Genomic DNA, 55,660 nt, shown 5'->3' with positions numbered 1-55,660 from the left:
CTTCCAGTCCATGATGCGGACCGGAACGGGGCGGCGAGGCTGGGTCTCGCGTTCGCGGACCTTCAAAAAGCCACGGGGATCAGCCACCGGTTACCTCCAAAATACGGGACCAGACCTCTTCGCCATCCGGGTCGAGACCCTCTTCGAGGGCGTCCAGTCGAGTCTGCAGTACGGCCGCGTAGTCGCGGGGCAGGACCTTGGTCACCCGTGCGGCCGTGTCGTCAAAGTTCTCCAGCAGGCGCGCGGCCAGCTGGGATCCGGTCTCCTCCGCGTGACGCTTGAGCAGGCCGTGCACGATGTCACGGTCCTCGGCGTCGAGCTCCAGGAGCTTGAGCTCGCCGTTCTCCAGCGCCTCCTTGTTGACCTTCTCGGGGCGCAGGTCCAGCACGTAGGCCGTGCCGCCGGACATGCCGGCGCCGAAGTTGCGGCCCGTGCGGCCCAGGATCAGCGTCTGACCACCGGTCATGTACTCGCAGCCGTGATCACCGATCCCCTCGACCACCGCGGTGGCGCCGGAGTTGCGGACCAGGAAGCGTTCGCCGACCTGACCGCGCAGGTAGATCTCACCGCTCGTGGCGCCGTAGCCGATCACGTTGCCCGCGATCACGTTCCGCTCCGCTGGGAAGACGTTCTGGCGGTCCGGGCGGACGATGATTCGGCCGCCGGACAGGCCCTTGCCGACGTAGTCGTTCGAGTCGCCGTCGAGCCGCAGCGTGACGCCGGCCGGCAGGAAGGCGCCGAGCGACTGACCGGCCGTGCCCGTCAGGGTGATGTCGATCGTGTCCGGGGCGAGAGTGTCCACCCCGAACGTCTTCGTGACCACGTGGCCCAGCATCGTGCCCACGGAGCGGTCGGTGTTGACCACGCCGAGCGTGATCTTGACGGGCTCGCGGCGTTCCAGGGCGTCCGCCGAGAGACGGATGAGCTGCTGGTCGAAGTGCTGGTCCAGTTCGTGGTTCTGGCCGGTGGTGTTGCGCAGCGGGGCGTCCTCATCGAAGTCCAGGCCGTTGAGGATCGGGTCGAGATCCAGGCCAGAGGCCTTCCAATGGGTGATCGCCGCTTCCTTGTCCAGATATTCGGAGTGCCCGATCGCCTCGTCCAGGGTCCGGAAACCGAGCTCGGCGAGGATCTCGCGCACCTCCTCCGCCAGGAACTCGAAGAAGTTCACCACGAACTCCGGCTTGCCCGTGAACCGGGACCGCAGCTCGGGGTTCTGCGTCGCGACGCCCACGGGGCAGGTGTCGAGGTGGCAGACGCGCATCATGATGCAGCCGGACACCACGAGCGGCGCCGTGGCGAAGCCGTATTCCTCGGCGCCCAGGAGCGCCGCGATGACCACGTCACGCCCGGTCTTGAGCTGGCCGTCCACCTGGACGACCACGCGCTCGCGCAAGTTGTTGAGCATCAGGGTCTGCTGGGTCTCGGCCAGGCCGAGCTCCCACGGCACACCCGCGTGCTTGAGCGAGTTGAGCGGCGAGGCGCCCGTGCCGCCGTCGTGGCCCGAGATGAGCACGACGTCGGCCTTCGCCTTGGTCACGCCGGACGCCACGGTGCCGATGCCGACCTCGGAGACCAGCTTCACGTGGACGCGGGCGGACGGGTTCGACCGCTTGGCGTCGTAGATCAGCTGCGCGAGGTCCTCGATCGAATAGATGTCATGGTGCGGCGGCGGGGAGATGAGCCCGACGCCGGGCGTCGAGTGCCGCGTGCGAGCCACCCAGGGGTACACCTTCTGGGCCATGAGCTGTCCGCCCTCACCCGGCTTGGCGCCCTGGGCCATCTTGATCTGGATGTCGTCGGCGTTGCTCAGGTACAGGCTCGTGACACCGAAACGACCGGACGCGATCTGCTTGATCGCGGAGCGGCGCTCCGGATCCAGCAGGCGGTCCACATCCTCGCCGCCCTCACCCGTGTTGGACTTGGCGCCCAGACGGTTCATGGCGATGGCGAGCGTCTCGTGCGCCTCCTTGGAGATGGAGCCATAGCTCATGGCGCCCGTGGAGAAGCGCTTGACGATCGAGGAGACCGGCTCGACCTCCTCGAGCGGCACGGACGGGCGCAGACCCTCCTTGAACTTCAGGAGCCCGCGGAGCGTCATGAGCTTGCCCGACTGATCGTCGATCCCGCGCGTGTACTCCTTGAAGATGTCGTAGCGGCGCTCCCGCGTGGAGTGCTGCAGGCGGAACACCGTCTCCGGGTTGAACAGGTGCGGCTCACCATCGCGGCGCCACTGGTACTCGCCGCCGCCGTTGAGCGGGCTGTGCGGGAGCTCGATGCCCTCTTCCGGGTACGCGAAGCGGTGCCGGGTGAGCACCTCCTGGGCGATGACGTCCAGGCCGACGCCACCCAGCTGGGAGTGGGTGCCGGAGAAGAACTCATCGACCAGGTCCTGGGAGAGACCCAGGGCTTCGAAGGTCTGCGCGCCGCAGTAGGACGCCACGGTCGAGATGCCCATCTTGGACATGATCTTCAGGACACCCTTGCCGAGGCCCTTGATCAGGTTGTAGACACCGGTCTCCGGCGTGACACCGCACAGCTCGCCCGTGCGGATGAGCTCTTCGACACTCTCCATAGCAAGGTACGGGTTGACCGCGGACGCGCCGTAGCCGATCAGCACGGCCACGTGGTGGACTTCGCGGACGTCGCCGGCCTCGACCAGCAGGGCGGTCTTGGTGCGGTTCGCGCTGCGCAGCAGGTGGTGGTGCACGGCGGACAGCAGCAGGAGCGACGGGATCGGCGCCCACTGGGCGTTCGAGTCACGGTCCGAGAGCACCACGTACTGGACGCCACGGTTGATCGCGCTGGAGATCTGCTCACAGATCTCCTTGATGCGCGTGCGGAGGGCCTGCTCGCCGCCCTCGGGGCGGTAGAGCCCGCGGACCTTCATGGCCACGCGGTCGCCGTCGGCGTTCTCCATGTTCGCGATCTTCGACAGCTGGTCGTTGTTGATCACGGGGTAGGGCAGGGCGATCTGCGGCTGGCGGATGAGGCCGGTGTCCAGCATGTTGCCATTGGGTCCGACGGCGCAGCGCATGGAGGTCACGAGCTCTTCGCGGATGGCGTCCAGCGGAGGGTTGGTCACCTGGGCGAAGGACTGCACGAAGTAGTCGAACAGGACGCGGGGGCGCTCGGAGAGCACCGCGACCGGGGTGTCCGAGCCCATCGCGCCGAGCGGTTCCGCGCCGGTGCGGGCCATGGGCCCGAGCAGGATCTTCAGTTCCTCGGTGGTGTAGCCGAAGGTCCGCTGGCGGATGTTGACCGACGCCGGGGTGTGGACCACGTGTTCACGCTCGGGGAGGTCGTCCAGCTTGACGAGGTTCTGCTCCACCCATTCGGCCCACGGGTTCGAGGCGGCGATCTCGGCCTTGACCTCCTCGTCGGCGATGATGCGGCCTTCACCCGTGTCGACCAGGAACATCTTGCCCGGCGAGACGCGGCCCTTCTTGACCACCTTCGACGGCTCGATGTCCAGGACGCCCACCTCGGACGCGAAGACGATCATGCCGTCCTCGGTGATCCAGTAGCGGCCGGGGCGAAGACCGTTGCGGTCCAGCGTCGCACCGACGAGGTTGCCGTCCGTGAAGGACACGGCGGCAGGGCCGTCCCACGGCTCCATGAGCATGGAGTGGTACTCGTAGAACGCGCGGCGTGCCGGGTCCATGGCGGTGTGGTTCTCCCACGCCTCCGGGATCATCATCATGATCGCGTGGCTGATGGGACGGCCGGACAGCCAGAGGAGCTCGGCGACCTCGTCGAAGGACGCGGAGTCCGAGGCGCCCGGGGTGCAGATCGGGTACAAGTCCTCCGGGGAGCTGCCGAGCAGCGGACTGGCCAGCTGCGACTGGCGGGCGCGCATCCAGTTCCGGTTGCCCTTCACGGTGTTGATCTCACCGTTGTGGGCGATCGTCCGGAACGGCTGGGCGAGCGGCCAGGACGGGAAGGTGTTCGTGGAGAAGCGCGAGTGCACGATCGCGAGCTTGCTCTTGAAACGTGTGTCCGAGAGGTCCGGGTAGAACGGCTCGAGCTGAGCCGTGGTGAGCATCCCCTTGTAGACGATGGTGCGGCTCGACAGCGACGGGAAGTACACGCCGAAACGGTTCTGGGCGCGCTTGCGGATGCGCCAGACGCGGCGGTCCAGCTCGTCGCGGCTCAGTTCGGCGCCGTCGATCGCCGCGAAGAACGGCTGGGCGAAGAACGGCATGCAGGCGCGGGCCATGGAACCGACCAGCTCTGCGCGGATCGGAACCTCGCGCCAGCCGATGACGGAGAGGCCCTCTTCGCCGGCCAGGCCTTCGATGCCCTGACGGGCGGCGTCGGCTTCGGCCGGGATCGCCGGGAGGAAGGCGGTGCCGACTGCGTACTGGCCCTGAGCAGGAAGCTCGAAGTCGAGAACCGCGCGGAAGAATTCGTCGGGGATCTGTGTCAGAAGACCGGCGCCGTCGCCGGTGCCTTCGTCAGCGCCGACGGCGCCGCGGTGCTCGAGGCTCCGCAGGGCATGGAGGGCGTTGGCCACGATGTCGTAGCCGGGTTCACCGCGCAAGGTGGCGATGATGGCGAGGCCACAGGCGTCCTTCTCCTCCTCGGGGCGGTAAAGCCCTGAGGCGGCAGGCTGAGCCGCGAACCGCACGAAGGGGTTCTCCGGCTGCCCGGGGGCTGCCGGTTCCACTTCGGGTGCGTGGTGCCGCGTATGAGTCATGACGGAGCGTCCTTCCTCCTGGTCGAGCTGGTGGAGGGGACAACATTGGCCCCAGTCGTTCGCGCGTCATTGTGACGAGCGCAACAAGGCGATTGATACTAGCGATTGTAGGTCACCAGCGGTCACCGAACGAATGGTTACACCCCTCTGAGGGGCGGCATCAGGCCGCCCCCGTCGTGACGGGGCGGGGCCGTGGCTGGATTCAGTTCCGGGATTCCTGGTCGGTGGACGAGGAGGAGGCTTCCGGGCCCGCGGACTGGGGGGTGGCGTCCGCTTCGGGCTGGGCTGCTGCAGGGTCATCATCGGTTGCAGCATCGCTCGGTGTTGCAGCGACACTACCACGAGGACCACCATCTGAGACGGAACCTTCCGCATCCTGGATGGTAACTTCCGGTTCATGACTGTCGGCCGGCGCCTCGGGCTCCGGCTCGCGACCCTTCAGGTACGGGGTGTCGCCCCGCTTCGAGCGCCCGAATCCGGCGATCACGAAGTACAGGAGAGCCGCGATGAGGACGAAGATGCTCGTCCAGACGTTGAGGCGGGTGGTGACGCCGAAGAGGGTGATGTGCTCGGCGTCGTCGATCCGGAGCAGTTCGATCCAGACGCGGCCCAGGCAGTAGTACGCGGCGTACAGGGCGAAGAGGCGGGCGCGGCGGAAGTGGAACCGGCGGTCCAGCAGCAGGAGGATGACGACGCCGACCAGGTTCCAGAGGCTCTCGTAGAGGAACGTCGGGTGGAACAGCGTGCCCGGAGCCGCGTCCGCGGGGAAGTTCGGGTTCTGCGGGTCGATCTGCAGGCCCCACGGCAGGTCCGTGGGAGCGCCGAAGAGCTCCTGGTTGAACCAGTTGCCCCAGCGGCCGATCGCCTGGGCGAGCAGCAGGCCGGGCGCCGCCGCGTCCATGAACGCGCTCAGCTTCACCCCGGACCGGCGGCAGCCGATCCAGGCGCCGACCGCACCCAGGACCACCGCGCCCCAGATGCCCAGGCCGCCGCGCCAGATCTGAGGGATCAGGCTGAGGTCACCCGTGCCGTCGAAGTTCGGGCCGAAGTACTGCGCGGGCGAGGAGAAGACATGGTAGAGGCGACCGCCGATGATGCCGAACGGGATCGCCCAGATGGCGATGTCCCACAGGCTGCCCTCGGGCGTGCCGCGGCGCTTCCAGCGCACCGCGGTGAGCCAGAGGCCCACCACGATGCCGAGCAGGATGCACAGGGCGTACGCCCTGATGCTGAGCGGTCCCAGCTCGAACCCCGACCAGCTGGGGCTGGGGATGCTGGCAGGGAGCTGGGTCGCCATCAGGGCGGTCTGCATACCGGGTTCCTATCCGGCCGGGGTGAATCCGGCGCTGAGTTCCTGAGTGAGCTGTGCGACGGCGGGGACGCCGCCATCGCGGAGTGCCGAGACCAGGGCGGAGCCCACGATCACGCCATCGGCATAGGAGGCGATCTCCCGGACGTGCTCGGCCCGGGACACGCCCAGCCCGACGCACACGCGTTCTGCGCCGGCGGCGTGGGTGGCTGCCACGAGGCTCTCGGCGAGGTTGCTCACGGCGCCGCGGGCGCCGGTGACGCCCATGACCGAGACGGCGTACACGAAGCCGCGGCTCGCCTGGACCGTCATGCTGAGGCGCTCCGGCGTGGAGGACGGCGCCACCAGGAAGATGCGGTCCAGCGAGTACTTGTCCGAGGCGGCGACCCACTCGGCAGCCTCGTCGGGGATGAGGTCCGGCGTGACCAGGCCCGCTCCCCCGGCTTCCGCCAGGCGGCGTGCGAACTCGTCGACGCCCAGCCGCATGACCGGGTTCCAGTAGGTCATGACCACGACGGCGGCATCGCTCGCCTCGGTGATGCCCTTGACGACGTCGAAGACGCTCGCCACGTGGAAGCCGTTCGCGAGAGCCTCGGTGGTCGCGGCCTGGATGACCGGGCCGTCCATGACGGGGTCCGAGTACGGGATGCCGATCTCGATGATGTCCGCACCATTCTTCGCCAGGGCGATGCCGGCGTCGATGCTCGTCTGGACATCCGGGTATCCGGCAGGCAGGTAGCCGATCAGGGCGGAGCGCCCCTCGGCCTTCGCCTTGTCGATGGCGGCCGCGGCCTTGGAGTGGATCATGCCAGGGACTCCTCACCCGTGGTGCTGTGACGTGTGGAAAGCGTGGTGCCGCGGACGTTCCCGTCCTCGTCGAGCATGTCGAACCATTCGGCGGCGGTCTGGACGTCCTTGTCACCGCGGCCCGACAGGTTGACCACGATGATGACCTCGCTGGGGTCCTCCTTGCCCTCGGTCAGCCGCCGGCCGACCTTGATGGCGCCGGCGAGGGCGTGGGAGGACTCGATGGCCGGGATGATGCCCTCGGTCTGCGACAGCAGCTTGAAGGCGTCCATCGCCTCGGTGTCCGTGATCGGCTCATAGGTCACGCGGCCGATGTCGTGCAGGTAGGAGTGCTCCGGGCCGACGCCCGGGTAGTCCAGGCCGGCGGAGATGGAGTGAGACTCCACGGTCTGGCCGTCCTCGTCCTGCATCAGGTAGGAGCGCGCGCCGTGCAACACGCCCGGGCGGCCGAGCGTGATGGTGGCCGCATGCCGTCCGGTCTCCACGCCGTCGCCGCCGGCCTCGAAGCCGTAGATGGCGACCTCGGGGTCGTCCAGGAAGCCGTGGAAGATGCCGATCGCGTTCGAACCGCCGCCGATGCAGGCACAGACCGCGTCCGGCAGACGGCCGGTCTGGGTCAGGATCTGCTCGCGGGCCTCGTCGCCGATGACCTCGTGGAAGAAGCGGACCATGGCCGGGAACGGGTGGGCTCCGGCCGCCGTGCCGAGCAGGTAGTGCGTGGTGTCGACGTTGGTCACCCAGTCGCGCAGCGCCTCGTTGATGGCGTCCTTCAGCGTCTGGGAGCCGTTCGTGACGGGAATGACCGTGGCGCCCAGCAGCTGCATGCGGGCCACGTTGAGGGCCTGCCGGCGGCAGTCCTCGGCGCCCATGTAGACGACGCACTCCAAGCCCATGAGGGCGGCGGCGGTGGCCGAGGCGACGCCGTGCTGTCCCGCGCCGGTCTCCGCGATCACGCGGGTCTTGCCCATGCGCTTGGCCAGCAGGGCCTGGCCCAGCACGTTGTTGATCTTGTGCGAACCGGTGTGGTTGAGGTCTTCGCGCTTGAGGAAGACGCGGGCGCCACCGGCGTGCTCGGAGAAGCGCTTGGCCTCGGTGAGCAGGCTCGGGCGGCCCGAGTAGTTCTTGTTCAGCTCGGAAATCTCCGCGAGGAAATCGGGATCCAGCCGGGCCTTGTTGAAGGTGTCTTCCAGCTCGTCCAGAGCGGCGATGAGGGACTCGGGCATCCAGCGGCCGCCGTATTCACCGAAGTACGGTCCTTCCGCGTGACGCAGCGGGCCTCGGTCCGCGGCGCTGCCGCCGTCGGGCTGCTCCGCCTGCCGTCCCGCCAGGAATGCCTCAGCGGGGTCCCCGAACGCCTGCTCTTCAGCCGCGCCCTGCCCGGGGTTCTGCGATGCGTTCTCCGCCATCGCGCTCACCGTCCTCTGTGTTTCGGTTCGGACCGGCGACGCCGCGTGGGCATCGCCGGGCGTGTTCGTAGAGCTGTTCAGCCGCGCCGTGCCGGCATGGCCCGCGTGCCGGCCTCGCGGAAGTCCTGCAGCAGCCGGCGGGGGTCCTCGGTCGTGACGAGAGCCTCGCCCACCAGGAGCGCTTGCGCACCCTGGGACGCGTAGTGCACGGCATCCTCGACACCGCGGACGCCCGACTCCGCCACCGCGATCGCTCCGGCCGGAATGGCCGAGGCCAGCCCGCCGAAGACGCCGCGGTCGACGTCGAGGGTCTTCAGATTGCGGACGTTGACGCCGATGATGCGGGCCTCCACGGCCGCGGCCCGCTCGATCTCCTCGAGCGTGTGGGTCTCCAGCAGGACGTTCATGCCCAGCTCGTGGGTGAGGTCGCTGAAGTCCTTGAGCTGCGCGTCATCGAGCGCGGCGGCGATCAGCAGGATGAGGTCGGCGCCGTGGGCCCGGGCCTCCCAGATCTGGTACTCGTCCACCGTGAAGTCCTTGCGGAGCAGCGGCACGTCGACCCGGGCGCGCACCGCGTCCAGATCGGCGAGGCTGCCCTTGAAGCGGCGCTGCTCGGTCAGGACCGAGATGACGGAGGCGCCGCCGGAGACGTACTGCTCCGCCAGGGCCGCCGGATCGACGATCCCGGCCAGCTCGCCCTTGGAGGGGCTGCTCCGCTTGATCTCCGCGATGACCTTCAGCCCGGCGTCGGGCTGACCGCCACCGAGGGCGGCCCAGGCATCCCGGGCGGGTGCCGCGGCACGCGCGGCGTCCTCGATCTCGGCCTGGGACAGCCGACGCGCCTCAAGGTCTTCGCGGACTCCCGCGATGATGTCGTCGAGGACAGTCACAGATCAGTGGCTGTTCTTGAGCTTGCTGCCGCCGACGCCGTAACCGGCCTTGCGCATGGCGAACCCGGCCAGGAGACCGATCACCATGACGCCGATGCCGCCCCAGAACACCGGCGCGCTGGCCAGAACGAAGGCGATGGACGAGACCAGGGCGCCCACCAGCATGATGGCCACGCAGGTCCAGGCAGCCGGGCTGTTGCCGTGTCCGATCTCGTCCGCGTGGGACTCGGTGGACTGGCTGGCGGAAACAGTGGCTTTGCTCATGGTGATACTCCTCAGGAATGAAACTAACTACATTCTGCCATTGATTGTGCAGGTCCAGGCGCAGCGGAGCCGCCGCGCCCACCTGCCGGACGGGCCTAGCTGGGGTCGTGCCCCTTGCTGAGCTGATCCCAGCTGTCGATTGCGTCGAGGGGCTCGTCGTCGGCGGCCTCCTCGGCCGTCGCGGAGGGGCTCGCGGAGCCCTTCGCCGCGGCACGGGACCGGCCCGCGGCGCCGTCGTACTTCGAGCTGCCCGCCCAGTGCCGTGAGGCGAGGACCAGCCACACTGCGCACAGGATGAGGAGGGCGCCGAAGATCACGGCGAGCACCGGGAACGTGGTGAGGCTGACCTCCGCCGGCCCGTTCGCGACGCCGGTCTGGCGGCTGATCTCTCCCTGCGCCGCGGCGCGGGGATCGTTCAGCACGGTCAGGCCGGCCGACACGATGCCCACACCGGAGAGAGCGATCGCCACGGCGACCACCCACCGGGCGACGCGGCCCGCGATGCTGCTGGCGATCGCGCCGGCGACCGCCACCACGGCGAGGGCCGTGACCGCCGTGGCGGCCTTGCTGCCGGCGACGTGGATATCGGGCATCCTGACACCGCTCTGCGCCAGGACGACGTTGACCCAGCTCTGGGTCGTGGTGCCGAAGACCGCGACGGCGCACAGCACCGTCACGAGCACGACCGTGGCCTTGCGGGACCAGCGGGGAGCTGCGGGACGGCCCATCACTGGCCTTCCGCGAGGGACGTGGCGAGACCGGGCTCCGCATCGCGCAGAGCGGAGGCGAGGTGCGCGGCACGCAGCGGCGCGGCAGCCTTGTTCACGGTCTCCAGTGCCTCGTCCGGCTTATGGGAATCGGCGACGATGCCGCCACCGGCCTGGACATACGCCTTGCCGTCCAGCAGGAGCGCCGTGCGGATCGCGATGGCCATGTCCATGTCCCCGGCGAAGTCGAGATAGCCGACCACTCCCCCGTAGACGCTGCGACGGTGCGGCTCCAGTTCGTCCAGGAGACTCAGCGCCCGCGGCTTCGGAGCACCGGAGAGCGTGCCGGCCGGGAAGGTGGAGGCGAGCACGTCGTACGCCGTGGAGCCCGGGGCGAGCTGCCCCACCACGGTGGAGACCAGGTGCATGATGTGGCTGAAGCGCTCCACCTCCATGAACTGGGTGACGTCCACCGTGCCGGCGGTGCAGACCCGCGAGAGGTCGTTGCGGGACAGATCCACCAGCATGAGGTGCTCGGCGCGTTCCTTCGTGTCCGCGAGGAGCTCCTCGGCCAGCGCGACGTCGGCGTCATGGGTCTTGCCGCGCGGCCGGGACCCGGCGATCGGGTGAGTGATCACCTCGCGATCCGTGACCGTCACGAGCGCTTCGGGGCTGGAGCCGACGATTGCGTACTCCCGGCCCTCCGGATCCTCGAAGTTGCAGAGGTACATGTACGGGCTGGGGTTGCTGTTGCGCAGCATCCGGTAGACGTCCAGAGCACTGGCGGCGCAGTCCAGCTCGAAACGCCGGGAGATGACCACCTGGAAGACCTCGCCGTCGCGGATGGCCTCCTTGCCGCGGTCGATGGCCTCGAGGTACTGCGGTTCGGGCCAGCGGTGCTGCACGGACTCCTGGTAGTCGCGGCTCGGGGCGAGGGCGGCGATGGCCGGTGCGGCCGGACGCTGCAGGCGCTTCAGCATGGTGTCGAGACGGTTGACGGCGTCCTGGTAGGCCTCGTCCACCCGTTCCGGGCTGTCGTCCATGTTGATGGCGTTGGCCACGAGGAGCACCGAGCCGTCCACATTGTCGTGGACCGCGATGTCGCTCGCCAGGTTGAGGGCGAGCTCCGGCAGGTTCAGATCGTCCTGCGGCGGGTGGACCAGCCGTTCCCAGTGCCGCACGGTCTCCCAGCCGACGAAGCCCACCAGGCCCGACGTCAGCGGCGGCAGGTCGGCGTGGCGCTCGGTGCGCAGCGCCTCGAGGGTGAGGCGCAGGGCCTCGGCCGGGTTCCCGGAGGTGGGCACCCCCTGGGGCGGCTCGCCCTGCCAGAACGCCTCGCCGTCGCGCGTCGTCAGCGTCGCCCGGCTGTGGGCGCCGATGAAGGAGTAGCGGCTCCAGGACCCCCCGACAGCGGCGGACTCGAAGAGGAACGTCCCGGGCTTCGCGGCGCCGTCGTCGGCCAGGGCGAGCTTGCGGTAGAGGCTGATCGGCGTCTCCGCGTCGGCCAGCACCTTCAGCGTCACCGAGATCACCCGGTGCTCGCGCGCCAGGGTCCGGAACTCGTTCAGGCTCGGGGTCAGTGCGGTGGTCTCCAGCACTAGCGTGCACCTTCCGTCGTCGTGTCGTCAGCGGTCAGTTCCTCAGCGGCCGCCGGGCCGGCGTCCCGGGACCCGACGACGGCGGGCAGCTCCCGGCCGTCGAAGCAGGTCCGCGTTCCCGTGTGGCAGGCGGCGCCCACCTGGTCGACGCGCACCAGGAGCGCATCGCCGTCGCAGTCCAGCGCGACGGACTTGACCCACTGCACATGGCCCGAGGTGTCCCCCTTGCGCCAGTACTCCTGCCGCGACCGGGACCAGAAGGTGACCCTTCCCGTGGTGAGGGTGCGGCGGAGCGCTTCGTCGTCCATCCAGCCGAGCATGAGGACTTCGCCGGTGTCATGCTGCTGGATGACGGCCGCCACCAGACCGTGGTCATCGCGCTTGAGGCGCGACGCCACGTCAGAAGCGAGCTCGGTGGCCGGCTCGGGGCCGGTGGACGCGCCGGAAAGAGGGGGAATGGGCTGTTCAGACATCGCGATCCAGTCTAGTACGGCGAGCCCTGCCGCCCTGCCTCGACCCTTCTCGGTGACGCCGACCGTCACCGTGGTCCGCTCCGCGCGCAACGCCGCGTCGCGCGGTGTGCCATGCAGCGCCGGGAACCGCCTCTCGTGTTAGGTTCACAGTGATGCGTTTTGTGGCCCCCTCCCGAGAATTCCTGGCCGAGACCTTGCTCGCGGCCGGTCCCGACGCGCCCACCCTCTGCGAGGGGTGGAAGACGCGCCACCTGCTGGCGCACTTGCACTTGCGGGAGAACAGCCCGCGGGTCGCTCTCGGTCTCGCGGTCAAGGCCCTGGCGCCTGCCACGGATCAGGCGATCGAAGAGCTCGCGTCCACCCTGGATGACGGCCCCTACGTCAAGCTCGTGGAGCAGTTCCGCGCCGGCCCGTCCCGCTTCTCCCCCTGGGGCATCCCCGCGGTCGCAGAGCTGGCCAATCTCGCAGAGTACTTCGTGCACGCCGAGGACGTCCGCCGCGCCGGGGACCGCTGGGCGCCGCGTGCCCTGGACGACTCATACGCCGAAGCCCTCTGGGCGGATCTGGTGAAGCGCGCCGCCCTGCTCTACCGCGGCGTCGATCTCGGGATCGTGCTGGTCCGTCCGAACGGTCCGCGGCACGTGGCCCGGCGGGCTCCGGACTCGGTCGCCATCCTCGGCGATCCTGCCGAGCTCATGCTGCATGCCTACGGCCGCGCCTCGCATGCGCTGGTGTCCTTCGAGGGGCAGCCCGACGCCGTCGCCCTGCTCCGTTCGGCGACGCTCGGCGCCTGAATCTGCGCCTCACCACGAACTGATGAGGTATTGAACTGACGAGGGACCCTGCCGCCTGGCAGGGTCCCTCGTCAGTTCCGGCGGGGCGCTCCGGCCCCGCGGTGCGCCTGACGCGACGTCAGCGGACCTCGTACCCGGCGTCGCGGATGGCGGTCTTGACCTGGGCGATCATGTCGTCCGGGCCGAAGTGGAACATCGACGCGGCGAGGACGGCGTCCGCACCCGCTTCGATGGCCGGCGGGAAGTGCTCCGGAATCCCGGCCCCGCCCGAGGCGATGAGCGGGATGTTCACGGCGGCCCGCACGGCGCGGATCATCTCGAGATCGAAACCGTCCTTGGTGCCGTCGGCGTCGATCGAGTTCAGCAGGATCTCCCCCACACCCCGGTCGGCGGCCTCCCGTGCCCAGGCGATCGCGTCGATGCCGGTCCCCTGGCGCCCGCCGTGGGTCGTCACCTCGAAGCCCGACGGGGTCGTGCTGTCCGCGCCCTCCGGGACACGGCGCGCGTCCACGGAGAGCACCAGGACCTGGGAGCCGAAGTGCCGGGTGATCTCATCGATCACGTCGGGACGCGCGACGGCGGCCGTGTTGATGGACGCCTTGTCCGCGCCGTAGCGCAGCAGCTTGTCCACTTCGGCCACGCCGCGCACACCGCCGCCGACCGTGAGAGGGATGAAGATCTCCTCGGCGGTGCGGCGGACGACGTCGAACGTGGTCTCGCGGTTGCCGGAGCTCGCGGTGACGTCCAGGAACGTCAGCTCGTCCGCCCCGGCGCGGTCGTAACGGTGAGCCAGCTCGACCGGGTCTCCGGCGTCGCGGAGGCCTTTGAAGTTGACTCCCTTGACCACGCGGCCGGCGTCGACGTCAAGGCAGGGGATCACGCGGATGGCGACTGCCATGGTTCCTCCTGGGTTCTCGTCGGGTGGCTCAGATGCGGCAGGCGTGGATGCTGCTCACCAGGATGGCACGGGCGCCCAGGTCGTAGAGCTCATCCATGACCTGATTGGTGGACTTCTTGAGCACCATCGACCGCACGGCGACCCAATCGGAGTCACGCAGCGGCGACACCGTGGGAGATTCCAGACCCGGCGTCAGAGCCGCGGCCTCCTCCACCAGGTCCTTGCGGATGTCGTAGTCCACCAGGACGTACTGACGCGCCACGAGCACGCCCTGCAGTCGCCGGATGAGCACCTCGGCGGCGGGGTTGTTCTCGCCCGGACGGCCGATCAGCACGGCCTGCGACTTCAGGATCGGCTCGCCGAAGATCTCCATGCCGGCGGCCTTCAGGGTGTTGCCGGTCTCGACGACGTCGGCGATCGCGTCGGCGACGCCGAGGCGCACCGAGGATTCGACCGCGCCGTCCAGACGGACCACCTTGGCGTCGATGCCGAGGTTCGCGAGGTAATCGCGGAGGAGGCCGTCGTAGCTGGTGGCCAGGCGCTTGCCGGCCAGCTGCTCGACGCTCTGGAAGTCGCCGACGGGCCCGGCGAAGCGGAAGGTCGACGCGGCGAAACCGAGTTCGAGCATCTCGACCGCGTCCACCTGGGCGTCCAGGAGGAGGTCGCGTCCGGTGATGCCGACGTCCAGGGTGCCCTGCCCCACGTACACCGCGATGTCACGGGGACGGAGGAAGAAGAACTCCACATCGTTGTCGGGGTCCACCATGACGAGCTCACGGTTGTCCCGGCGCTGGCGGTAGCCGGCTTCGGCCAGCATCGCCGCGGCGGCTTCGGAAAGGGAACCTTTATTGGGAACTGCTACGCGCAACATATGTCTTCAAGCATCTTTCGTGTCCGGGCCCTCGGCCCGCAGTGGTCTGTGAACTGGAGAGACGTGAGCCGTCCCGTCCCGCGGGAAGGCAGGGCCGGGAACGACGCCAGCCGCCGGGCGCTTGCCGCGCCGAGCGGCTAGAGATGCTTGTAGACGTCTTCGAGGGTCAGGCCTTTGGCAAGCATCAGGACCTGAAGGTGGTACAGGAGCTGGGAGATCTCCTCCGCAGCCGCCTCATCGGATTCGTACTCCGCCGCCATCCAGACTTCGGCGGCCTCTTCCACAACCTTCTTGCCGATCCCGTGCACGCCCGAATCCAGTTCAGCGACGGTACGCGAACCTTCGGGCCGGGTGTCGGCTTTTTCGCTCAATTCAGCGAAGAGCGCCTCGAAATTCTTCACGTGTCATACCCTACTGTGAACCGGGCCCCCGGCCCGAAACGGGCCGGGGGCGTTACAGAGCCGCCAGGGGTGATCTTGCCCACCCCTGCGACGGATCAGTCCTGCTGGGCGAGCGTGGACCGCAGCGTCAGCGCGGTGGCCACGGCGGCTTCGAGCGCCTCACGGCCCTTGTCCTCGGAGGACCCCGGGAGTCCCGCCCGGTCCAGTGCCTGCTGTTCGTTGTCGCAGGTGAGGACGCCGAAGCCGACCGGCACTCCGGTGTTCACCGACACCTGGGTCAGGCCGAGCGTCGCGGACTGGCAGACGTAGTCGAAGTGCGGCGTGCCACCACGGATGACGACCCCGAGTGCCACGAGGGCATCGTAGTGCGGCGCCAGACGCGCCGCGGCGACGCTCAGTTCGAAGGTGCCGGGGACCGTGACCACCGTGACGTCGGTCAGTCCGGCGTCGGCGGCCGCCGCCTGGGCGGCGGCCAGCAGACCGTCCATCACCTCCCGGTGCCAGCTCGCGGCGATGACGGCCACGCGCAGCGGCTGCTGCTCCGCGCCGGCGTCGAGGGTGATGGTGGGTGCTCCGTGGCCGCTCATGCGGTGCTCGCTTTCTGGTCGGGCTGGCTGGTCATCAGGAGTTCGCTCCGGGGATCTCCACATCGAGAACCTCCAGGCTGAGCCGGTGATCCATGCGGTCCTTCTTGGTCCGGAGGTACCGGAGGTTCTCCTCGCGGCTGGGCACCTCGGTGGGGACCATCTCCACCACCCGGACCCCGGCAGTCGCAAGACGGTGCTCCTTGTCCGGGTTGTTGCTGAGCAGACGGATCTCCGTCAGGCCCATCTCCGCGAGGATCTGAGCGGCCGCGTTGTAGCTGCGGGCGTCCACGGGCAGGCCGAGCTGCTCATTGGCCTCCACCGTGTCGAACCCGGCCTCCTGCAGCGCGTACGCCTTGATCTTGTTGGCCAGCCCGATGCCGCGGCCCTCCTGGCCGCGCAGGTAGAGCAGCGTGCCGCCCTCTTCGCGGATCAGATTGAGCGCCAGGGCGAGCTGCTCGCCGCAATCGCAGCGGTACGAGCCGAACACATCACCCGTGAGGCATTCGGAGTGCAGGCGCACGAGTGGGGCCTGTCCATCACGGGGCGGGTTGGGGGAACTGACGGCCAGATGTTCCACACCGGTTTCTTCATCGATCCAGGCCTGGGCCACGAACTCACCGAAGGCCGTGGGCAGTTTGACGATGGGCCCCGAGCTGACGGGGTGCGTCCCACTGGGCTGTTCCGGACTCATGGTTCCTCCTCTAGTTCCTCCATGCACTCTAGTCATGCCTGCTCGCCGTCCAACAGGAGGTATCTCACGAGGTCGGCGATGGACACCAGAGGACAACCGTGGGTGGCTGCGAAGTCACGCAGCGCCGCCAGACGCATCATTTCGCCATCGTCGTGAACGATCTCGGCGATGACGCCGGCTTCCTGGACACCGGCCAGTCGGCAGAGGTCCACGGCCGCCTCGGTGTGTCCAGGGCGTTCAAGCACTCCCCCTTCAACGGCACGCAACGGGAAAATATGCCCGGGCCGGGTCAGTTCCTCGGGCCGAGTGTGCGCGCTGGCCAGGAGATTCACCGTCAAGGACCGGTCCGTCGCCGAAATGCCGGTGGTCACGCCGACCGCCGCATCGCAGCTGACGGTGTACGCGGTGCCTTTGGCGTCCTGGTTGACCTCGACCATGGGCGGCAGCTCCAGACGGTCCGCCTGGTCCCCCGTCAGCGGCACGCAGATCACGCCGGAGCTGTGCCGGATGGTCCAGCCCATGAGCTGGGGCGTGGAGTGCTGGGCGGCGAAGATGATGTCGCCTTCGTTCTCGCGGTCCTCGTCATCCACGACGACGACGGCGCGCCCCGCCGCGATCGCGGCGATGGCGTCCTCGATGGGGTCCAGGCCGTGCGGACCGCTGGAGTGCCCGCTCACCGTCGCGCTCCGTCCAGGAAGGAGAGCAGGCGCTCGGCGTACTTCGCGAGCACGTCGACCTCCAGGTTGACGCCCTCCCCGGGCTTCTTGTCCCCCAGCCCGGTCTCCGCGAGGGTGATCGGGATCAGCCCCACCTCGAACCACTGCTCCGGCTCGGTCGCAGGACTGACGGCGGTGACGGTGAGGGACACGCCATCGATCGCGATGGAGCCCTTCTCCGCCACATACCGGGCCAGCGGCGTCGGGATGCTGAAGCGCAGCCGGTCCCAGTTGCCCTGGTTCTCGCGTTCCAGAAGGGCGCCCACGCCGTCGACGTGGCCCTGCACGACGTGCCCGTCCAAGCGGCCGCCGGCGGGAACGCAGCGTTCGAGATTGACCCGGTCCCCCGGCTCGAGCGAGCCGATCGTGGTCCGGACGAGGGTCTCCCCCATCACGTCGACGTCGATGCGGCCGCCCTCACGGGACGTGGCGGTGAGGCACACGCCGTTGACCGCGATGGAGCCGCCCAGGCCGAGGTCCTCGGCGAGCGTGGGGACGTCGAGGGTCAGGACGGCACTGCCGTCCTGCTGCTGGAGCGCGGCGACGGTGCCGCGTTCGGCGATGATTCCGGTGAACATGACTATTCCTTAATACTGCGGCGTGGCCGGCTGAAGATGAAGGCGGAGATCGCGGCCCAGGTGCCGCACGGCGCCGCCGTCCGAGTGGTCCCAGTCCCAGGACTGGGCTTCGGCAAGGGTGTGGATGCCCAGCCCGGCCACGGAGTTCTTCCCCGAGCCGAGGAGGGTGGGGGCCTGGTAGACCACGAGTTCGTCGACCAGGCCGGCGCTGAGGAAGGTCCCGATGATGCGGCTGCCGCCCTCGACCATGACGTGACGGACACCCCGGTCGAAGAGCTCCGCGAGGGCCTCGGCCGGCTCCCGTGTGGCCAGGTGGATGGCGCGGCCGTCATCACCGACGATCGCGGCGCCCTCCGGGATCGGGCGCACTCCCATCACCGCGCGGAGGGGCTGATGCTCGGCGAGCTCACCATCCGGGGTGCGCGCGGTGAGGCGCGGATCGTCGATCTCCACCGTCCCGGTTCCGACGAGGATCGCATCGATCCGCTGCCGGATCGCATGGTTGTCCCGGAGCGACTCGGGAGACGAGATCCACTGGCTGGTGCCGTCCTCCGCTGCGATGCGGGCGTCCAGCGTCTGGGCGATGTGCAGGGTCACGAACGGACGGCGATCGTCGACGGCGGCGAGCCACCGCGCGTTCAGCGCCCGGGCCTGCTCGGCCCCCAGTCCGCTGTCCACCTGGATGCCCGAGGCGCGCAGTGTCGCCGCGCCTCCCGCGGCGGGATCGTGGGGATCGTCGATCGCGTAGATGACCCGGGCCAGTCCGGCGGCGATGATCGCCTGGGCGCAGGGTCCGGTGCGGCCCTGGTGATTGCAGGGCTCCAGGGTGACGAGGATGGTCCCGCCCGTCACGTCGATGCCGTGCTCACGGGCCGTGGCCAGCGCGTCGGCCTCGGCATGTGCGGTACCGGCTCCTCGGTGGTGCCCGACGCTGAGGACCCTGCCCTCGGGGTCGAGGATCACGGCCCCCACGAGGGGGTTGGCGCCCCGGGGGCCGCCGAGCGCGGCGTCCAGGGCCTGGTGCATCGCGGCCCGTTCGATGTCCGTGAAGGAGGCGCCGTTCACGTCATGTCCACTCACTCAGCGCACCTCCGCCGTGACGGGTGCGCCGTCGTCGTGGGTGTACCCGGGAGGCGCCTGCGCCTCGCGCTTCTGGGCGCGCATCCAGACGAAGAAACCGACCAGCGTGAAGACGCCGTAGAAGAGGTACATGAAGCCGCTCGCGTAATACCCGGCGCTGAACAGCAGCGGCACGCCGACGACGTCCACGGCCACCCAGATGAGCCAGAACTCGGTCCAGCCCTTGGCCATGCCGAAGGTGGCCAGGAGCGACCCCACGAAGGTCCAGGCGTCCGCCCACACCGGAGGATAGGAACCGAGAAGCGAGAAGAGCGGGGTCAGGAGCCCCGTGCCGAGCAGGAGGGCCGCGATGAGGGCCACGCGGGCCCGGCCACCGGCCCAGCGGGGCACGAGGGCCACGCCGTGACTGTCGGCGTCGCGCTTGCCCTGACGCCAGCGGATCCAGCCGAAGACGGCCACCGCGATGAACATGATCTGACGGCCTGCCTGTCCCCACAGAGTGGCGGGGGCGGCAGCGCCGAACACATTGCCCAGGAACACCGTGAGCAGGAGCAGATTGCCCACGATGCCCACGGGCCACGCCCAGACGCGGCGGCGCATGCCACCGAGGGCACTCGCCAGACCGAAAACATTACCGAGAACTTCACGTAGCAGAAGCGCCGTCCCACCGACTGGGATCTGCGCTTCGAAGAGCCACCGCAAGAGGTCCATGTCTCACCCTTTCCAGAGAACCGCGGCGGCTCCGGGGGCGACAACAAGGACGCACGGGACAGACCCGTGGCTTGTGTTCGTGCTTCTCCCATCCAGACTTTAACTGTCGGTGCCGGAATTTCACCGGCTCAACCGGCAGACCGATGAAGGTCTGGCGGGTCGCGGACTATAACCGCCGGTTCGGACTTTCACCGACCCCGGAGCACGATTGATCAAATTGTGTCTGTTCCCCTCACCGTCCGGTGCTGGGAGCAGGATTACATAGTGTCATAAGTCCGGAGGCCGCCGGTTCATTCCCGACGGCCACCGGAAACATTTCGTCAGGAACGCGCGCCGGCCCAGACGCTCTCCGCGATGTCGCGCAGCCGCGTGATGGCCCGTTCCGGATCCTCCGCCCCGTAGACCGAGCTGCCCGCCACGAAGACGTTCGCCCCGGCTTCGGCGGCCCGAACGATCGTCTCCTCGGTGACGCCGCCGTCGACCTGCAGCTGCACGGCGGCGCCGCTGCCGTCGATCGCCGCCCGGGCGCGCCGGATCTTGGGCAGCGTGACGTCCAGGAAGCTCTGACCGCCGAAGCCCGGCTCCACGGTCATCACCAGGATCATGTCGAACTCATGGAGCAGGTCCAGGTACGGCTCCACCGGCGTGGCCGGGCGGAGTGCCAGGCCGGCCTTGGCGCCACGGGCCCTCAGCTCACGGGCCAGTTTGATGGGAGCGGTCGCCGCTTCGGCGTGGAACGTGACGGAGGCCAGGCCGGCGTCCGCGAACCCGGGGGCCCAGCGGTCAGGGTCCTCGATCATGAGGTGGGCGTCCAGCGGAATGGGGCTCACCGCCTGGATCCGGGACGCCACCGGCAGCCCCAGGGTCAGATTCGGCACGAAGTGGTTGTCCATGACGTCCACGTGGACGGCGTCGGCCGCGGCGATCCTGTCCAGCTCCGCCTGAAGATTGACGAAGTCGGCGGACAGGATGCTCGGATTGATGCAACAGCGCATGCGTTCTCCTTCGGAGGGGCTGGACCGCTCAGGCCTGGGCCGCGGCGGGGGTCTTCTTACGGAGCAGCGCCAGGAACATGGCGTCCGTCCCGTGCTGATGGGGCCAGAGCTGGACGTATCCTCCGTGGTCGGCGGACAGCGTTTCTCCCCGGGCCACCCCGTCGATCACGGGCCCCGCGTCGACGAGTTCCAGATCGTCGCGGCGTTTGAGGACGTCGTCCACCACCATGCGCGTCTCGGCGAGGTGCGGGGAGCACGTCACATAGGCGATCACGCCACCCGGCCGGGTGGCCTGGATCGCGGAGTCCAGCAGCTGGCGCTGCAGCGGGCCGAGTTCGGTCAGGTCCTTCGGGGTGCGGCGCCAGCGGGACTCCGGCCGACGGCGCAGAGCGCCGAGGCCCGTGCAGGGAACGTCGACGAGGACGCGGTCGAACTGCCCCGGGAGCTTCTCGCCGACGTCACGGCCGTCTCCGGTGCGGACCTCCCAGCGTTCCTCGGGGACCGGCTGAAGGGCGCGCCGGACGAGGTCGGCCCGGTGCTGCTGAGCCTCGTTGGCCAGCAGCGACGCGTCCGCGTCGATCGCCAGAGCGGCGAGCAGAGCGGCCTTGCCGCCCGGGCCGGCGCACAGGTCGAGCCAGCGCTCCGGAGCGCCGTCGCCGCCCTCGAGCGGCGCGGCCACCAGAGCGCGGGCCACCAGCTGAGAGCCGACGTCCTGCACACGCACGACGCCGTCGCGCACCGCCGGGATGCGGCCCAGATCGCCGCCTGCCGACAGCCAGGACCCCTCCAGCAACGGACCGGGCTCGGCGCCGCTGTCATCGAGATCGTGTGCGGACGCCAGCGACGGGAGGGCCACGAGGTTCACCACCGGGGCCTCGTTGTCGGCAGCCAGGAGGTCCTCGATCTCGGCGACATCGTGTCCGTGACCGACCAGCGCCTGGCGCAAGGCCCGCACGATCCACGCCGGGTGGGCCTGACGGAGGGCGAGCTGCTCGATGACATCGGGCGTGCGGGAGGCGATCTCGTCCAGCCACTCCTCCAGCGTGTGGGCACTGACCTTCCGGAGCACCGCATTGACCAGGCCGGACGGACCGGCGCCGATCACGGCACGCGTCAGACCGACGCTCTCGTCGAGGGCCGCATGCGCGGGGACCCGCATGCCGAGGAGCTGGTGCGCTCCGAGCCTGAGCACGTCGAGCACGGCCGGGTCCAGGTCCTTCAGGGGCCGGTCGACCGATTCGGACAGGATGCCGTCGTAGCTGCCCTGACCACGGAGGGTCCCGTAGGCGAGTTCCGTGGCGAACGCGGCGTCCCGGCGTTCCAGCCGGTGCTCGCGGATGAGCCCGGGCAGCACCAGGTTGGCGTAGGCGTCCGCGCCCGACACCGCTCGGAGCACCTCGAAGGCGACCAGACGGGCCGGATCGGCGCGGCGGGACCGCTGCGAAGGTGCGGCGGAGCTGAACTGCCGGCCTCCACCACTGTTGCCGCGGTGCCGTTCACGGCCCTGCGCGTTCCGGCGGCCGGCATCCCGGCCGCCGCCGGAGCGGCCCGAGCCGCCCGAACCTGAACCGCCCCTGGACTGGGGCGTGCCCCGATGCTGACTCATGCGAAGGTCACTTTCTCCAGGGCGGCCAGACCACGGGCCCAGTCGCGTGCTGACATCATGCGTTTGCCACTGGGCTGCACCTCGAGCAGTTCCAGGCCGTGACTGCCGGTGCCGACCACCACGGACTTCCCCACGAGCCGCAGAGTGCCCGGCGCCAGATCCCGGACGTCGGGCCGGAGCGCGAGGGACCCGATCTTGAAGCGCTGGCCGTCGAGTTCGGTCCATGCGCCGGGTTCCGGAGTGACGCCCCGGGCGCGGCGGTGCAAGGACAGAGCCGGCTGGGACCAGTCGAGGCGGCCGTCCTCCAGCGAGAGTTTGGGGGCGAGCGTCGGCGTTCCTTCCTGAGGCCGGGCCTCCGCGCGGCCCGCGGCGATCGCCGACAGCGTCTGGGCGAGCAGGACAGCACCGCTCACCGCCAGACGTTCGAGGACCACGCCGCTCGTGTCATCGGGCCGTGCCGTCTCGGTCATGGTGCCGAACACCGGACCGGTGTCCAGGCCCGCCTCCAGCTGGAACGTCGAGGCGCCCAGGACGTCGTCGCCGTTGATGAGGGCATGCTGGACGGGGGCCGCGCCGCGCCAGGAGGGCAGCAGAGAGAAGTGGAGATTGATCCAGCCGTGCTCGAGGGCGTCGAGCGCGGACTGCGGCACCAGACCGCCGAAGGCCACGATCGCTCCGACGTCCGCGCCGGTCGCCACGATCTCATCCGTCACCTCCGGGGTGATGCGGGAGGCCTTGATGACCTCGAGCCCGAGTTCCTCGGCGCGCTGCGCCACGGGCGAGGGGGTCAGGACGCGCTTCCGGCCGAGCGGGGCGTCGGGACGGGTCAGGACACCGACCACCTCGAATCCGGCCTCGAGCAGACGGTCGAGGGACGGGACGGCCACCGCCGGTGTTCCGGCGAACAGGACCTTCACAGCGCCTGCCCGAAGGAGCCACGGCCCTTCGCCGCCGACGACGGCGCCTTGCTGAAGGCGGAGGCCACGGAACCGGCGCGCTGATCCACCGTCGCCCGCTCGGCCGCGGAGTACTCGCCGCTCCGAAGGGTCTTGAGGGCTCGACGCCGTTCCTCACCCGACAGGCGATCGATGAACAGGATGCCGTCCAAGTGGTCCGTCTCGTGCTGGAAGCACCGGGCGAGCATGCCCTCGGCCGTCAGCTCCACCGGATTGCCGTCCCGATCGATCCCGCGGACCGTGGTCTGCCGGAACCGGCGGACCGGGGCGGAGATGCCGGGCACCGAGAGGCACCCTTCGCGTTCGTCCGGCTGATGGTCCTCGCTGTTGACGAGGACGGGGTTGATGACGTGGCCCTTCACACCGTCGATGTTGAAGGTGAAGATGCGCTGGCCCACGCCCACCTGGGGCGCGGCGAGGCCGGCGCCGTGCACGTCCTCCATGGTCTCCAGCATGTCGTCCACCAGCTGATGGACGGCCGGTGAGATGTCGGTGACTTCTTCGGCCCGGGTCCTGAGGACCGGATCGCCGAGAGTCCTGATGCCGAGAACGGCCATGGAGTGGACCTCCTGTATTAAGGTGCTGACGGATCACTGCGGCGCCGTGCGCCGCGCTGTCTATTCTACGGACCGGCTCCGCGGGCCGGAGGGACGCCGGTGGAATCCCGGCAGGTCGCGTTTCAGACCCGCGGCGGGGACAGAGGAAGGAGCGCGGACCGCTCCTGCAGCAGTTCCTGATTGAGCTGCCACACCCTCTTCAAGGCGCAGAACTTCCACCAGTGATGCTTGAGGACCTCGGGATTGGCCCGCTGCGGCCGCACCTCGGTCTCTCCCACCGCCACCGCGATGAGCAGAGGGCCGCCGCCATGCTGCCACGCCTCCCACTCCCCCAGTTCGGGATCGACCAGGCTCTCCTCCGCCTTCATGCCGGCGACGAGCTGCATGACCACCTTGTCATCCAGCGCCTTGACCTGGCCGTCCCGGGTGGTGCCCTTGGTCTTGTAGTCGATCAGGCAGGTGCGGCCGTTGATCTCGGCCACCAGGTCGAGCGTGCCCGCATAGCCGACCTCGTGGTTCCAGACCGTGATCTCGGGGGCGATCGGGCGTACGTCATACGCCTTCCACCATTCATCGAAGCGGTCGGCGAACGCCTGCTCGCCGTGCCGGGCGAGCAGGTCCCGCGCGCCGTCGACGTCGTGCTCCCGGTCCAGATGCCGCAGCGCCACCTGCTCACAGTAGTTGTGGACGCGGTCACCACGCTCCGCGGCCGCGTCGCGGTACAGGGCGGCCGCATTGGCGGCGCGCTGCACCGCCTGACGGAGCTTCGCCGGGCTGTTGAGTGCGGACTGGAGGGTGACGTCCTGCGCCAGGGCGTTCGCCCCCATGTATCCGAACCAGCCGTCCAGACCGTGGGGCTGCTGCGCGATCACGGTGGTGATCGACGGGACGACGGGTTCTTCGCGCGTGCTGCGCGCATACATACGGCCCGTATCGGTGGCCCGGGCAAGCATTGGTGCGGTCATGTCTTCACTTTCCCATAACGCGCCGACATCGTTTCCTGCCCTCCGCGTCGCCCCCGGCGTCGGCGGCTCTGAGCCCGGGGACGCGAAAACCCCCGGCCGATCCAGCGTTTCCGCTGGTCAACCGGGGGTGCAAGGGTGGGCGATACTGGGTTCGAACCAGTGACCTCTTCGGTGTGAACGAAGCGCGCTACCACTGCGCCAATCGCCCTTGCGTTCTGCAACGCTTAGAAACTCTAGACCATCATCGAGCGGAACGCCAATTGAGCGCCACGACGCGCGGAAGGCCGCGGGATTTGAACAAACGGGCCTCCGTCCTATAGAGTTTTTCTTCGTTGGAAAGCGGCCCTAGCCCATAGCGGGACAGGGTCGGAAAACCTTCTGCGGACGTAGCTCAGCTGGTAGAGCACCACCTTGCCAAGGTGGATGTCGCGAGTTCGAATCTCGTCGTCCGCTCGCAGGACACTGTCTGAAGAGAAATCTTCTGCACGGTGGGTTGGCCGAGAGGCGAGGCAGCGGCCTGCAAAGCCGTATACACGGGTTCGAATCCCGTACCCACCTCGGTGAAAACCCTGGTTCCACTTCGGTGGAAAGCTAGGGGCGATTGGCGCAGCGGTAGCGCGCTTCCCTGACACGGAAGAGGTCACTGGTTCGATCCCAGTATCGCCCACGGACACGCAAGTGTTCCACGCGGACGTAGCTCAGCTGGTAGAGCACCACCTTGCCAAGGTGGATGTCGCGAGTTCGAATCTCGTCGTCCGCTCGCAGTGTGGTCAAACAGACTGCAACCCGGCACCCCGGGCGATTGGCGCAGCGGTAGCGCGCTTCCCTGACACGGAAGAGGTCACTGGTTCGATCCCAGTATCGCCCACGGACACGCAAGTGTTCCACGCGGACGTAGCTCAGCTGGTAGAGCACCACCTTGCCAAGGTGGATGTCGCGAGTTCGAATCTCGTCGTCCGCTCCACTTTCTCTTTCGGACCGTTCGCGGTCAGGATGAAGATCTGAAAGACCACCTTCGGGTGGTCTTTTTCTTTTCCCCTCTTTCCACTATGCTCGTTGATCGAACGGGGCGTCTGGCCCCGCCAACGGAAAGGAGGTGCCTGTGTCTGTCTTTGACGATCTGAAGGGCAAGGCCCAGGATCTGGTCCAGGGCAACGAGCAGGCCATCAAGGATGGCATCGAGAAGGTCGGCGACTTTATCGATGAGAAAACCGGTGGCAAGTTCGCTGGCCAGGTGGACGCAGTCCAGGATGGCGCTTCCAACTTCGTGGACAACCTCGAAGGCAAGGACAACGCCTAGGCCAGAAGCCTGAGGCGCCCAAAGCATTTGTCAAGCGAGGCGCCGGTACTGCCGAGAGGCAGCACCGGCGCTTTGGCATTTAAGGATGCCTTCCGGACGACGGCGACGACGGGCGGCCGCGTGCGCCCTCAGACCGCGGGTTCGTGCTGCTGCGCCTCGCGCGCCAGGGCCGTCAGACGGGACACCGCGCGGAAGTATTTCTTCTGGTATCCGCCGGCCATCATCTCCGGGGTGAAGAGCTGATCGAAGGAGACTCCACTGGCGAGGATCGGCACGTCCTTGTCGTAGAGACGGTCCGCCAGCACCACGAAGCGCAGTGCGACGGCCTGCTCCGTCACCGGGGTGACGCCCTTCCAGACCACTGCCTCCACGCCGTCGAGCAGAGCACGGTAACGGCTCGGGTGCACACCGGCCAGGTGCGAGATCAGGCTCGGGAAATCGTCCACCGCCACCGTCTTGCCCTCGAACTCGGCCTTCATCCGGGAGTTCAGCTCATCGGCACGCACCGGCTGGGGCGCCGCCGGCAGGCCGCGGTGACGGAAGTCCTCGCCGTCCACGCGGATCACGTCGAACTGATCGGCGAGCACCTGGATCTCGCGCTGGAAGTCGACGGCGGCGAAGCGCCCCTCCCCCAGCGAGCCCGGCAGGGTGTTGGAGGTGGCCGCGAGCTTCACGCCGGCGTCGGCCAGTTCGCGCATGAGGCGCGACATCAGGACCGTGTCGCCCGGATCGTCCAGCTCGAACTCATCGATGCACACGAGCTTGTAGGTGCTGAGCGCTTCCACGGTCTTCCGGAAGGAGAGCGCGCCCACCAGATTGGTGTACTCCACGAAGGTGCCGAAGGCCTTCGGCCCCGGGACGGCGTGCCAGAGAGAGGCGAGCAGGTGGGTCTTGCCCACACCGAATCCGCCGTCGAGGTAGATGCCGGCCCGGCCCGCGTCCTTCTTCTTGCCGAAGAGCTTTCCGAACAGCCCTCCCGAGGAGGACGTGCCCACGCCGGCCGCGAACTCCCGCAGGGCCTTCACCGCGGCGGCCTGGCTCGGGTGCGCAGGATCGGGACGGTAACTGTCGAAGGACACCTCCCCGAAACGGTAGGTGGGAGCGAACCCCGCCAGGATCTCATCGGCTGAGACGGCAGGAGTCCGGGTGGAAAGCTGTTCGATCTGCAAGGGTTCCATTCCTCCAAGGCACGGCAGCCCGGGCGACTGAACCGCAGTGCCCAGGATACCGGGCGTTGGCCCCCGGCCGGGGGCGGTCCTTCTCACAGCCCGGGAATATCGACGACGGCGCAGTGTTGCCCCATGTGAACTCTCACCTTCCCTGGGGAGCCGGCGTGGTTAAGGTTGACTCAACGGCACGGTCCCGTCCCCGGGGCACGAGCCGATCCCGTCCCCGAAGAAAGCCAGGCTGACCCATGAGCATCGCCCCTGAAGAGAACGACAAGTTCGCCAGCTACGCACACCCGGAGCGCCTGGTGTCCACGGACTGGCTCGCCGAGCAGATCGCCTCCGGCGCCGTCGCGGACGGCCGCCTCGTGGTGGTCGAGTCGGACGAGGACGTCCTGCTGTACGAGACCGGCCACATCCCCGGCGCCGTGAAGATCGACTGGCACACGGACCTCAATGACGAAGTGACCCGCGACTACGTCGACGGCGCCGCCTTCGCCGAGCTCGCCGCCTCCAAGGGCATCTCCCGCGACTCCACCGTCGTCATCTACGGTGACAAGTCGAACTGGTGGGCCGCCTACGCCCTCTGGGTCTTCACCCTGTTCGGTCACGAGGATGTCCGCCTCCTGGACGGCGGCCGCGATAAGTGGATCGCCGAGGGCCGCGAGCTCGTCACCGACGTGCCCGCTCCCGCCGCCGGTGACTACCCCGTCGTCGAGCGTGACGACCAGCCCATCCGCGCCTTCAAGGAGGACGTGCTGGCCCACCTCGGCAAACCGCTCATCGACGTCCGCTCCCCCGAGGAATACAGCGGCGCCCGGACCCACATGCCGGCCTACCCGGAGGAAGGCGCGCTCCGTGGCGGCCACATCCCCACCGCGGCTTCCGTCCCGTGGGCCCGTGCGGCCGCCGAGGACGGCAGCTTCCGTTCGCGGGAGGAACTGGACGCCATCTACGGCGGCGAAGCCGGACTCACCCCGGGCGACGAGGTCATCGCCTACTGCCGCATCGGTGAGCGGTCCAGCCACACCTGGTTCGCCCTGAAGTACCTGCTGGGCTTCGAGAACGTCCGCAACTACGACGGCTCCTGGACCGAATGGGGCAACGCCGTGCGTGTCCCGATCGTGAAGGGCTCCGAGCGCGGCGAGGTTCCGGCCGGATTCTGAGCCAGGCGTAGGATTGATGCCCATGAGCAGTAAGTCACCCTCCACCCAGCGTCCGGCAGCACTTCCATCCGCACTGGCCGAGATCGTCGAGGAGTTCCAGGCTCTTGAGGAGCGGGACCGCCTTCAGCTGCTCCTGGACTTCTCCCGGGGCCTGCCGGAGCTTCCCGCGCGGCTCAAGGATCACCCGGAGCTTCTGGAACAGGTGGTGGAGTGCCAGTCGCCCCTCTTCCTCACCATCGAGGCGGAAGGCCGCGGCGCGGACGCCCTGATCGAGCTGTTCTTCCAGGCGCCGGCGGAGGCGCCCACCACGCGCGGTTTCGCGGGAGTGCTCCATGAGGGTCTGAACGGCCTGAGCGCGGCCGAGATCCTGGCGGTTCCGGATGACATGCCGGAGCTCCTGGGCCTGACCCGCGCGGTGTCCCCGCTCAGGATGCGCGGCATGACAGCCATGCTCGGAAGGATCAAACGCAAGGTGACGGCGTACGTGGCCCAGTCCACCGCCGTCGCGCCGTCCTGATCCGGCATGGCCGGCAAGAAGCACAGCACCGGGACCCCGGCCACCCTCGCACTCGAGGCGGCCGGGGTCCCGTTCACGCTGCACCTGTATGACCACGACCCGCGGAACACCAACTTCGGGCTCGAGGCGGCCGAGGCGCTCGGCTTCGCCCCCGAACAGGTCTTCAAGACCCTCATGGTCCAGCTCGCGGACGGCATGGCCGTGGGCGTCGTGCCCGTGAGCGGAACGCTCGACCTCAAGGCCGTTGCCGCGGCGTTCGGCCAGAAGAAGGCGTCCATGGCCGACCCGGCCGCGGCCCAGCGCCGGACAGGGTACGTTCTCGGCGGGATCTCCCCGCTGGGTCAGCGTTCGCCGTCACCCACCGTGCTGGACGACTCGGCCTTCGAGCACGCCACGATCCTCGTCTCCGGAGGGCGCCGAGGTCTCGACGTCGAGCTGTCGCCGGAGGACCTGAGCCGCCTCACCGGCGCCGTGCGCGCCACGATCCGCGCCTGAGCGGACGGCCGGCGCCTTCCCGGCACGGCCTCAGACCGCCGCCGCCGGTCCCTTCCGCTCCTCCAGCTGGGCACCGAGCCACTCTCGGACGGTCGCTTCCCAGCGCTCCCGGTCCACGTTCCACTCCCGCGTGTGCCGTGCCTTCTGGAACGGCACGAACGTCACCATCTCGGGGTTCTTCGCGGCGAGCTTCTCCGACGGCCCATAGGGGACGAAGTCGTCGTCCACGCTGTGCAGGATGAGGGTGGGGGTCCGCAGCTCGATCGAGCGGGTCACCCAGTCCATGGACTTCAGGTCCACCGGCGCCGACAGCCCGGTCAGCCGCCGGCCCAGAGGATGGGACAGCATGAACTGCCCGTAGCGCCCCACTTCAGCGGGGATGCGGTTGAGCCGCGCCTGGAAGGCGAGAACGTCCACCCAGTCGATCACTGGAGCGTCCAGGACCAATGCCCTGATGGCGTGCCGATTGCGGGCCTGATCCGCGGCCTGCAGGGAGACCGCTCCGCCCATCGACCAGCCGAACAGCACCACGTCCGTCGCGCCGTGGTCCAGGGCGTACGCGATCGCGGCCTCGACTTCGCGCCACTCGGTGGACCCCAGGCCGTAGCGCCCCGCATCCGCCGGAGGGGCCTCGCCGTCGTTGCGGTAGGAGATGAGCAGGCTCGTCAGCCCGAGCTCCTGGACCACGGGCAAGGCCCGCAGGCCCTCCATCCGCGTCGCGCCGCGACCGTGCACCATGATCGCCCAGACGTTCTGACCACCCGGCGCGGCATGCTTGCGGTGGGCCGCGCCGGAGGCGTCCTGCGGCGCCGGGACCAGCCAGGCGGGGAAATCGCCGATCTCGTCCCGGAGCAGGACCTCCTCGAAGTCGATCCCGAGGGCGGACGGATCCGGGTAGGTCGCCCCGCCCCAGCGGCCCCACCGCACCCGGTCCAGGCTCCCCGAATAGATCTCCTCGATCTCGCGCTGCACCGTGCCTTCCAGGGGCGAGTAGGAGGTGATGCGGCCGATCCTGGCCAGCCCGGCGTCGCCGTCGAAGTGGAAGCTGTACACCCCGTCCCCGGTGTTCTCCGCCGTGGCGCGGAAGATCGCCTCGGGGCCGTGATCGCCCTGCACGACGGCGAGCAGTTCCTCCCCCTGGCTCTTCACCCGGTCCGGGGTGATGATGCGGCGGGCGAAGTAGGCGGCCAGGGCCGAGCTCCCGGCCCCCAGCAACGCCGTCGCCGCCAGGGCCGACGCGACACCCAGTCCCGCGATCCTGAAGAAACCATGGCCCCGTCCCGTGCTGCTCTGTTCGTCCATGACATCCATTCTGCTGGCTGTGGCCGTGAATCTCCTGTACCGGACTAGTCTTGTCACATGATTCAGCCAATCGTCATCCTGACGGAAACCACACTGGACGACTCGGACCGCACGAGCCTCGAGGAACTTCTGGACGGTGGGGAGTTCTCTGCGAAACTCCTGGTCCAGGCCGACACGCAGCGGCATCTGCTGGTCGATTTCGTCGAACACCTCTCCCTCCTCGAGTTCGCCGAGGCCTTCCGCGAGCTGGGCGCCAAGGCCCCGGACACGGCCGACGCCCGGCAGGACGCCTCCCAGGTGCTGGAGAAGTCCTTGACTGCCCTCGAAGGACTGTTCCAGGAGATCGACGGCAGCGTCGTCGACGAAGGGTCCGCCGTCCAGGCCCTCGTGGACGCGGTCAAGGACACCGGCGCCAGCCAGGCGGTCGTGTTCACGCGCCCGCACGCGGTCCTGGACACTTTCCACGCGGACCTGGCGAGCAAGGCCCAGCACGCTCTCGGTCTTCCTGTGCTGCATCTCTACGCGGGTTCGGGATTCATCGGGGACTCCTGAGCGTTAACGCCTGTGCCGAACAGATCATCGGAGTGAGGAGCACATCATGGACCGCCCGGGAAACGGCGCAGAGGTCGTCAAGAGTGACCAGGAGTGGCGTCAGGAGCTGACGCCCGAGGAGTACCAGGTGCTCCGCCAGGCCGGCACGGAACGCGCTTTCACCGGCGAGTACTGGGACACCCGGCAGGAGGGCGTGTACAGCTGCCGCGCTTGTGGTGCGGAGCTGTTCACGAGCTCGGAGAAGTTCGACTCGCACTGCGGGTGGCCATCCTTCTTCGCGCCGCTCGCGGAGGGCCGGGTCCGGTACCTCCGCGACTCGACGCTGGGCATGGAGCGCGTCGAAGTCCGTTGCGCCAGCTGTGACTCGCATCTGGGGCACGTCTTCGAGGGCGAGGGGTATGACACTCCCACCGACCAGCGGTACTGCATCAACTCGGTCTCGCTGAAACTGCGGCCCACCGAGTGACGCAGTAGATCAGGGCTCACCGGCCGCTCCACGCGCTCCGGTGAGTCCGCTGCAAGGGGCGTGAGTCCGCTGCATCATCGAGCGGACTCACGCCCCTTTTCGCTGACTCGGCGAGGGTTGCCGAGGCGCCGGAGGAACCCACTGGACGGAGCTTCCGCCGTCCGTGGGCCTTGAACCGCGAGATGCCCACCAAGCATAAGAGCTACTGTTGCTACGCCCGAATTTGCATCAGTCTTGGTTGCTCACGGCTACGCTGATTCCAGATGTCACGGTGTGGCGGATCACACATGAGCCCCCGCACCTTCCCCTCGGGGAACAGAGGAAAAGGAGCCTGGCCATGACCGCCACCACCATCGAGACCACCTCCCGCGTCACCGCCGAGCACCCGGCCTGGCAGCGCCTGAAGGCCGCCGTCAGCAGCGTGCAGCCGTTCCAGTCCAAGAACGGCGCCATCGAGGACGCCGGGAACCACGCCGCAGCAGCCGACGCTGTCGACACCGTCGTCGAAGCCGTCGCCGAGCTGACACCGCACTTCCCGCACGACGCCGAATACCTCACCCTGCTGCAGAAGGACCTGAAGGCCTGGGCCGCCGCGGGCTTCGGCGAACCGGACTTCCTCGACTCCCTCATGGCCTTCCAGCCGCAGGAGCACCGCATCGACGGCCTCCAGCACCTGGTCGTCTTCCCGATGTACACCCAGAACGGCAGCACTCAGCGTCTGCTCGAAGCCGTGCTGGTGGACGTCCTCTGGCCGGAGTTCATCTCCGAGCTCGAAGCCGGCGCATACTCCAACAAGCTGTTCGTCCCGCTGAGCTTCGTCGACTTCACGGCCGGCTACGACACCAACTCCGCCGTGCTCTTCCCGGAGTCCGTGGCAGTCCGCGAGACCCCCGCCTTCACCTGGGGCGCCATCTTCCAGGACCGTGAGGCCGCCCGCTTCCGCCGCGTCCTGAGGGCCGCCGCCGAGATCACCTCGCTGGACCTCCCCGAGGACGCCGCCGAGCTGATCGAGGACCAGCAGCTGACGCAGGAGGCCTTCATCATGTGGGACCTCATCCACGACCGCACCCACATGCGCGGCGACCTGCCCTTCGACCCGTTCATGATCAAGCAGCGCATGCCGTTCTTCCTGTACTCACTGGAAGAGCTCCGCTGTGACCTCACCGCCTTCCGCGAGTCCGTCCTCGTCGAGAAGGACGAGAACGCGAGCCCCGAGGCCCGCAAGCACGCCAAGCTCGTGCAGTACGCGGTCATCTTCGACCGGATCTTCCGCTTCTCCATCACGGGCTCCCGCGTCCGCAACTACGACGGCCTGGGCGGCCAGCTGCTCTTCGCGTGGATGCACCAGCACCGCGTGCTGCACTGGACCGACGGCAAGATGAGCATCGAGTGGGACAACGTCGCCGACGTCGTCGTCGCCCTGGGCGAGCAGATCGAGGAGCTGTACTGGCGTTCGATCGACCGCCCGAAGGTCGCCCACTGGATCGCCGCCTACGAGATGATCTCCGCCACCGTCACGCCGCACCCGGCCTCCGTGTGGGCCAAGGGTCCCGACGCCCTGCCGCTGACCGGCACCCCGCGCGAGATCACCGACCAGGTCATGGACGACGAGTTCCCGCTCTCCATGTTCTTCGAGGCCCTGGAGAAGAAGATGCGCACCGTCATCGAGTCCACCGCGGGCATCACCGGCGCCACCGCGCTGTCCTGAACCACGGCACCTGGAACGAGAGCCTAGACTCGACATCATGAACAACCTCACCGTTGTCGTCGCCGGCGGCAGCAGCCCTTCCGGGGTTGCTGCCGCCACGGCGTTTTCCCAGGCCGGACACCGCGTCTACACGATCGGGTCCTCCCCCGACCGCATTGAGGCGGCCGCGTCCGCCTCCACCGAAGCCTCCGGGCACACCGTCACCCCGCTGGTCTGCGATCTCTCCGACCACGCCGCCGTGGAGCGGCTCGCGGCCGAGATCACCGACGACGCCGGTGGAGTGGACGGCGTGCTGCACCTCGTGGGCGGCTGGCGCGGCGGGACCTCGCTGCTGGACCAGAGCGACGAGGACTGGGACTTCCTGCACCGCCAGGCCGTCCAGACCCTGCGCAACACCAGCCGGGCCTTCCTCCCGGCCCTCCTCGCATCGCGGGCCGGCCGCTTCGTCATGGTGGGCTCCACCATCGCCGAGCACCCCACGGCCAAGGGCGCCAACTACGCGGCGGCGAAGGCCGCGGCGGAGGCCTGGACCCTCTCGGTGGCGGACGCCTTCCGCACGTCGGACACCGGCTCTGCCGCCGCCGTCGTGCTGGCGGTGAAGTCCCTCGTGGACGAAGCCCAGCGCACCGCCCACCCCGAACGCAAGTTCCCCGGCTACACGGACGTCACCCAGCTCGCCCAGGCGGCTCTCGGCCTCTTCGGTGAGGACGCGGCGGATCTCAACGGCACGCGCCGGATCCTTCCCGCCTGGAACGCGTGACCCGCGTCCTCTCCCATCGCCTCCCGACAACAGAACAGGAAACACACTCCGCCATGGCATCCGCACCCCTGCATGACGTCACCAGCCGGGGCTTCGCCTCGGACAACTACTCCGGCGTCCACCCGGAGATCCTGGAAGCCATCGCCCAGGCCAACCACGGGCACCAGATCGCCTATGGCGAAGACCAGTACACCGCACGGCTCGGCGAGGTCCTGGAGGGCCACTTCGGCGCCGGGATCGAGTACTTCCCGGTGTTCAACGGCACCGGCGCCAATGTGGTGGCTCTCCAGTCGCTGCTCCCCCGCTGGGGCGCGGTGGTGTGTGCCACCACGGCGCACATCAACGTCGACGAGAACGGCGCCCCGGAGCGGATGGGAGGCATCAAGCTGCTCCCTGTCCCCACCGACAACGGCAAGCTCACCCCCGAGCTCATCGACCTGGAGGCCTGGGGCTACGGCGACGAGCACCGCGCCCAGCCGCTGGCCGTCTCCATCACGCAGAGCACCGAACTCGGCACCGTGTACACCCCGGAGGAGGTCCGCGCGATCGCTGACCACGTGCACGCCAAGGGAATGAAGCTGCACATGGACGGCTCCCGCCTGGCCAACGCGGCCGCCACGCTCGGACTGCCGCTGCGCGCCTTCACGCGCGACGCCGGCGTCGACATCCTCTCCTTCGGCGGCACCAAGAACGGCCTGATCTTCGGCGAGATCGTCGTGGCGCTCAACCCGGAGGCCGCGCCCGGCCTGATCTACCTGCGCAAGATGAGCATGCAGCTCGCGTCCAAGATGCGCTTCATGTCGGCGCAGTTCATCGCGCTCCTGGAGGGCGACCTCTGGCTGCGGTCGGCCAGCCACTCCAATGCCATGGCGCAGCGCCTGCGCTCGGCCGTGGAGGGCCTGCCCGGGGTGGAGATCACCCAGGACACTCAGTCCAACGGTGTGTTCGCCATCCTCCCGGAGGGCGTGGCGGACGCGGTGCGTGAGAAGTTCCGTTTCTACGACTGGGACGCCGGCCGCCGCGAGGTGCGCTGGATGTGCTCGTTCGACACCACGGAGGCCGATGTGGATGCCTTCGCGGCCGCCCTGCGTGCGGAGCTCGGCGCCTGACCGGACTCCCCGTTCCGGCGTCATGGCGCCGGTCAGGACGCTTCAAGGCCCCGCAGCAGAGGCGCCGAGGCGTCAAACTCGCATCGTGCGGGCGTGGCTCAGTCGAGCCACGCCCGCACGGCAGTATTCTCGTGCCGTGAACGCCAATGCCCCGTTGCCCTCGGGCTTCAACAGAGCACTCTCCTCGCTGAAGGCCGCGCGGTCCCGCGCGGAACTCCGGCTCGAGGAGATCCCCGCTCCGGCACGGCTCGCGCCCTTCGCCGTGGCGCTCGGCGCAGAGATCTCCCCGTCGGCCCTCGGCCCCGGACTCGCGGATACCGAAGGGCTCGCCGACCTGGCCACCGGCCGCTTCATCCTGCTCCACGATCCGGCCGGGTCCGAGGTCTGGGGCGGCGACTTCCGCGTGGTGACGTTCATCCGGGCGCAGATGGACGCCGAGATGGGCAACGACGAACTCCTGGGCACCGTCGCCTGGACCTGGCTCGTCGAAGCATTGCAGAATCACGGCGCCGACTACCGTTCCGCGGGCGGCACGGCCACCCGGGTGCTCTCCGATTCCTTCGGGACGCTCGCCGAACGCGGCAGCACCATCGACATCGAGCTCCGGGCCTCGTGGACGCCGGCCGACTGGCAGGTGCAGAACCACCTCGAAGCCTGGGCGGACATGGTCTGCTCCTTCGCCGGACTTCCGCCGCTTCCCGAAGGTGTGACGGCGCTTCCCGGGCGGCGTTTTTGAGCCTCCGGCGGCCCCACTCCGGGGCACCGATAAACTGAGAGCACCATGACCCTGAAGCGAAACCTGACCACGGCCGGCGATCCGGCCGCTGACACAGCCTCCCACGACCTGGACGACCTCACCCTCGAGGTGCCCGACGTCGTCGAATTGGACACGCCGCGCGAAGGCGTCCCCTTCGTCATCAGCACCGACGCCGGCCTGCAGCGCTGCGCCGCTGCGCTGGCCGCCGGGACCGGCCCCGTCGCCGTCGACGCCGAACGCTCCTCCGGCTTCCGGTACGGCCAGCGCGCCTTCCTCGTGCAGATCCGCCGCGAGGGCGCGGGGACCTGGCTCATCGATCCCGAGCCATTCGAGGATCTCGAGCCGATCCAGGCCGCGCTCGTGGGCAGCGAGTGGATCCTGCATGCGTCCACCCAGGACCTGCCATGCCTGAGCGAGCTCGGCCTGTGGCCCTCGGCCCTGTTCGACACGGAGCTTGCCGCACGCTTGGCCGGGCTCCCGCGCGTCGGCCTGGCCGCCGTGATCGAGCAGCTCCTGGGCTTCCGTCTGGCCAAGGAGCACTCGGCCGCGGACTGGTCCACCCGTCCCCTGCCTGAGCCGTGGCTCAAGTACGCCGCGCTCGACGTCGAAGTGCTCATCGAGTTGCGGGAGGAGTTGATCGAGCTCCTGAGCAGCCAGGGCAAACTGGAGTTCGCCCTGGAGGAGTTCCAGGCGATCCTGGACGCCGGCGTCGCACCCCCTCGCAAGGAACCCTGGCGCCGGACGTCCGGCATGCACCAGATCCGCGATCGCCGCCAGCTGGCCGCGGTGCGTCAGCTCTGGCTCGAACGGGAGGATCTGGCGCGCAAGCGCGACGTCGCACCCGGCCGCCTCCTGCCGGATTCCGCGCTCATCGCTGCGGCGCGGGCCATGCCCACCACGGTGCCGCAGCTGATCGCCACCCGTGGCTTCGACGGCCGCGCGGCGCAGCGTGAGGCGCCCCGCTGGCTCCGGGCCCTCATGTCCGCCCGGGACACCGAGGACCTTCCCCCGCTGCACCTGCCGACCAACGCCCCACCTCCCCCGCGGGCATGGGCGGACAAGGACCCCGTCGCCGCCGCCCGGCTGACCACCGCGCGCCAGGCGCTCACCGACCTCGCCGCCGAATGGGACATGCCCGTCGAGAACCTGCTCACGCCGGATCACCTGCGTCGTCTGATGTGGCGTCCGCCGACGGAACTGAACTCAGAGAGTGTCGATGCGGCCCTCGCGGAGCTGGGCGCGCGCTCCTGGCAGCGAAAGCTCACGGTGCCCCTGCTCCTGGAGGCCCTGCTGCATCCCCAGCCGGAGTCCCCGGCCGCCTGACGACACCCCCGGACACCCCTTGCCCCATCAAGTTACTGGCGAGTAACATGTCGTTGAACGCGTCCGGCGCCCGCCGGGCAGAAGCGTGTCGCCCGCTCGTCGGGCGTTGAACTCAACGAGGAGCAAGCGTGAGCCGCATCCGCAAAGGCCTGGCCGGCCGCGATGTCGTCTTTGTCGACGGCATCCGCACACCGTTCGGCAAGGCAGGAGACAAGGGCATCTATGCCGAGACCCGTGCCGACGACCTGGTGGTCAAGTGCATCCGAGAACTGATGCGACGCAATCCGGGCCTCCCGGCCGAGCGCGTAGATGAGGTGGCCATCGCCGCCACCACGCAGACCGGTGACCAGGGCCTCACCATCGGGCGCACCGCGGCCCTGCTCGCGGGCCTCCCCCAGTCCGTGCCGGGCTTCGCCATCGACCGCATGTGCGCGGGCGCTCTGACCGCCGTGACCACCACCGGTTCCGGCATCGCCTCCGGCGCGTACGACGTCGTCATCGCGGGCGGCGTCGAGCACATGGGTCATCACCCGATGGGCGTCGGAGCCGATCCCAACCCGCGCTTCCTCGCCGAACGGATCGTCGATCCCGCCGCGCTGAACATGGGCAACACCGCCGAGAACCTCCACGACCGGTTCCCCGCCATCACCAAAGAGCGCGCCGACGCCTACGCCGTCGCTTCGCAGCGCAAGGTCGCCGAAGCCTATGAGAGCGGTGACATCCAGGCCGGCCTCGTCCCCGTGGCGAGCAAGAAGGCCGGCGCCGGCTGGACCCTGAACACGGTGGACGAGCCGCCGCGGCCCGGCACCACCCTGGAAGACCTCGAAGGTCTCCGTACCCCCTTCCGACCGCATGGCCGCGTCACCGCGGGCAATGCCGCCGGTCTGAACGACGGCGCGACGGCGGCCCTGCTCGCCGATGCGGACACCGCCGAGGAGCTGGGCCTGCCGGTCCGCATGCGCATGGTCTCCTACGCCTTCGCCGGCGTGGAGCCGAGCGTCATGGGCTACGGCCCCGTCCCGTCCACCCTCAAGGCTCTCGAGAAGGCCGGGCTCGGCATCGAGGACATCGGGCTTTTCGAGATCAACGAGGCGTTCGCGGTGCAGGTCCTGAGCTTCCTGGACTACTTCGGCATCGCCGACGACGATCCCCGCGTCAACCGCTTCGGCGGCGCGATCGCGCTGGGCCACCCCCTCGCCTCCTCGGGCGTGCGGCTGATGAACCAGCTCGCCCGCCAGTTCGAGCAGGACCCGAGCGTCCGCTACGGCATCACCACCATGTGCATCGGCCTCGGCATGGGCGGCACGATCATCTGGGAGAACCCCCACCACCCCGACTACGGAACCGACGCACAGGCAGGAGAGGCAGCATGAGTCTCGACGATTTCACGGAACTCGCAGGGCTCTTCAGCACGGAGACGGTGACCCACTCGCTGGTCCAGGACGTGCCCCTGCCGGGCATCGGCACCCTGGCGCTCGTGACCCTGGACAACGGGCTCGACCACCGCAAGCCGACCACGCTCGGCCCGAACACGCTCCTCGAGCTCGGGCACATCCTCGAATCCCTGGCGGAGCGTGCCTCCAAGGGCGAGATCCAGGCCGTGGGCATCACCGGGAAGCCGTACTTCCTGGTGGCCGGCGCCGACCTCACCGCGGTCTCCGCCATCTCCAAGCCGGAGCACGGCCTGGCCATGGCCCAACTGGGTCATGAGGTGTACGGACTGCTGCGGAACCTGCCGGTGCCGAGCTTCGCGTTCATCAACGGCCTCGCCCTGGGTGGCGGTCTCGAGATCGCCCTTCAGTCCACGTACCGCACGGTCAGCGCCTCCGCGGGCGCCCTCGGCCTCCCCGAGGCCTTCCTGGGCCTCGTCCCGGGCTGGGGCGGCGTCTATCTCCTGCCGCGCCTCATCGGGCCGGAGAACGCCGTCAAGGTGATGATCGAGAACCCGCTCAACAACAACCGGACGCTCAGCGGCAAGCAGGCCCTGGAGCTCGGCGTCGCGGACGCCCTCTTCGACGCCGCCGACTTCCTGGAGCAGTCCCTCTCCTGGGCAGCCCAGGTGCTCAGCGGCGAGGTCACGCCGGAACGCACGCACGCCGTCGACGCCTCCGATCCGCAGGTGGCCGAGCGCTGGCAGGCGGCGGTCGACGCCGGACGCGCCTTCGTGAGCCGTAAGATCTCCGATGCGGCCCCGGCCCCCGGCAAGGTCCTCGACCTGCTCGAGGCCAACCGCACCCAGACGCAGGAGGAGTCCGCCGCGGCCGAGTGCGAGGCCCTGGCCGGGCTCATGCAGACCGGTGAGTTCCGCTCGACGGTCTACGCGTTCCTCGATCTGGTGCAGAAGCGCGCCAAGCGTCCGGCCGGGGCGCCGGACGCCAAGCTGGCGCGTCCTGTCACCAAGGTGGGCGTGGTCGGCGCCGGTCTCATGGCGGGCCAGCTCGCCCTGCTCTTCGCCAAGCAGCTCAAGGTGCCCGTCGTCATGACGGACATCGACCAGGAACGCGTGGACCGCGGCGTCTCCTACATCCACGGTGAAGTCGACAAGCTGCAGGCCAAGGGCCGGATGTCCGCCGACGCCGCGAACCGGACCAAGGCACTCATCACGGGCGCCGTGGACAAGCAGGCGTTCGCCGACGCCGACTTCGTGATCGAAGCGGTGTTCGAGGAGCTCTCCGTCAAGAAGCAGGTGTTCGCGGAAGTCGAGGCCATCGTCTCCCCCGAGTGCATCCTGGCCACCAACACCTCCAGCCTGTCCGTCACGGAGATGGCGCGCGATCTGGAGCACCCGGAACGGCTCGTCGGCTTCCACTTCTTCAACCCGGTGGCGGTCATGCCGCTGCTGGAGATCGTGCGGGCGCCGAAGACCTCGGACGAGACCCTGGCCACGGCGTTCCAGCTGGCCAAGAACCTGAAGAAGAGCGCCGTGCTCGTCAAGGACGCCGCCGCCTTCGTGGTGAACCGCGTCCTCCTGCGGCTCATGGGCGAAGTGACGGCCGCCTTCGACGAGGGCACTCCGGCCGACGTCGCGGACAACGCGCTGCGCCCCATGGGCCTGCCGATGACGCCGTTCACCCTCGGCGCCATGGTCGGCCTGCCGGTCGCGCAGCACGTGCAGGAATCCCTGCACGCGGCCTTCGGCGACCGCTTCACGGTCTCGGCCAACCTCCAGGCCCTGATCGACAACGGCGTGAAGGGCCTCTGGGCCCCGACCGACGACGGCGGCCAGGAGATCCCGGAGCGCGTGCTGGCCCTGATGACGTTCGGGGACAACCCGTCGACGTCGGAAGAGGTCCTCACACGAACCCAGGACGCGCTGGCGGAGGAGATCGGCCTCATGCTCGAAGAGGGTGTGGTCGCGGGTCCCGAGGACATCGACCTCTGCATGATCCTCGGTGCCGGCTGGCCCATGTTCCTGGGCGGCATCACGCCGTACCTGGACCGGGTGGGCGCCTCCGAGCGGGTCAACGGCAAGCGGTTCCACGCGGCCTGAGCCACTCACCCCGAGCCGAGCGGGCGGAGGGGACGACGACGAAGGGGACGGCACCAGCGGGTGCCGTCCCCTTCGTCGTCGTGCTGGCGTTGTTCTGCCCAGTGCTCCCCACCGCAGGCCCTCACCGGGCCCCACGTGCGATCGACTGCTCCACAGGATGCCTTTTCCGGGCGGAATCCCCCTGGAAGGGAATCCTATGGAGCAGTCGACGGGATGTGCTGGGCCGTGCGAAGCGCCGAGATCAGCAGAGGCTAGAAGAGGGCCACCTTGGGCACAGGCGGGAAGATCTCGTCCAGGACGGCCAGATCCTCGGGGCTCAGCCGCGCCTCGACGGCCCGAGCGTTCTGCTGGATCTGCTCGACCTTGGTCGCGCCGGCGATCACGCTGCTGACGGGCTCCTGGGCCAGGAGCCACGCGAAGGCCACCTCGACCTCGGTGAGCCCGCGTTCCCGGGCGAACTCCGAGTACTTGGCCATCTGCTCCCAGTCGGCGTCGCGCACCATGTTCTGGCGCGTGTGGCTGAGACGGGAGCCCTCGGGCACGCGGTCCGGCGCGTACTTGCCGGTGAGGAAACCGTTGGCGAGCGGGAAGTACGGCAGGACCCCGAGTCCGTAGGCCCGCGCGGCCGGCAGGACTTCGAGTTCGGCTCGGCGGTCCAGCAGGTTGTAGTGGTTCTGACTCGAGATGAACCGCTCCGTGCCGAGCGAGTGCGCCAGGAACTCCGCCTCGGCGATCTGCCAGCCCGCACGGTTCGAGTGCCCGATGTACCGGACCTTACCGGCGGTCACCAGGTCATCGAGGGCACGGAGCGTCTCCTCGACGGGGGTCCCGTCGTCCGGGGTGTGGAACTGGTACAGGTCGATCCAGTCGGTGCCGAGGCGCCTCAGGGACGCCTCCACGGCGTTGACGATGTAGCGGCGCGAGCCACGAGCGCCGAAGTCCGCGCCGTTGGCGCCGTTCAAGTCCATGCCGAACTTGGTCGCCAGGACCACTTCGGAGCGCCGGTCCCCCAGGGCCTTGCCCAGCATCTCTTCGCTGAGGCCCGGCGTCGCGCCGTAGACGTCCGCGACATCGAAAAGCGTGACGCCCGCGTCGAGCGCCGCGTGGATGACGGTGTCCGTGCCTTCCTGGGTGAAACTCGGCGTGTTCGGCCGGCCGAGGTTGTTGCACCCCAGGCCGATGGTGGAGACGACGAGTCCGGATGTTCCCAATCTGCGGTATTCAGTCATGGTGCCAGCCTATCGAATGCTCCTGGCAGCGCTCAGGCCCCTCCGGACACACCGGAAGGGCCTGAGCGGAGGCGCGGAGGGCTCAGAGGCTGAACGGCGCTCCGGCGCCCGCCGGGTGGCGGCGCTTGAGGGCCTCGGGCTCCGAGTACGGCGCGACGCCGACGGTCAACTTGGTCGGGTCCAGGTCTGCTTCGCGAGCCACCGACACCACAGCCTTGACCGCTTTGGACGGCTCGGGCGAGACCAGGAAGATGTTGAGCTTGCCGTTCTCGATGGTGCTCCGGTCCACCACGCCCAGGCCGCGCCACGCGAAGTGACCGGTCAGCGCGGCGACGGCGGAGCGCTCCAGGTAGCGGTCGCGTTCGGTGCCGCCCTTCGTCTTCAGCGCGAACTGGGCGACGACCCAGTGCTGCTCCTCGACGGGGATCTCGGCGAAGCCGTCCTCGGCGCACTGCGCGCTGAAAGCCTCCAGCAGCGCGACGGCGGCCTCATCCGACTCGACGGACTGCACGTCGTCCTTGCTCACATGGCCGACGACGCCGTGGTTGACCACGACCACGCCTTCCTCCTGCTCGTACCAGGCCTCGCGGAAGCTGAGGACGCCGTCCTCGTCACGCCGGTAGGCGCGCAGCAGTTCATTCATCGTTCTCTCCGTCTTCTGGGATCCAGTCATCATGCCATGCACCGGTCCGGGTGGCCTCCAGGCCCCGGGCCAGCCACGTGTCCGCGACGTCCACAAAGGGCGCTTCGCGTGCCTCGACGGCGGCCAGGACGTGGCGGCAGGAGCTCTCCGTCGTCTCCACCAGCCAGGTCGGATAGTGCATACTGACACGTCGCTCGGCGAACTCATCCTCATCGTCGACGTAGCTCGTGCCGTCGGCGAGCAGGATCACATCAAGGTCCATGTCCACCACGTGGAACTCGGTCACGGCGGGCCTGATGCGCTTGAACTCGTGTCCGACCGCCATGTCCACGTACACCCGGACATCGCCGGGGTGCGTCTCGTCGTAGAAGGTCGCGACCCATTCGCCCACGCGGGGCACGAGCAGGACGTTGTGGCTCCGGGTGTAGAACGCCGCGCCGGGCCGGGAGCAGAACTCGCCCTTGGCCTGGTAGACCCACCAGCCGTGGTCGTCCTCGCCGAGGTATCGGCCCGGCACCACCCAATGGGCGGTGCCGTCCCATTTTTGGTTGCGCGCGACGACGAGCTCACCGGGAGCCACCTCGAGCGGCTCCCGGACGGATCCGGCCGTCACAGTGCGGGAATGCTTCCCGTGCTGGGCGCCTGCTGACCGGGGAGAGGCCGCGCGAAGGGGACCTTCGTGCCGAGGACCTGCGCGACGACGTCGTGCGTCACCTGCTGCGCCGTGAGGCCGACGCGCTCGAGGACTTCGCCGCGCGTGCCGTGCGCGAGGAACTCCGCTGGAAGCCCGACCTCGTTCAGCGCGGTGTCGACGCCGGCGGCCCGCATCTCCTGGCGGATCCTGGACCCGACGCCACCCGCGCGGACGCCGTCCTCCAGGCACACGACCAGACGATGGCGCGCGGCGAGGGCGATGATCGAGCGGGGCACGGGAAGGACCCAGCGGGGGTCGACCACGGTGGACGTGATGCCGTGGGCGGCGAGGCGCTCCCCCACTTCGAGGGTCAGCTCGCTCAGGGCGCCCACCGAGATGAGGAGCACGTCGTTCTCCAGCTGCCCGTCCTCGGGCCGGGCGAGCACGTCCACGCCGTCCTTGAGCCGTTCCACGGCGTTGACCTCGGGACCCACCGCGCCCTTGGAGAAGCGCACCACACTGGGCGCGTCGTCGATCGCGACCGCTTCGCGCAGCTCCTCCCGGAGACGGCTCGCATCGCGGGGCGCCGCGAGGTGCAGGCCCGGCACGGTCTGGACCATGGCCATGTCCCACATGCCGTGGTGGCTGGGCCCGTCGGGACCGGTCACGCCTGCGCGGTCGAGCACCAGGGTCACCCCGGCCTTGTGCAGGGCGACATCCATCAGCAGCTGGTCGAAAGCACGGTTCAGGAAGGTCGCGTACACGGCGACCACGGGGTGCAGGCCACCGAAAGCCAGCCCGGCCGCCATGGTGACCGCGTGCTGCTCGGCGATGCCGACGTCGATCACGCGGTCAGGGTGGCGGGCCGCCATCTCGCTGAGGCCCACCGGAATCAGCATGGCGCCGGTGATGCCGACGATGTCGTCCCGCTCGTCCGCGATCGCGGCGATCTCCTCGCCGAAGACGCTGGTCCACGAACGGGCGCCGCCACTGGAGGTCGGCAAGCCGGTCTCCGGGTCGATGACGCCGACGGCGTGGAACTGGTCAGCCTCATCGGCGCGGGCGGGCGCGTAGCCGCGCCCCTTCTCGGTGATCGTGTGCACCAGCACCGGTCCGCCGAAGTTCCGGGCGAGTCGCAGCGCCTCCTCGACGGCCGCCTCGTCATGGCCGTCCACGGGGCCGATGTACTTCAGGCCCAGGTCCTCGAACATGCCCTGGGGCGCCCACCAGTCCTTCACGCCCTTCTTCGCGGCGTGCAGACTCTTGTAGGTGAACTGGCCGACGGGGCCGCCCTCCTGCAGGCGCGTCTTCCACCAGGTCATGGCGCCCTCATAGCCGGGCTTGGCGCGCAAGGCGTCGATCGTGGGACGCAGCGAGGCGAGGTAGTCGGCGAAACCGCCCACGGTCGGAGCGTAGGAGCGGCCGTTGTCGTTGACGACGATGACCACCTTGCGGTCCTTGTCGGCCGCGATGTTGTTCAGGGCCTCCCAGGCCATGCCGCCGGTCAGGGCGCCGTCGCCGATCACGGCGACCGTGTAGCGGTCCGTCTCGCCGCGCAACTTGCGGGCGCGGGAGATCCCGTCGGCCCAGGAGAGGGACGAGGACGCATGCGAGGATTCGACGATGTCGTGCTCGGATTCGCCGCGGTCCGGGTAACCCGAGAGACCGCCCTGCTGCCGGAGGGTGGCGAAATCCTGCCGTCCGGTCAGCAACTTGTGCACATAGGACTGGTGCCCGGTGTCGAAGACGATGGAGTCCACGGGCGAATCGAAGACCCGGTGCAGGGCGATGGTCAGTTCCACCACTCCCAGATTGGGACCGAGGTGTCCGCCCGTCTGCGAGACGTTGCTGATGAGGAACTCGCGGATCTCCGCCGCGAGGGGTGCCAGCTGGTCCTGGTTCAGCCGCTGCAGATCATGCGGTTCCCGGATTCCTTCCAAGATGCCCAAGGGCCCTCCTTCTCCCGCCGGTTGTGCTCTCCCACTTTACCGCCTCCCCGGACAGGGAGACGCCCTGACTTCGCCGGAAACGGAAGACCCCGCCACCCTCAGGTGGCGGGGTCTTCCGATCCGGAACGTACGGACGCTAGGCCGAGATCTGGCGCAGCACGTACTGGAGGATGCCACCGTTGCGGTAGTAGTCAGCCTCACCGGGGGTGTCGATGCGGACGACGGCGTCGAAGGACTTGCTCGTGCCGTCCTCCTTCGTGGCCGTGACCTTGAGGGTCTTCGGCGTCACGCCTTCGTTCAGCTGGGTCACGCCCGAGATCGAGAACGTCTCGGTGCCGTCCAGGCCCAGGGTCGCAGCGTTCTCGCCCTCCGGGAACTGGAGCGGCAGGACGCCCATGCCGATCAGGTTCGAGCGGTGGATGCGCTCGAAGCTCTCGGTGATGACGGCCTTGACGCCCAGCAGCGCGGTGCCCTTGGCAGCCCAGTCACGGCTGGAGCCGGAACCGTACTCCTTGCCACCCAAGACCACCAGCGGGGTGCCCGCTTCGCGGTAGTTCTGCGCCGCGTCGTAGACGTAGGCCTGCGGGCCGTCGGGCTGGGTGAAGTCGCGGGTGAAGCCACCCTCGACGCCGGCGCCGTCGTTGAAGTCCGCGAGCAGCTGGTTCTTGATGCGGATGTTCGCGAAGGTGCCGCGGATCATCACCTCGTGGTTGCCACGACGGGAACCGTAGGAGTTGAAGTCCTTGCGCTCCACACCGTTGGCCAGCAGGTACTGACCGGCGGGGGTGTCCGACTTGAAGGAGCCGGCCGGGGAGATGTGGTCCGTGGTGACGGAATCGCCCAGCTTGAGGAGCACGCGGGCGCCCTCGATGTCCGTGACGGGGTCCGGCTGCGCCTTCATGCCCTCGAAGTACGGGGGCTTCCGGACGTAGGTGGAATCCTCGGCCCATGCGAAGGTGTCACCGGCGGGGGTGTCGAGGGCCTTCCAGCGCTCGTCGCCCTCGAAGACGCCCTCGTAGCCCTTGGCGAACATGCCCTCGTCGATGGAGGAGTCGATGACTTCCTGGACCTCGACCGGGTTCGGCCAGATGTCCTTGAGGAACACGTCGTTGCCCTGCTCATCCTGGCCCAGCGGATCGACGTCGAAGTCGAAGTCCATGGTGCCGGCCAGAGCGTAGGCGATGACCAGCGGCGGGGAAGCCAGGTAGTTCATCTTGACGTCCGGGTTGATGCGGCCCTCGAAGTTGCGGTTGCCCGAGAGGACGGCGGTGACGGAAAGGTCGTTGGCCTGGATGGCCTCCGAGATCTCCGGCTCCAGTGGACCCGAGTTGCCGATACAGGTGGCGCAGCCGTAGCCGACGATGTAGAAGCCGAGCTTCTCCAGGTACGGGGTCAGGCCGGACTTCTCGTAGTAGTCCGTGACGACCTTCGAGCCCGGGGCGACCGAGGTCTTGACCCACGGCTTGGCCGTGAGGCCCTTCTCCACGGCGTTGCGGGCCAGCAGAGCGGCGGCCAGCATCACGGACGGGTTCGAGGTGTTGGTGCAGGAGGTGATCGAGGCGATCGACACCGCACCGTGATCCAGCTCGAAGCTGCGGCCGTCGGCGGTCTCCACGGTGACGGGCTTGGACGGACGTCCGTTGGCGCCGTTGGCGGCGGAAGCCACCACCTTGACCTCGTTGTCCTCGGTCACGTGGGAGTCCGGCGAGAAGGACGGGGAGTCGGACGCGGGGAAGGACTCATCCAGGGCCTCGTCCACGCTGCCGTCGGCGAGCGTGACGTAGTTGTGGATGTCCTTGCGGAACTGCTCCTTGGCGTCCGTGAGCTCGATGCGGTCCTGAGGACGCTTCGGGCCGGAGATGGACGGCACCACGGTGGACAGGTCCAGCTCGAGGTACTCGGAGAAGCGCAGCTCGCGGGACGGGTCGTGCCAGAGGCCCTGCTCCTTGGTGTACGCCTCGACCAGGGCGACGTTCTCCTCGCTGCGACCGGTGAGGCGCAGGTAGTCGAGAGTGACGTCGTCGATCGGGAACATGGCGGCCGTGGAGCCGAACTCCGGGCTCATGTTGCCGATGGTGGCGCGGTTGGCGAGCGGCACGGCCGCGACGCCTTCACCGTAGAACTCGACGAACTTGCCGACGACGCCGTGCTTGCGCAGCATCTCGGTGATGGTCAGCACCACGTCGGTGGCGGTGGCGCCGGCCGGGATGGAGCCGGAGAGCTTGAAGCCCACGACGCGCGGAATGAGCATGGAGACGGGCTGGCCGAGCATCGCCGCTTCGGCCTCGATGCCGCCGACGCCCCAGCCCAGCACACCCAGGCCGTTGACCATGGTGGTGTGGGAGTCGGTGCCCACGCAGGTGTCCGGGTAAGCGCGCAGCTTGCCGTCGACCTCACGGGTCATGATGGTGCGGGCCAGGTACTCGATGTTGACCTGGTGCACGATGCCGGTTCCCGGCGGGACGACCTTGAAGTCGTCGAAGGCCGTCTGGCCCCAGCGGAGGAACTGGTAACGCTCCCCATTGCGCTGGTATTCGATCTCCATGTTCCGCTCGAGCGCGCCGGCATTGCCGAACGCGTCGATCTGCACGGAGTGGTCGATGACCATCTCGGCGGGCGCCAGCGGGTTGACGCGCTTCGGGTCACCGCCCAGGTCCTTCACGGCCTCGCGCATGGTGGCCAGGTCGACCACACACGGCACGCCGGTGAAGTCCTGCATGATCACGCGGGCGGGGGTGAACTGGATTTCCGTGTCGGGCTCGGCTGCCGGATCCCAGGCGGCCAGGGCGCGGACATGGTCGGCGGTGATGTTGGCACCGTCCTCGGTCCGGAGCAGATTCTCCAGAAGGACTTTCAAGCTGTAGGGAAGGCTTTCCGCGCCTTCCACAGAGTTCAGCCGGAAGATTTCGTAATCGGTGCCTTTGACGTTCAGTACGCCCTTGGAACCGAAGCTGTCCACAGTGCTCATATAGCAGGACTCCTCTCGCAACACTTTCATCTTTGTCGCGTCACAGAACGCATGCTAGTTAGGTCTGCCTAACCGTTCCGGACTGGCGCGTCACCCGCCGGATTCCTCACTGACCGGCGATGTTGACCATCCACGTGACGCCGAACCGGTCCACCACCATGCCGAAGGTGTCGCCCCAGATCTGCCGTTCGAGCGGCATGACCACCTGTCCACCCTCGGAGAGCGCGTCCCAGTAGCCCTGCAACTCCGCCGCGTCGTCACCCGAGAGGCTCACCGAGAACCCGGCGTGACCCGTGAACTGCATCTGGTTCGGCGTGTCCGCCGCCATCAGCGTGAAGCCGGCCGGGGTCTTGAGCAGGGCGTGCATGATCTTGTCGGCCTCGGCGGGATCATCCGACGCGTGGAATTCACCGAAGGTGTTGAGCGTCAGCTCGCCGCCGAGCGCGCCCTGATAGAACTCCATGGCCTGCCGGGCGTTGTCCTGGAAGTTCAGATACGGGTTGAGGTTCGAGGACATGACGGGCTCCTTTCGCGGCGCCGCCATGGCGCCCCACGGTCAAGCTACACCCGGTGTCAGCACCCCGCAATGGTCCGGGACGTCAGCCCTTCGGCAGGAGCAGGCCGACCGTCTCGAGGTGGTGCGTATGGGGGTACAGGTCGAAGGCCCGCAGTCCGGCGAGCTCCCAGCCCTCCCCCTCGAAGAACTTCACATCGCGGGCGAACGACGCCGGGTCGCAGGACACGTAGGCGATGGCACGGGGGCCGGACTCGGCCAATTGCTGCACCACGGTCCGGCCGGCGCCTGCGCGCGGCGGGTCGAGCACGACGGCGTCGAGCCGCCGGGGCCGCTGCCGCAGCACGCGTTCGACCTTCCCCTGGACGATCTCGACATGTCGCTGCCCGTGGAAGTTCTTCCGCGCGTCACGGCTGGTCCCAGGCGCGCCCTCCACCGACAGCACCGCACCGTTCTCGCCCACGGCCTGGGCCAGCGGGGCGGTGAACAGGCCTGCTCCGGCGTACAGGTCGGCGACGGAGGCACCTTCACGGAGGAAGCCGCCCTCACCCAGGAAACCGGTGACGGCGTCCATGAGCGTCTGCGGCGCGCGGCGGTGGATCTGCCAGAAGCCTTCACCGGTCACGCGGTACTCGAAGCCGTTCACGCTCTCCCGCACCCAGGACCGGCCCCGCCAGCGCAGCAGCTGCTTGCTGACCGGGTCCATCACGGCCACCGAAACGCCGTCCGGGATCTGCGCGACGGCACGATTGAGCGCTCTGCCCTGCTCCTTCTCCCCCAGCGCCTCCTCCGGCCAGAGGATCACCAGAGGCTGCGAGCCGTTCGCCGGAGCCGCCACCTCGACGCGGGTGACGCCCTTCCAGAGGTGGTTCCACAGGCCGAGATCGACGATCGCCTCGGAGGCGAGCGGCATGGAGTCGACGGGCAGCACCTCCTCCGAGCGGTGAGCGTGCATGCCGAGGCGACCGTCCGCCGTCACGGCGAACGCCATCCTGGTCCGCCAGTGCAGGCCCTGGCCGGCGTCGTCCTCCACGGCCTCCACCACGGTGCTCCGGTCCAGACCCGCCAGACGCTGAAGCTGCTCCGCGAGGACCGCCTCCTTGAGGCGTCGCTGCGCGGGCAGGGTCGCGTGGCCGAACTCCGCCCCGCCCAGAGGCTGCGCGGAAGTCCGCGCGGCCTCGAGGGCGGATGCCTGCCGCCACGGGTGGTCCTGGCGGTCGGGCGATGCATCCAGGACCTCGACGACGTCTCCACGCCAGAAGCGGGCGTCCGGAGCCGACTCGGTCAGGCGGACCCGCACCTGCTCCCCCGGCAGACCGTGGCGGACGAACACGACGCGCGCGTCGTGGCGGGCCACCGTGTGACCGCCGTGCGCGACGGGTCCCAGGGTGAGAGTGACGGTCTGCTCTGCGGAGTGTGGGTTCACCTGAGTTCCTGCAATTGCTGGGCTTCCTTGGACGATTTGAGCTGCCACGGGACACTGGCCACCATGACCCCGGGTTCGAAGTGCAGCCGGGTCTTGATGCGCAGCGCGGTCTGGTTGTGCACCAGCTGCTCCCACCACTTGCCGACCACGTATTCGGGGATGTAGACGACGATCAGATCGCGCGGAGAGTCCTTCCGCATGTTCTTCACGTAATCGATGATCGGCGTGACCGTTTCGCGGTAGGGACTGGCCAGGACGGTCAGCGGGACCGGGATGTCGAGCTTCTCCCAGTCCTCGACCGTGCGGGCCGTCTCCTCGGGGCTGATGTCGACGATCACGGCGTCGAGCTTCCACGGCCGGGAGGCGCGGGCATAGGCGAGGGCACGCAGCACCGGCTTCCGGACATGGGACACCAGCAGCACGGCATGCACCCGGGACGGCAGGGCTCTCGGAGCGGAGTCCTCGTCGACGGCGAGTTCCTTGGCGACGTTGTCGTAGTGCGCCCGGATGCTCCACATGATGAGGAAAAGGACCAGCATGGCGAGCAGGGCGATCCAGGCGCCCTGCTCGAACTTGGTGATGAGCACGATGGTCAGCACGAGCGCCGTCATGCCGAAGCCGAGCATGTTGATGGTGCGGGACTTCATGAGACGGAGCCGAGTGGCCTTGTCCCGGACCTTCTTGAGTTCACGGCCCCAGTGCCGGACCATGCCGAGCTGGCTCGCCGTGAAGGAGATGAACACGCCCACGATGTAGAGCTGGATCAGCTTCGTGACGTCGGCGTTGAACGCGAGGATGAGGACCAGTGCGCCCGCGGCGAGGGCCAGCACGCCGTTGCTGTAGGCGAGGCGGTCGCCACGGGTCTTGAGCTGGCGCGGCAGGTAGCCGTCCTGCGCGAGGATCGAGCCGAGCACCGGGAAGCCGTTGAACGCCGTGTTGGAGGCGAACACCAGGATGACGCCCGTGGCCGCCACGATGATGTAGAAGGGGATGGATCCCGCACCGAACACTGTCTGGGCGATCTGGCTGATCGCCGGGTTCTGGATGTAACCCTCGGGAAGCGGCTTGCCGTCCTTCAGGAACTCCGTGGCGGGATCCAGCACGATGTGGACCTTGGTGGCATTGGCCAGGAAGAGGATGCCCGCCAGCATGGTCGTCGCGATGACACCGAGCAGGAGCAGCGTGGTGGCCGCGTTCTTGCTCTTGGGCTTCTGGAAGTTGGGGACGCCGTTGCTGATCGCTTCCACGCCGGTCAGGGCCGCGGCGCCCGAGGAGAAGGCGCGCAGCAGCAGGAACGCCCCGGCCAGGCCGACCAGACCCTGGTCGAAGTGGCTTTCCGGGACGATCTCGAACCCGGCGGACTCGGCCAGTCCCAGCGTGCCGGTGGCGGCCTGGATGGCGCCTACGAGCGACATGCCGATGATGGCCGCCATGAAGATGTAGGTGGGCAGGGCGAAGACCGAACCGGCCTCCTTGATGCCCCGCAGATTGACCAGCGCCAGCACCACGACGCCGAGCGTCGCGATCAGGGCCTGACTCCCGTGCAGGGACGGCACGGCCGTTGCCAGGTAGTTGGCGGCGGAGGACATAGAGACGGCCACCGTGAGGACGTAATCCACCAGGAGCGCCGAAGCGACGGTCAGACCCGCGAACTTGCCGAGGTTCACATTCGCGATCTCGTAGTCGCCACCGCCCGAGGGGTAGGCGTGCACGTTCTGGCGGTAGGACGCCACCACGGTCAGCAGGACGACGGCGACCGCCAGCCCGACCCACGGGGACAGCGCGACGGCGGAGACCCCGGCCAGCGCCAGGGTCAGGAGGATCTCATCGGGGGCGTACGCCACGGAGGACAAGGCGTCCGAGGCGAAAACCGGCAATGCGATGCGCTTGGGCAGCAGGGTGTGGGCCAGACGGTCGTTACGGAACGGCCGGCCGACGATCACCCGCTTGACCGCATTCAGAAGTGACAGCACCTGACTACGGTAGTCTGCGCGGTGCCCCTGTGTCATGACGGGCGGAAATCTCCCGGCCTTCTCGGCACGGATGACGCCCCGCCCCGGATACAGTGGTGTTCTGATCCGTACGGATGCGCACCCGCCATCCGCAGAATTGAAGGAATGGTTCGTGGCGCATTTCGTCATCATGGGCTGTGGCCGTGTGGGCGCGACCCTGGCCCACACACTGGAGGACTCCGGCCACAGCGTGGCCATCATCGACCAGGACGAGCGGGCCTTCCGTCGCCTGCGCAACGGCTTCCAGGGCCGCAAAGTGACCGGCGTCGGCTTCGACCGCGACACCCTGCGCCACGCCGGAGTCGAAGAGGCCTACGCCTTCGCCGCCGTCTCCAGCGGTGACAACTCCAACATCCTGGCCACCCGCGTGGCCCGCGAGACCTTCCACGTCCCCCACGTGGTCGCACGGATCTATGACCCGGGACGCGCCGAGATCTACCAGCGGCTCGGCATCCCCACGGTGGCCGCGGTCAAGTGGAGCGCCGACCAGGTGCTGCGCCGGATCCTGCCGGAGCAGTCCATCACGGGTGACTTCCGCGAACCGTCGGGGCGTCTGGTCCTGACCGAGCTCGCCGTGGACCACGGCTGGGAGGGACGTCCTCTGACCGAACTCGAAGAGGCCGCGGACATCCGCGTGGCGTATCTGACCCGTTTCGGTGAAGGCGCCATGGTGCACGCCGACTCGCGTTTCCAGGAAGGCGACAGCCTGCACGCCATCGTCCCCGTCAAGCGGCTCGACGCCGTGACCCGGATCCTCTCCAAGGCACCCGTGAAGGAAGCAGAGTGAAAGTCGTGATCGTCGGCGCGGGAAGCGTCGGAAGCTCCATCGCCCGGGAACTCCTGGGGCACCAGCATGATGTGCTGCTGATCGACCTCAAGCCCGAAGTGATCGGCCGCAGCGGTCTGCGCGGCGCGCACTGGCTGGTGGGCGACGCCTGCGAGCTCAGTGTGCTGAAGGAGGCCCGCCTGGACGACGCCGACGTGGTGGTCTCCGCCTCGGGCGATGACAAAGTGAACCTCGTGGTCTCCCTGCTGGCCAAGACCGAGTTCGGCGTGGGCCGGACCGTGGGCCGCGTGAACAACCCGAAGAACGGGTGGATGTTCGACGACTCCTGGGGCGTGGACGTCGCGGTCAACACCCCGCAGCTCATGACGGCCCTCGTGGAGGAGGCCGTGGAGATCGGCGATGTCGTCCGGCTGCTGACCCTCCAGACCGGTGTGTCCTCCCTGGTCGAGTTCACCGTGCCGCATGACGCCTCGTTCATCGGCTCCACGGTCGGCGACATCGACTGGCCGCAGGATGCGACACTCGTGGCCATCCTGCGGGATCAGGCCCCCATCACGCCGAGCCGGGACGACGTGATCGAGGGCGGGGACGAGCTCTTCTTCGTCACGACCCTCGCGGCCGAGGACGAACTCCGGCAGCTCCTCTCGGCCGCCCACACGGGCGAATCCGCGCCGGAATCCGCGGCGGCTCCCCAGTACGACGACGGCTTCGACGGCTGAGCGGAACACCCTCTCCGGACACGACGACGGCGGGGCGCGGCGGATGATCGCCGCGCCCCGCCGTCGTCGTACCGTCAGGTCAGGGAATCGTCAGGACTCCTGGGCGCGCTCCTCGACGGGAGCCGCGGGCCTGCTGAGCAGCCAGGCGAGCCAGAGGCCCAGCACGTAGAGCGGGGTTCCCATGATCAGCCGCGTCGTGCCCAGGGCGGTGAGGCCGGCGTCGCCCATGAAGTACAGCGGAAGCTGGACCGCCAGGCGCAGGCCGAAGATCGCGATGATGACCCAAGTCGCGAGGGTGTAACGCTTGAGTCGCGCCGGGTCCTGGCGCCAGTGGACACCCTCGTTCCGCAGGAAGCCGAACAGGAGCCCGGCCAGCGGCCACTTCACGATGATGGAGATGAGGAGCGCCAGGAGGTAACCGCCGTTCGTGAAGAACCCCGGCACGTAGAAGTCGGAGGCCTTGCCGGTGCTCTGGGCGACCCAGGCGGAGATCGCGACACCCACCACGCCGGCCAGCGCCATGGTCAGCTTCTGCTTCTGGATCAGGCGGAGAACCGCGAAGACCGCGCTCACACCCAGGGCGACACCCAAGCCCCAGCCCAGGGACTCCGTGACGGTGTACAGGACCAGGAAGACGAGGCCCGGCAGGATGCTCTCGCAGATCCCCTGCCAGCCGCCGGCCGTGCGGAGCAGATCCACCCGGCCGTCCTCGTGGTGGTGGACGCCGGCCGCGGCGGCGACGCTCCGGGCCAGGTCCTGCTTGTCGGGGCCGGGGTTCCCGGCCTCCGGGTTCCCGGCCTCCGGGTTCCCGGCAGCCTCCGGGTTGACGGCGCCGCCCGCCGGGGTGGCAGGCAGGGCTGCGCCGGGCTCCACGGTGTTCCGGTCCTCAGTGGTCATGGGTTGCTGGCCTTTCCAGACGCCGCGCGCCTCCGGACCGGTGCGGTCAGGACCGTCAGGGCGCATGCCTCAGTGTTCGCCGGCCGAGATGATCTCGTAGCCGGGGTTGATGATCGTGGCCAGGCCGCTCCGGGACGTGAGCATGCCCCTGACCCGAAGGGTGGAACCGGGTTCGATGCCGCCGACGGAACGGCGTCCCAGCCACAGCAGGCGGATGTCCGCCACCGAGCGGTCCCCGGCGGGAACCGGCAGATCCGGTCCGCTCACCTCCCCCAGCCGCGCGGTGAAACGCGGCTTGCTGCCTTTGGGCTCGAGAGTGACCGAGGAGATCCGGCCCACCCATTCGCCACGGAGCCGGGCGACCGGTCCGTGGCCGGGGATGTTCGGTTCCGCCATGGGACTCAGCCGATCTCGGTGATCTCAGGCCCTCGTTCGGGAGCCTGGAGGGACGGCCTGCCGTCCTCGGCCTGCGGGGCTTCCGCAGTGGCCTTCGGCATGGTCAGCGGCAGCAGTTCGCGCGGCGGCATGGGGCTGTCGCCACGCACCACCACGAGGGCCCGGAAGAGCTCCTCCAGTTCGGTCGCGGCCTCCCGCTGGATGGCCGCGGGACCGCTGAAGACACCGCGCAGGAACCAGCGCGGGCCGTCGACGCCCACGAACCGGGCCACGCGGTAACCGGCCGTGCCATCCGGGGCCTCGGCGGGGACGCTGGCGATCAGCTCGGCGCCGAGGGTGCCTTCCAGCTCGTCGATCTGACCGCCCTGGCTGCGCACGGACTCCGCGATCTGCTCGCGGATCTCGGGCCACAGGCCTTCGGAGCGGGGCGCGGCGAACGCCTGGACCTGCACGGACGAGTCACCGATGTCGAGGGACACCGCGATGACCCGCTGGCTGGACTCCTCGACTTCGAGGCGGAGCTCAAGGCCGGGCCGGGGCGAGACCAGGATCGCGCCGAGGTCGAGGTATTCCTCGCGGTCCTCGATCTCGTGGACGTCGAAGGGACCGCTGGTCGAGCGGCCTTCGGTGTCCTGCTCCTCGATCACGGACTCACTGGGGGTGAGGACTTCGTCGGATTCACGCTGGGACTTGCGGGACCTGCCGAATAGCATGCGGGATTCTCCTCAGTGGCTTCGTGTCAAGGGCGCCGTGGTGCCGTGGTTATGGGGTGCGTTCAGGCGTGCGAGCCGGCGAAGCCGCCGGTGGATCCGAAGCCGC

At 68.8% G+C, this 55,660-nt stretch carries 54 protein-coding genes, 7 tRNA genes and 1 riboswitch (2 of these 62 only partly in view); of the genes, 22 read left to right on the top strand and 39 right to left on the bottom strand.

What is annotated here, in order from left to right; genetic code table 11:
• The 10 genes from BLV63_RS10280 to hisI form a co-directional block, all read right to left on the bottom strand.
• Window positions 1–87, bottom strand: the 5' portion of a protein-coding gene (locus BLV63_RS10280) for a glutamate synthase subunit beta (RefSeq protein ID WP_066212382.1). The gene continues 1,371 nt to the left of window position 1, outside the view; only the first 87 of its 1,458 coding nucleotides appear in the window; it begins with the start codon at window positions 85–87; its stop codon lies off the left edge, out of view.
• Complete coding sequence (gltB, locus tag BLV63_RS10275) at window positions 80–4,696, bottom strand: glutamate synthase large subunit (RefSeq protein ID WP_066212380.1); 4,617 nt, start codon at window positions 4,694–4,696, stop codon at window positions 80–82. The genes BLV63_RS10280 and gltB overlap by 8 nt, the downstream gene beginning before the upstream one ends.
• Before the next feature lie 202 nt (window positions 4,697–4,898).
• Complete coding sequence (gene lgt, locus BLV63_RS10270; protein WP_066212378.1) at window positions 4,899–6,008, bottom strand: prolipoprotein diacylglyceryl transferase; 1,110 nt, start codon at window positions 6,006–6,008, stop codon at window positions 4,899–4,901.
• A gap of 9 nt (window positions 6,009–6,017) precedes the next feature.
• Window positions 6,018–6,812 carry a tryptophan synthase subunit alpha gene (gene trpA, locus BLV63_RS10265; RefSeq protein ID WP_066212376.1) on the bottom strand — a complete coding sequence of 265 codons (795 nt, stop codon included), beginning with the start codon at window positions 6,810–6,812 and terminating at the stop codon, window positions 6,018–6,020.
• Window positions 6,809–8,218, bottom strand: a complete 1,410-nt coding sequence (gene trpB, locus BLV63_RS10260; protein ID WP_082724069.1) for a tryptophan synthase subunit beta — start codon at window positions 8,216–8,218, stop codon at window positions 6,809–6,811. Before trpB ends, trpA begins: the two co-directional genes overlap by 4 nt.
• A 77-nt stretch (window positions 8,219–8,295) precedes the next feature.
• Entirely contained in the window at window positions 8,296–9,108 is an 813-nt protein-coding gene (trpC, locus tag BLV63_RS10255) for an indole-3-glycerol phosphate synthase TrpC (protein WP_066212374.1), read from the bottom strand.
• Window positions 9,109–9,111: 3 nt separating this feature from the next.
• Window positions 9,112–9,372, bottom strand: coding sequence for an HGxxPAAW family protein (locus BLV63_RS10250; RefSeq protein ID WP_066212372.1), 261 nt, complete (start codon window positions 9,370–9,372; stop codon window positions 9,112–9,114).
• 95 nt (window positions 9,373–9,467) lie between these two features.
• A complete protein-coding gene (locus BLV63_RS10245) occupies window positions 9,468–10,100 on the bottom strand; it encodes a Trp biosynthesis-associated membrane protein (protein ID WP_066212368.1) in 633 nt (210 codons plus the stop codon).
• Window positions 10,100–11,677 carry an anthranilate synthase component I gene (locus BLV63_RS10240; protein WP_066212367.1) on the bottom strand — a complete coding sequence of 526 codons (1,578 nt, stop codon included), beginning with the start codon at window positions 11,675–11,677 and terminating at the stop codon, window positions 10,100–10,102. Before BLV63_RS10240 ends, BLV63_RS10245 begins: the two co-directional genes overlap by 1 nt.
• On the bottom strand, window positions 11,677–12,150 hold the full coding sequence (gene hisI / locus BLV63_RS10235; RefSeq protein WP_066212364.1) for a phosphoribosyl-AMP cyclohydrolase: 474 nt from the start codon (window positions 12,148–12,150) through the stop codon (window positions 11,677–11,679). The genes BLV63_RS10240 and hisI overlap by 1 nt, the downstream gene beginning before the upstream one ends.
• Window positions 12,151–12,302: 152 nt before the next feature.
• Here hisI and BLV63_RS10230 point away from each other — a divergent pair, with 152 nt between their 5' ends.
• Window positions 12,303–12,944, top strand: a complete 642-nt coding sequence (locus BLV63_RS10230) for a TIGR03085 family metal-binding protein (RefSeq protein ID WP_066212361.1) — start codon at window positions 12,303–12,305, stop codon at window positions 12,942–12,944.
• A 118-nt stretch (window positions 12,945–13,062) separates the two neighbouring features.
• Here the strand turns inward: BLV63_RS10230 and hisF are convergent, their stop codons facing one another.
• The 15 genes from hisF to BLV63_RS10155 all read right to left on the bottom strand — a co-directional run bounded on the left by hisF (window position 13,063) and on the right by BLV63_RS10155 (window position 24,764).
• On the bottom strand, window positions 13,063–13,842 hold the full coding sequence (gene hisF / locus BLV63_RS10225) for an imidazole glycerol phosphate synthase subunit HisF (protein WP_066212359.1): 780 nt from the start codon (window positions 13,840–13,842) through the stop codon (window positions 13,063–13,065).
• A gap of 28 nt (window positions 13,843–13,870) precedes the next feature.
• Entirely contained in the window at window positions 13,871–14,713 is an 843-nt protein-coding gene (gene hisG, locus BLV63_RS10220) for an ATP phosphoribosyltransferase (RefSeq protein ID WP_066212356.1), read from the bottom strand.
• A 137-nt stretch (window positions 14,714–14,850) separates the two neighbouring features.
• The gene (locus tag BLV63_RS10215; RefSeq protein WP_066212354.1) at window positions 14,851–15,114 is read right to left on the bottom strand and encodes a phosphoribosyl-ATP diphosphatase; all 264 of its coding nucleotides are present in this window, start codon (window positions 15,112–15,114) and stop codon (window positions 14,851–14,853) included.
• A 95-nt stretch (window positions 15,115–15,209) separates the two neighbouring features.
• Complete coding sequence (gene ribH, locus BLV63_RS10210; RefSeq protein ID WP_066212352.1) at window positions 15,210–15,701, bottom strand: 6,7-dimethyl-8-ribityllumazine synthase; 492 nt, start codon at window positions 15,699–15,701, stop codon at window positions 15,210–15,212.
• Window positions 15,702–15,735: 34 nt separating this feature from the next.
• Window positions 15,736–16,392 carry a GTP cyclohydrolase II gene (gene ribA, locus BLV63_RS10205; RefSeq protein ID WP_174521254.1) on the bottom strand — a complete coding sequence of 219 codons (657 nt, stop codon included), beginning with the start codon at window positions 16,390–16,392 and terminating at the stop codon, window positions 15,736–15,738.
• Between the two features lie 32 nt (window positions 16,393–16,424).
• Entirely contained in the window at window positions 16,425–17,069 is a 645-nt protein-coding gene (gene ribB / locus BLV63_RS10200) for a 3,4-dihydroxy-2-butanone-4-phosphate synthase (protein WP_066212346.1), read from the bottom strand.
• Window positions 17,066–17,686, bottom strand: a complete 621-nt coding sequence (locus tag BLV63_RS10195) for a riboflavin synthase (protein WP_066212342.1) — start codon at window positions 17,684–17,686, stop codon at window positions 17,066–17,068. Before BLV63_RS10195 ends, ribB begins: the two co-directional genes overlap by 4 nt.
• Window positions 17,687–17,695: 9 nt before the next feature.
• On the bottom strand, window positions 17,696–18,712 hold the full coding sequence (gene ribD / locus BLV63_RS10190) for a bifunctional diaminohydroxyphosphoribosylaminopyrimidine deaminase/5-amino-6-(5-phosphoribosylamino)uracil reductase RibD (RefSeq protein WP_066213036.1): 1,017 nt from the start codon (window positions 18,710–18,712) through the stop codon (window positions 17,696–17,698).
• Window positions 18,713–18,766: 54 nt separating this feature from the next.
• On the bottom strand, window positions 18,767–19,477 hold the full coding sequence (gene pnuC, locus BLV63_RS10185; protein WP_066212340.1) for a nicotinamide riboside transporter PnuC: 711 nt from the start codon (window positions 19,475–19,477) through the stop codon (window positions 18,767–18,769).
• A gap of 75 nt (window positions 19,478–19,552) precedes the next feature.
• Window positions 19,553–19,687, bottom strand: a riboswitch (FMN riboswitch).
• Window positions 19,688–19,797: 110 nt separating this feature from the next.
• Window positions 19,798–20,472 carry a ribulose-phosphate 3-epimerase gene (gene rpe / locus BLV63_RS10180; RefSeq protein WP_066212338.1) on the bottom strand — a complete coding sequence of 225 codons (675 nt, stop codon included), beginning with the start codon at window positions 20,470–20,472 and terminating at the stop codon, window positions 19,798–19,800.
• Window positions 20,473–20,500: 28 nt separating this feature from the next.
• Window positions 20,501–22,078, bottom strand: a complete 1,578-nt coding sequence (locus BLV63_RS10175) for an RsmB/NOP family class I SAM-dependent RNA methyltransferase (protein ID WP_066212335.1) — start codon at window positions 22,076–22,078, stop codon at window positions 20,501–20,503.
• Complete coding sequence (gene fmt / locus BLV63_RS10170; protein WP_066212334.1) at window positions 22,075–22,995, bottom strand: methionyl-tRNA formyltransferase; 921 nt, start codon at window positions 22,993–22,995, stop codon at window positions 22,075–22,077. The genes BLV63_RS10175 and fmt overlap by 4 nt, the downstream gene beginning before the upstream one ends.
• Window positions 22,992–23,591 carry a peptide deformylase gene (gene def / locus BLV63_RS10165; protein WP_066212331.1) on the bottom strand — a complete coding sequence of 200 codons (600 nt, stop codon included), beginning with the start codon at window positions 23,589–23,591 and terminating at the stop codon, window positions 22,992–22,994. Before def ends, fmt begins: the two co-directional genes overlap by 4 nt.
• Before the next feature lie 122 nt (window positions 23,592–23,713).
• On the bottom strand, window positions 23,714–24,556 hold the full coding sequence (locus BLV63_RS10160; protein WP_066212329.1) for a PD-(D/E)XK nuclease family protein: 843 nt from the start codon (window positions 24,554–24,556) through the stop codon (window positions 23,714–23,716).
• Between the two features lie 136 nt (window positions 24,557–24,692).
• Window positions 24,693–24,764 (bottom strand) — tRNA-Val (locus BLV63_RS10155).
• Window positions 24,765–24,936: 172 nt separating this feature from the next.
• Between BLV63_RS10155 and BLV63_RS10150 the strand changes: the two genes are divergently transcribed.
• From BLV63_RS10150 to BLV63_RS10120, 7 genes are all read left to right on the top strand, one after another.
• A tRNA-Gly gene (locus BLV63_RS10150) sits at window positions 24,937–25,009 on the top strand.
• Window positions 25,010–25,043: 34 nt separating this feature from the next.
• Window positions 25,044–25,114 (top strand) — tRNA-Cys (locus BLV63_RS10145).
• A gap of 37 nt (window positions 25,115–25,151) precedes the next feature.
• Window positions 25,152–25,223: transfer RNA gene (locus tag BLV63_RS10140), tRNA-Val, on the top strand.
• Between the two features lie 20 nt (window positions 25,224–25,243).
• Window positions 25,244–25,316 (top strand) — tRNA-Gly (locus tag BLV63_RS10135).
• 36 nt (window positions 25,317–25,352) lie between these two features.
• Window positions 25,353–25,424 (top strand) — tRNA-Val (locus BLV63_RS10130).
• A gap of 20 nt (window positions 25,425–25,444) precedes the next feature.
• A tRNA-Gly gene (locus BLV63_RS10125) sits at window positions 25,445–25,520 on the top strand.
• Window positions 25,521–25,658: 138 nt separating this feature from the next.
• A complete protein-coding gene (locus BLV63_RS10120) occupies window positions 25,659–25,856 on the top strand; it encodes an antitoxin (protein ID WP_074784233.1) in 198 nt (65 codons plus the stop codon).
• 128 nt (window positions 25,857–25,984) lie between these two features.
• Here the strand turns inward: BLV63_RS10120 and zapE are convergent, their stop codons facing one another.
• Window positions 25,985–27,034: a cell division protein ZapE gene (zapE, locus tag BLV63_RS10115; protein ID WP_066212325.1), complete on the bottom strand. Its 1,050-nt coding sequence runs from the start codon at window positions 27,032–27,034 to the stop codon at window positions 25,985–25,987.
• 236 nt (window positions 27,035–27,270) lie between these two features.
• Between zapE and BLV63_RS10110 the strand changes: the two genes are divergently transcribed.
• The 3 genes from BLV63_RS10110 to ybaK are packed head-to-tail and all read left to right on the top strand — an operon-like array spanning window position 27,271 to window position 29,200.
• Window positions 27,271–28,188 (top strand): sulfurtransferase, encoded by a 918-nt coding sequence (locus BLV63_RS10110; protein WP_066212323.1) that lies wholly within the window; start codon window positions 27,271–27,273, stop codon window positions 28,186–28,188.
• Between the two features lie 22 nt (window positions 28,189–28,210).
• Window positions 28,211–28,705: a SufE family protein gene (locus BLV63_RS10105; RefSeq protein WP_066212321.1), complete on the top strand. Its 495-nt coding sequence runs from the start codon at window positions 28,211–28,213 to the stop codon at window positions 28,703–28,705.
• 6 nt (window positions 28,706–28,711) lie between these two features.
• The gene (gene ybaK / locus BLV63_RS10100) at window positions 28,712–29,200 is read left to right on the top strand and encodes a Cys-tRNA(Pro) deacylase (protein WP_066212318.1); all 489 of its coding nucleotides are present in this window, start codon (window positions 28,712–28,714) and stop codon (window positions 29,198–29,200) included.
• A 30-nt stretch (window positions 29,201–29,230) separates the two neighbouring features.
• Here ybaK and BLV63_RS10095 read toward each other — a convergent pair whose 3' ends face one another.
• Window positions 29,231–30,502, bottom strand: coding sequence for an alpha/beta hydrolase family protein (locus tag BLV63_RS10095; protein WP_174521253.1), 1,272 nt, complete (start codon window positions 30,500–30,502; stop codon window positions 29,231–29,233).
• Window positions 30,503–30,559: 57 nt separating this feature from the next.
• Between BLV63_RS10095 and BLV63_RS10090 the strand changes: the two genes are divergently transcribed.
• The 9 genes from BLV63_RS10090 (at window position 30,560) to BLV63_RS10050 (ending at window position 40,667) form a co-directional block, all read left to right on the top strand.
• A complete protein-coding gene (locus BLV63_RS10090; RefSeq protein ID WP_066212316.1) occupies window positions 30,560–31,054 on the top strand; it encodes a hypothetical protein in 495 nt (164 codons plus the stop codon).
• 46 nt (window positions 31,055–31,100) lie between these two features.
• Window positions 31,101–31,520 (top strand): peptide-methionine (R)-S-oxide reductase MsrB, encoded by a 420-nt coding sequence (msrB, locus tag BLV63_RS10085; protein ID WP_066212314.1) that lies wholly within the window; start codon window positions 31,101–31,103, stop codon window positions 31,518–31,520.
• Between the two features lie 337 nt (window positions 31,521–31,857).
• A complete protein-coding gene (locus BLV63_RS10080) occupies window positions 31,858–33,228 on the top strand; it encodes a DUF6421 family protein (RefSeq protein ID WP_066212312.1) in 1,371 nt (456 codons plus the stop codon).
• Between the two features lie 37 nt (window positions 33,229–33,265).
• Entirely contained in the window at window positions 33,266–33,988 is a 723-nt protein-coding gene (locus BLV63_RS10075) for an SDR family NAD(P)-dependent oxidoreductase (protein WP_066212310.1), read from the top strand.
• 53 nt (window positions 33,989–34,041) lie between these two features.
• Window positions 34,042–35,097 (top strand): threonine aldolase family protein, encoded by a 1,056-nt coding sequence (locus tag BLV63_RS10070; RefSeq protein ID WP_066212307.1) that lies wholly within the window; start codon window positions 34,042–34,044, stop codon window positions 35,095–35,097.
• A 136-nt stretch (window positions 35,098–35,233) separates the two neighbouring features.
• On the top strand, window positions 35,234–35,833 hold the full coding sequence (locus BLV63_RS10065) for a DUF3000 domain-containing protein (RefSeq protein WP_066212305.1): 600 nt from the start codon (window positions 35,234–35,236) through the stop codon (window positions 35,831–35,833).
• Window positions 35,834–35,878: 45 nt separating this feature from the next.
• Complete coding sequence (locus BLV63_RS10060; RefSeq protein ID WP_066212301.1) at window positions 35,879–37,177, top strand: HRDC domain-containing protein; 1,299 nt, start codon at window positions 35,879–35,881, stop codon at window positions 37,175–37,177.
• Between the two features lie 128 nt (window positions 37,178–37,305).
• Entirely contained in the window at window positions 37,306–38,550 is a 1,245-nt protein-coding gene (locus BLV63_RS10055) for a thiolase family protein (protein ID WP_066212299.1), read from the top strand.
• Window positions 38,547–40,667 carry a 3-hydroxyacyl-CoA dehydrogenase NAD-binding domain-containing protein gene (locus BLV63_RS10050; RefSeq protein ID WP_066212298.1) on the top strand — a complete coding sequence of 707 codons (2,121 nt, stop codon included), beginning with the start codon at window positions 38,547–38,549 and terminating at the stop codon, window positions 40,665–40,667. Before BLV63_RS10055 ends, BLV63_RS10050 begins: the two co-directional genes overlap by 4 nt.
• Window positions 40,668–40,918: 251 nt before the next feature.
• Here BLV63_RS10050 and BLV63_RS10045 read toward each other — a convergent pair whose 3' ends face one another.
• The 8 genes from BLV63_RS10045 to BLV63_RS10010 all read right to left on the bottom strand — a co-directional run bounded on the left by BLV63_RS10045 (window position 40,919) and on the right by BLV63_RS10010 (window position 52,039).
• A complete protein-coding gene (locus BLV63_RS10045; protein ID WP_066212297.1) occupies window positions 40,919–41,896 on the bottom strand; it encodes an aldo/keto reductase in 978 nt (325 codons plus the stop codon).
• A gap of 82 nt (window positions 41,897–41,978) precedes the next feature.
• Window positions 41,979–42,539 carry a hypothetical protein gene (locus BLV63_RS10040; RefSeq protein ID WP_066212295.1) on the bottom strand — a complete coding sequence of 187 codons (561 nt, stop codon included), beginning with the start codon at window positions 42,537–42,539 and terminating at the stop codon, window positions 41,979–41,981.
• Window positions 42,532–43,152, bottom strand: coding sequence for a DUF402 domain-containing protein (locus tag BLV63_RS10035; protein ID WP_074784230.1), 621 nt, complete (start codon window positions 43,150–43,152; stop codon window positions 42,532–42,534). The genes BLV63_RS10040 and BLV63_RS10035 overlap by 8 nt, the downstream gene beginning before the upstream one ends.
• Window positions 43,149–45,122, bottom strand: a complete 1,974-nt coding sequence (gene dxs, locus BLV63_RS10030) for a 1-deoxy-D-xylulose-5-phosphate synthase (protein ID WP_066212293.1) — start codon at window positions 45,120–45,122, stop codon at window positions 43,149–43,151. The genes BLV63_RS10035 and dxs overlap by 4 nt, the downstream gene beginning before the upstream one ends.
• Before the next feature lie 136 nt (window positions 45,123–45,258).
• Complete coding sequence (acnA, locus tag BLV63_RS10025) at window positions 45,259–48,090, bottom strand: aconitate hydratase AcnA (RefSeq protein WP_066212291.1); 2,832 nt, start codon at window positions 48,088–48,090, stop codon at window positions 45,259–45,261.
• A gap of 106 nt (window positions 48,091–48,196) precedes the next feature.
• Window positions 48,197–48,607: a VOC family protein gene (locus tag BLV63_RS10020; protein ID WP_066212287.1), complete on the bottom strand. Its 411-nt coding sequence runs from the start codon at window positions 48,605–48,607 to the stop codon at window positions 48,197–48,199.
• A gap of 82 nt (window positions 48,608–48,689) precedes the next feature.
• Window positions 48,690–50,030, bottom strand: coding sequence for a class I SAM-dependent RNA methyltransferase (locus BLV63_RS10015; protein WP_066212286.1), 1,341 nt, complete (start codon window positions 50,028–50,030; stop codon window positions 48,690–48,692).
• Complete coding sequence (locus BLV63_RS10010; protein ID WP_082724067.1) at window positions 50,027–52,039, bottom strand: APC family permease; 2,013 nt, start codon at window positions 52,037–52,039, stop codon at window positions 50,027–50,029. The genes BLV63_RS10015 and BLV63_RS10010 overlap by 4 nt, the downstream gene beginning before the upstream one ends.
• A 115-nt stretch (window positions 52,040–52,154) precedes the next feature.
• Between BLV63_RS10010 and BLV63_RS10005 the strand changes: the two genes are divergently transcribed.
• On the top strand, window positions 52,155–52,829 hold the full coding sequence (locus tag BLV63_RS10005; protein ID WP_066212282.1) for a potassium channel family protein: 675 nt from the start codon (window positions 52,155–52,157) through the stop codon (window positions 52,827–52,829).
• A complete protein-coding gene (locus BLV63_RS10000; protein WP_066212281.1) occupies window positions 52,826–53,548 on the top strand; it encodes a potassium channel family protein in 723 nt (240 codons plus the stop codon). Before BLV63_RS10005 ends, BLV63_RS10000 begins: the two co-directional genes overlap by 4 nt.
• Window positions 53,549–53,638: 90 nt before the next feature.
• On the opposite strand, the gene BLV63_RS09995 is transcribed toward BLV63_RS10000, so the two are convergent.
• From BLV63_RS09995 to dut, 4 genes are all read right to left on the bottom strand, one after another.
• Window positions 53,639–54,445, bottom strand: a complete 807-nt coding sequence (locus BLV63_RS09995; RefSeq protein ID WP_066212279.1) for a DUF3159 domain-containing protein — start codon at window positions 54,443–54,445, stop codon at window positions 53,639–53,641.
• 69 nt (window positions 54,446–54,514) lie between these two features.
• Window positions 54,515–54,841 (bottom strand): single stranded DNA-binding domain-containing protein, encoded by a 327-nt coding sequence (locus tag BLV63_RS09990; protein ID WP_066212274.1) that lies wholly within the window; start codon window positions 54,839–54,841, stop codon window positions 54,515–54,517.
• A gap of 5 nt (window positions 54,842–54,846) precedes the next feature.
• Window positions 54,847–55,554 (bottom strand): DUF3710 domain-containing protein, encoded by a 708-nt coding sequence (locus BLV63_RS09985; protein ID WP_066212272.1) that lies wholly within the window; start codon window positions 55,552–55,554, stop codon window positions 54,847–54,849.
• Window positions 55,555–55,616: 62 nt separating this feature from the next.
• Window positions 55,617–55,660, bottom strand: the end of a protein-coding gene (dut, locus tag BLV63_RS09980; RefSeq protein ID WP_066212271.1) for a dUTP diphosphatase. The gene runs 430 nt beyond the window's last position; 44 of the gene's 474 nt are visible here — the last part of the coding sequence; its start codon lies beyond the right edge, outside the window; its stop codon occupies window positions 55,617–55,619.

This window comes from Arthrobacter woluwensis, assembly GCF_900105345.1.
Classification (GTDB): domain Bacteria; phylum Actinomycetota; class Actinomycetes; order Actinomycetales; family Micrococcaceae; genus Arthrobacter_E; species Arthrobacter_E woluwensis.
Note: the sequence above shows the minus strand (reverse complement) of the source record. Positions and strands in the feature narration are given on the sequence as shown.

Excerpts from the sequence above, each read along its gene's own strand:
- gltB (WP_066212380.1), bottom strand. The coding sequence starts at position 4,696 with ATGACTCATACGCGGCACCACGCACCCGAAGTGGAACCGGCAGCCCCC.
- lgt (WP_066212378.1), bottom strand. The coding sequence starts at position 6,008 with ATGCAGACCGCCCTGATGGCGACCCAGCTCCCTGCCAGCATCCCCAGC.
- trpA (WP_066212376.1), bottom strand. The coding sequence starts at position 6,812 with ATGATCCACTCCAAGGCCGCGGCCGCCATCGACAAGGCGAAGGCCGAG.
- trpB (WP_082724069.1), bottom strand. The coding sequence starts at position 8,218 with ATGGCGGAGAACGCATCGCAGAACCCCGGGCAGGGCGCGGCTGAAGAG.
- BLV63_RS10250 (WP_066212372.1), bottom strand. The coding sequence starts at position 9,372 with ATGAGCAAAGCCACTGTTTCCGCCAGCCAGTCCACCGAGTCCCACGCG.
- BLV63_RS10245 (WP_066212368.1), bottom strand. The coding sequence starts at position 10,100 with ATGGGCCGTCCCGCAGCTCCCCGCTGGTCCCGCAAGGCCACGGTCGTG.
- hisI (WP_066212364.1), bottom strand. The coding sequence starts at position 12,150 with ATGTCTGAACAGCCCATTCCCCCTCTTTCCGGCGCGTCCACCGGCCCC.
- BLV63_RS10230 (WP_066212361.1), top strand. The coding sequence starts at position 12,303 with ATGCGTTTTGTGGCCCCCTCCCGAGAATTCCTGGCCGAGACCTTGCTC.
- hisF (WP_066212359.1), bottom strand. The coding sequence starts at position 13,842 with ATGGCAGTCGCCATCCGCGTGATCCCCTGCCTTGACGTCGACGCCGGC.
- hisG (WP_066212356.1), bottom strand. The coding sequence starts at position 14,713 with ATGTTGCGCGTAGCAGTTCCCAATAAAGGTTCCCTTTCCGAAGCCGCC.
- ribH (WP_066212352.1), bottom strand. The coding sequence starts at position 15,701 with ATGAGCGGCCACGGAGCACCCACCATCACCCTCGACGCCGGCGCGGAG.
- ribA (WP_174521254.1), bottom strand. The coding sequence starts at position 16,392 with ATGAGTCCGGAACAGCCCAGTGGGACGCACCCCGTCAGCTCGGGGCCC.
- BLV63_RS10195 (WP_066212342.1), bottom strand. The coding sequence starts at position 17,686 with ATGTTCACCGGAATCATCGCCGAACGCGGCACCGTCGCCGCGCTCCAG.
- ribD (WP_066213036.1), bottom strand. The coding sequence starts at position 18,712 with ATGCACCAGGCCCTGGACGCCGCGCTCGGCGGCCCCCGGGGCGCCAAC.
- pnuC (WP_066212340.1), bottom strand. The coding sequence starts at position 19,477 with ATGGACCTCTTGCGGTGGCTCTTCGAAGCGCAGATCCCAGTCGGTGGG.
- rpe (WP_066212338.1), bottom strand. The coding sequence starts at position 20,472 with ATGCGCTGTTGCATCAATCCGAGCATCCTGTCCGCCGACTTCGTCAAT.
- BLV63_RS10175 (WP_066212335.1), bottom strand. The coding sequence starts at position 22,078 with ATGAGTCAGCATCGGGGCACGCCCCAGTCCAGGGGCGGTTCAGGTTCG.
- def (WP_066212331.1), bottom strand. The coding sequence starts at position 23,591 with ATGGCCGTTCTCGGCATCAGGACTCTCGGCGATCCGGTCCTCAGGACC.
- BLV63_RS10160 (WP_066212329.1), bottom strand. The coding sequence starts at position 24,556 with ATGACCGCACCAATGCTTGCCCGGGCCACCGATACGGGCCGTATGTAT.
- zapE (WP_066212325.1), bottom strand. The coding sequence starts at position 27,034 with ATGGAACCCTTGCAGATCGAACAGCTTTCCACCCGGACTCCTGCCGTC.
- BLV63_RS10110 (WP_066212323.1), top strand. The coding sequence starts at position 27,271 with ATGAGCATCGCCCCTGAAGAGAACGACAAGTTCGCCAGCTACGCACAC.
- BLV63_RS10105 (WP_066212321.1), top strand. The coding sequence starts at position 28,211 with ATGAGCAGTAAGTCACCCTCCACCCAGCGTCCGGCAGCACTTCCATCC.
- ybaK (WP_066212318.1), top strand. The coding sequence starts at position 28,712 with ATGGCCGGCAAGAAGCACAGCACCGGGACCCCGGCCACCCTCGCACTC.
- BLV63_RS10095 (WP_174521253.1), bottom strand. The coding sequence starts at position 30,502 with ATGGACGAACAGAGCAGCACGGGACGGGGCCATGGTTTCTTCAGGATC.
- BLV63_RS10090 (WP_066212316.1), top strand. The coding sequence starts at position 30,560 with ATGATTCAGCCAATCGTCATCCTGACGGAAACCACACTGGACGACTCG.
- msrB (WP_066212314.1), top strand. The coding sequence starts at position 31,101 with ATGGACCGCCCGGGAAACGGCGCAGAGGTCGTCAAGAGTGACCAGGAG.
- BLV63_RS10080 (WP_066212312.1), top strand. The coding sequence starts at position 31,858 with ATGACCGCCACCACCATCGAGACCACCTCCCGCGTCACCGCCGAGCAC.
- BLV63_RS10075 (WP_066212310.1), top strand. The coding sequence starts at position 33,266 with ATGAACAACCTCACCGTTGTCGTCGCCGGCGGCAGCAGCCCTTCCGGG.
- BLV63_RS10070 (WP_066212307.1), top strand. The coding sequence starts at position 34,042 with ATGGCATCCGCACCCCTGCATGACGTCACCAGCCGGGGCTTCGCCTCG.
- BLV63_RS10060 (WP_066212301.1), top strand. The coding sequence starts at position 35,879 with ATGACCCTGAAGCGAAACCTGACCACGGCCGGCGATCCGGCCGCTGAC.
- BLV63_RS10050 (WP_066212298.1), top strand. The coding sequence starts at position 38,547 with ATGAGTCTCGACGATTTCACGGAACTCGCAGGGCTCTTCAGCACGGAG.
- BLV63_RS10045 (WP_066212297.1), bottom strand. The coding sequence starts at position 41,896 with ATGACTGAATACCGCAGATTGGGAACATCCGGACTCGTCGTCTCCACC.
- BLV63_RS10040 (WP_066212295.1), bottom strand. The coding sequence starts at position 42,539 with ATGAATGAACTGCTGCGCGCCTACCGGCGTGACGAGGACGGCGTCCTC.
- acnA (WP_066212291.1), bottom strand. The coding sequence starts at position 48,090 with ATGAGCACTGTGGACAGCTTCGGTTCCAAGGGCGTACTGAACGTCAAA.
- BLV63_RS10020 (WP_066212287.1), bottom strand. The coding sequence starts at position 48,607 with ATGTCCTCGAACCTCAACCCGTATCTGAACTTCCAGGACAACGCCCGG.
- BLV63_RS10010 (WP_082724067.1), bottom strand. The coding sequence starts at position 52,039 with ATGACACAGGGGCACCGCGCAGACTACCGTAGTCAGGTGCTGTCACTT.
- BLV63_RS09995 (WP_066212279.1), bottom strand. The coding sequence starts at position 54,445 with ATGACCACTGAGGACCGGAACACCGTGGAGCCCGGCGCAGCCCTGCCT.
- BLV63_RS09990 (WP_066212274.1), bottom strand. The coding sequence starts at position 54,841 with ATGGCGGAACCGAACATCCCCGGCCACGGACCGGTCGCCCGGCTCCGT.
- BLV63_RS09985 (WP_066212272.1), bottom strand. The coding sequence starts at position 55,554 with ATGCTATTCGGCAGGTCCCGCAAGTCCCAGCGTGAATCCGACGAAGTC.